46 protein-coding genes (1 of these 46 running past the window's edge) are annotated in these 57,671 nt (G+C 69.6%); 19 read left to right on the top strand and 27 right to left on the bottom strand.

The window, feature by feature from the left end:
• From Q664_RS54450 to Q664_RS04060, 3 genes are all read right to left on the bottom strand, one after another.
• Positions 1-555, bottom strand: partial view of a GspE/PulE/PilB domain-containing protein gene (locus tag Q664_RS54450; protein WP_075207332.1) — the beginning only. The gene continues 2,766 nt to the left of window position 1, outside the view; the window shows 555 of its 3,321 coding nt (coding positions 1-555); it begins with the start codon at positions 553-555; the stop codon falls past the left edge of the window.
• A gap of 95 nt (positions 556-650) precedes the next feature.
• Positions 651-2,045, bottom strand: coding sequence for an undecaprenyl-phosphate glucose phosphotransferase (locus Q664_RS04065; RefSeq protein ID WP_043389945.1), 1,395 nt, complete (start codon positions 2,043-2,045; stop codon positions 651-653).
• Positions 2,046-2,276: 231 nt separating this feature from the next.
• Complete coding sequence (locus Q664_RS04060) at positions 2,277-3,413, bottom strand: glycosyltransferase (protein ID WP_043389943.1); 1,137 nt, start codon at positions 3,411-3,413, stop codon at positions 2,277-2,279.
• Positions 3,414-3,532: 119 nt separating this feature from the next.
• Between Q664_RS04060 and Q664_RS04055 the strand changes: the two genes are divergently transcribed.
• From Q664_RS04055 to Q664_RS04045, 4 genes are read left to right on the top strand one after another with little or no spacing between them, the layout of a single operon-like run.
• Positions 3,533-4,585, top strand: coding sequence for a glycosyltransferase family 4 protein (locus Q664_RS04055; protein ID WP_084609515.1), 1,053 nt, complete (start codon positions 3,533-3,535; stop codon positions 4,583-4,585).
• A gap of 41 nt (positions 4,586-4,626) precedes the next feature.
• Complete coding sequence (locus Q664_RS60515) at positions 4,627-5,319, top strand: hypothetical protein (RefSeq protein ID WP_235216546.1); 693 nt, start codon at positions 4,627-4,629, stop codon at positions 5,317-5,319.
• Positions 5,306-6,139, top strand: a complete 834-nt coding sequence (locus Q664_RS54035) for a hypothetical protein (protein WP_052517646.1) — start codon at positions 5,306-5,308, stop codon at positions 6,137-6,139. The genes Q664_RS60515 and Q664_RS54035 overlap by 14 nt, the downstream gene beginning before the upstream one ends.
• 8 nt (positions 6,140-6,147) lie before the next feature.
• Positions 6,148-7,257 (top strand): DNA alkylation repair protein, encoded by a 1,110-nt coding sequence (locus tag Q664_RS04045; protein WP_043389983.1) that lies wholly within the window; start codon positions 6,148-6,150, stop codon positions 7,255-7,257.
• Between the two features lie 10 nt (positions 7,258-7,267).
• Here the strand turns inward: Q664_RS04045 and Q664_RS04040 are convergent, their stop codons facing one another.
• The 18 genes from Q664_RS04040 to Q664_RS03950 all read right to left on the bottom strand — a co-directional run bounded on the left by Q664_RS04040 (position 7,268) and on the right by Q664_RS03950 (position 32,825).
• Positions 7,268-8,392 (bottom strand): excinuclease ABC subunit UvrC, encoded by a 1,125-nt coding sequence (locus Q664_RS04040; RefSeq protein WP_063934657.1) that lies wholly within the window; start codon positions 8,390-8,392, stop codon positions 7,268-7,270.
• A 124-nt stretch (positions 8,393-8,516) separates the two neighbouring features.
• The gene (locus Q664_RS04035) at positions 8,517-8,873 is read right to left on the bottom strand and encodes a response regulator (protein WP_043389941.1); all 357 of its coding nucleotides are present in this window, start codon (positions 8,871-8,873) and stop codon (positions 8,517-8,519) included.
• 81 nt (positions 8,874-8,954) lie between these two features.
• Complete coding sequence (locus Q664_RS04030) at positions 8,955-9,308, bottom strand: helix-turn-helix domain-containing protein (protein ID WP_043389940.1); 354 nt, start codon at positions 9,306-9,308, stop codon at positions 8,955-8,957.
• 92 nt (positions 9,309-9,400) lie between these two features.
• Positions 9,401-10,600 (bottom strand): tetratricopeptide repeat protein, encoded by a 1,200-nt coding sequence (locus Q664_RS04025; RefSeq protein ID WP_043389938.1) that lies wholly within the window; start codon positions 10,598-10,600, stop codon positions 9,401-9,403.
• Positions 10,601-10,705: 105 nt separating this feature from the next.
• Positions 10,706-12,262: a hypothetical protein gene (locus Q664_RS60510; RefSeq protein WP_235216545.1), complete on the bottom strand. Its 1,557-nt coding sequence runs from the start codon at positions 12,260-12,262 to the stop codon at positions 10,706-10,708.
• Between the two features lie 51 nt (positions 12,263-12,313).
• Positions 12,314-14,314: a serine/threonine-protein kinase gene (locus Q664_RS51545; RefSeq protein WP_075207330.1), complete on the bottom strand. Its 2,001-nt coding sequence runs from the start codon at positions 14,312-14,314 to the stop codon at positions 12,314-12,316.
• Between the two features lie 72 nt (positions 14,315-14,386).
• A complete protein-coding gene (locus tag Q664_RS04005) occupies positions 14,387-15,610 on the bottom strand; it encodes an O-antigen ligase family protein (protein ID WP_043389937.1) in 1,224 nt (407 codons plus the stop codon).
• On the bottom strand, positions 15,607-16,707 hold the full coding sequence (locus tag Q664_RS04000; RefSeq protein ID WP_043389936.1) for an LptF/LptG family permease: 1,101 nt from the start codon (positions 16,705-16,707) through the stop codon (positions 15,607-15,609). Before Q664_RS04000 ends, Q664_RS04005 begins: the two co-directional genes overlap by 4 nt.
• Complete coding sequence (locus tag Q664_RS03995) at positions 16,704-17,816, bottom strand: LptF/LptG family permease (protein ID WP_043389935.1); 1,113 nt, start codon at positions 17,814-17,816, stop codon at positions 16,704-16,706. Before Q664_RS03995 ends, Q664_RS04000 begins: the two co-directional genes overlap by 4 nt.
• A gap of 9 nt (positions 17,817-17,825) precedes the next feature.
• A complete protein-coding gene (gene purD / locus Q664_RS03990) occupies positions 17,826-19,091 on the bottom strand; it encodes a phosphoribosylamine--glycine ligase (protein ID WP_043389934.1) in 1,266 nt (421 codons plus the stop codon).
• A gap of 1 nt (position 19,092) precedes the next feature.
• Positions 19,093-22,449, bottom strand: coding sequence for a tetratricopeptide repeat protein (locus Q664_RS03985; protein ID WP_052517644.1), 3,357 nt, complete (start codon positions 22,447-22,449; stop codon positions 19,093-19,095).
• Between the two features lie 3 nt (positions 22,450-22,452).
• Positions 22,453-23,997, bottom strand: a complete 1,545-nt coding sequence (gene purH, locus Q664_RS03980; protein WP_043389933.1) for a bifunctional phosphoribosylaminoimidazolecarboxamide formyltransferase/IMP cyclohydrolase — start codon at positions 23,995-23,997, stop codon at positions 22,453-22,455.
• Positions 23,998-24,105: 108 nt separating this feature from the next.
• Positions 24,106-24,600, bottom strand: coding sequence for a sigma factor-like helix-turn-helix DNA-binding protein (locus Q664_RS03975; RefSeq protein ID WP_043389932.1), 495 nt, complete (start codon positions 24,598-24,600; stop codon positions 24,106-24,108).
• Between the two features lie 48 nt (positions 24,601-24,648).
• Positions 24,649-25,173 (bottom strand): MerR family transcriptional regulator, encoded by a 525-nt coding sequence (locus Q664_RS03970; protein WP_052517643.1) that lies wholly within the window; start codon positions 25,171-25,173, stop codon positions 24,649-24,651.
• 164 nt (positions 25,174-25,337) lie between these two features.
• Positions 25,338-27,281, bottom strand: coding sequence for a serine/threonine protein kinase (locus tag Q664_RS03965; protein WP_075207329.1), 1,944 nt, complete (start codon positions 27,279-27,281; stop codon positions 25,338-25,340).
• A 22-nt stretch (positions 27,282-27,303) separates the two neighbouring features.
• Positions 27,304-29,184 carry a serine/threonine protein kinase gene (locus tag Q664_RS03960; RefSeq protein WP_043389930.1) on the bottom strand — a complete coding sequence of 627 codons (1,881 nt, stop codon included), beginning with the start codon at positions 29,182-29,184 and terminating at the stop codon, positions 27,304-27,306.
• Between the two features lie 147 nt (positions 29,185-29,331).
• Positions 29,332-29,619: a hypothetical protein gene (locus Q664_RS03955; protein WP_198956227.1), complete on the bottom strand. Its 288-nt coding sequence runs from the start codon at positions 29,617-29,619 to the stop codon at positions 29,332-29,334.
• 254 nt (positions 29,620-29,873) lie between these two features.
• Positions 29,874-32,825: a choice-of-anchor D domain-containing protein gene (locus tag Q664_RS03950; RefSeq protein ID WP_043389967.1), complete on the bottom strand. Its 2,952-nt coding sequence runs from the start codon at positions 32,823-32,825 to the stop codon at positions 29,874-29,876.
• Between the two features lie 269 nt (positions 32,826-33,094).
• Between Q664_RS03950 and Q664_RS03945 the strand changes: the two genes are divergently transcribed.
• From Q664_RS03945 to Q664_RS03930, 4 genes are all read left to right on the top strand, one after another.
• Positions 33,095-33,358 carry a VHS/ENTH/ANTH domain-containing protein gene (locus tag Q664_RS03945; RefSeq protein WP_043389929.1) on the top strand — a complete coding sequence of 88 codons (264 nt, stop codon included), beginning with the start codon at positions 33,095-33,097 and terminating at the stop codon, positions 33,356-33,358.
• 81 nt (positions 33,359-33,439) lie between these two features.
• Positions 33,440-34,297: a lysophospholipid acyltransferase family protein gene (locus Q664_RS03940; RefSeq protein ID WP_052517642.1), complete on the top strand. Its 858-nt coding sequence runs from the start codon at positions 33,440-33,442 to the stop codon at positions 34,295-34,297.
• Complete coding sequence (locus Q664_RS03935; RefSeq protein ID WP_043389928.1) at positions 34,294-35,274, top strand: NAD-dependent epimerase/dehydratase family protein; 981 nt, start codon at positions 34,294-34,296, stop codon at positions 35,272-35,274. The genes Q664_RS03940 and Q664_RS03935 overlap by 4 nt, the downstream gene beginning before the upstream one ends.
• Positions 35,275-35,376: 102 nt before the next feature.
• Positions 35,377-36,018 (top strand): CDP-alcohol phosphatidyltransferase family protein, encoded by a 642-nt coding sequence (locus Q664_RS03930; RefSeq protein ID WP_043389927.1) that lies wholly within the window; start codon positions 35,377-35,379, stop codon positions 36,016-36,018.
• A gap of 10 nt (positions 36,019-36,028) precedes the next feature.
• Here the strand turns inward: Q664_RS03930 and Q664_RS57285 are convergent, their stop codons facing one another.
• On the bottom strand, positions 36,029-36,382 hold the full coding sequence (locus Q664_RS57285) for a hypothetical protein (RefSeq protein WP_043389926.1): 354 nt from the start codon (positions 36,380-36,382) through the stop codon (positions 36,029-36,031).
• Between the two features lie 114 nt (positions 36,383-36,496).
• On the opposite strand from Q664_RS57285, the gene thiD reads away from it, so the two are divergent.
• From thiD to Q664_RS03890, 7 genes are all read left to right on the top strand, one after another.
• Positions 36,497-37,309: a bifunctional hydroxymethylpyrimidine kinase/phosphomethylpyrimidine kinase gene (gene thiD, locus Q664_RS03920; protein WP_043389925.1), complete on the top strand. Its 813-nt coding sequence runs from the start codon at positions 36,497-36,499 to the stop codon at positions 37,307-37,309.
• Positions 37,310-37,334: 25 nt separating this feature from the next.
• Entirely contained in the window at positions 37,335-38,741 is a 1,407-nt protein-coding gene (locus Q664_RS03915) for an MATE family efflux transporter (protein WP_043389923.1), read from the top strand.
• Between the two features lie 98 nt (positions 38,742-38,839).
• Positions 38,840-40,396, top strand: a complete 1,557-nt coding sequence (locus Q664_RS51540; protein ID WP_052517641.1) for an ATP-binding protein — start codon at positions 38,840-38,842, stop codon at positions 40,394-40,396.
• A gap of 108 nt (positions 40,397-40,504) precedes the next feature.
• A complete protein-coding gene (locus tag Q664_RS03905; protein ID WP_043389921.1) occupies positions 40,505-41,056 on the top strand; it encodes a thioredoxin domain-containing protein in 552 nt (183 codons plus the stop codon).
• A 78-nt stretch (positions 41,057-41,134) separates the two neighbouring features.
• Complete coding sequence (locus tag Q664_RS03900; RefSeq protein ID WP_043389920.1) at positions 41,135-41,428, top strand: hypothetical protein; 294 nt, start codon at positions 41,135-41,137, stop codon at positions 41,426-41,428.
• Positions 41,429-41,527: 99 nt separating this feature from the next.
• Positions 41,528-42,787 (top strand): serine/threonine-protein kinase, encoded by a 1,260-nt coding sequence (locus Q664_RS03895; RefSeq protein WP_043389919.1) that lies wholly within the window; start codon positions 41,528-41,530, stop codon positions 42,785-42,787.
• A gap of 150 nt (positions 42,788-42,937) precedes the next feature.
• Positions 42,938-45,163 carry an ATP-binding protein gene (locus Q664_RS03890; RefSeq protein WP_052517640.1) on the top strand — a complete coding sequence of 742 codons (2,226 nt, stop codon included), beginning with the start codon at positions 42,938-42,940 and terminating at the stop codon, positions 45,161-45,163.
• 48 nt (positions 45,164-45,211) lie between these two features.
• Here the strand turns inward: Q664_RS03890 and Q664_RS03885 are convergent, their stop codons facing one another.
• From Q664_RS03885 to Q664_RS03865, 5 genes are all read right to left on the bottom strand, one after another.
• Positions 45,212-46,558 carry a sensor histidine kinase gene (locus tag Q664_RS03885; protein ID WP_043389918.1) on the bottom strand — a complete coding sequence of 449 codons (1,347 nt, stop codon included), beginning with the start codon at positions 46,556-46,558 and terminating at the stop codon, positions 45,212-45,214.
• Positions 46,555-47,973, bottom strand: coding sequence for a sigma-54-dependent transcriptional regulator (locus Q664_RS03880; RefSeq protein WP_043389917.1), 1,419 nt, complete (start codon positions 47,971-47,973; stop codon positions 46,555-46,557). The genes Q664_RS03885 and Q664_RS03880 overlap by 4 nt, the downstream gene beginning before the upstream one ends.
• Before the next feature lie 141 nt (positions 47,974-48,114).
• Complete coding sequence (locus Q664_RS03875) at positions 48,115-50,538, bottom strand: ABC transporter permease (RefSeq protein ID WP_043389916.1); 2,424 nt, start codon at positions 50,536-50,538, stop codon at positions 48,115-48,117.
• A gap of 37 nt (positions 50,539-50,575) precedes the next feature.
• Complete coding sequence (locus Q664_RS03870) at positions 50,576-51,271, bottom strand: ABC transporter ATP-binding protein (protein ID WP_233166323.1); 696 nt, start codon at positions 51,269-51,271, stop codon at positions 50,576-50,578.
• A 59-nt stretch (positions 51,272-51,330) separates the two neighbouring features.
• A complete protein-coding gene (locus Q664_RS03865) occupies positions 51,331-52,575 on the bottom strand; it encodes an HlyD family secretion protein (protein WP_043389962.1) in 1,245 nt (414 codons plus the stop codon).
• A gap of 194 nt (positions 52,576-52,769) precedes the next feature.
• Here Q664_RS03865 and Q664_RS63165 point away from each other — a divergent pair, with 194 nt between their 5' ends.
• From Q664_RS63165 to Q664_RS03850, 4 genes are read left to right on the top strand one after another with little or no spacing between them, the layout of a single operon-like run.
• Complete coding sequence (locus Q664_RS63165) at positions 52,770-53,405, top strand: carboxypeptidase-like regulatory domain-containing protein (RefSeq protein ID WP_481954992.1); 636 nt, start codon at positions 52,770-52,772, stop codon at positions 53,403-53,405.
• Positions 53,327-54,796 (top strand): vWA domain-containing protein, encoded by a 1,470-nt coding sequence (locus Q664_RS03860; RefSeq protein WP_084609506.1) that lies wholly within the window; start codon positions 53,327-53,329, stop codon positions 54,794-54,796. Before Q664_RS63165 ends, Q664_RS03860 begins: the two co-directional genes overlap by 79 nt.
• A gap of 9 nt (positions 54,797-54,805) precedes the next feature.
• On the top strand, positions 54,806-56,623 hold the full coding sequence (locus Q664_RS03855) for a sensor histidine kinase (protein WP_043389915.1): 1,818 nt from the start codon (positions 54,806-54,808) through the stop codon (positions 56,621-56,623).
• Positions 56,624-57,325, top strand: a complete 702-nt coding sequence (locus Q664_RS03850) for a response regulator transcription factor (RefSeq protein ID WP_043389913.1) — start codon at positions 56,624-56,626, stop codon at positions 57,323-57,325.
• Positions 57,326-57,671: the final 346 nt, after the last annotated feature.

Raw genomic sequence — 57,671 nt, 5'->3', positions numbered from 1 at the left:
GGCCGGAGCCGGCTGGGCCGAGGCAGGAGCCTGCGCGGACAACGGCGCGGGCCGCTGCGCGACGGGAGCCCCCTGCCCCACCGCGGGCTTGGGCTGACCCGGACGCACGGGACGTGACGGCTTGGGGATGCCGTAGCGCTTCTCCAGCAAGTCGAAGAGGCGCAGCTCCGGGAGGATCGCCGGCACGATGCGCATGCCCGTGGCGAAGCCGAGCGCGTCCACGTGCTTGGGATCCTGCGGATTCACCATGGCCACGCGCAGGCGGCGGCCCTCGAGGGCCAGCGGGAACGCCAGGTGGTTGCGCACCTGCTCGGGCTTGAGCAGCGCGATCGTCTCGGCCGTCGCCGCCTCCAGCTCCGCGTCCTGCGCGAGCGGGAAGTGGTACGTGTCCGACAGAGCCTGCCCCAACACGCCCAGGTCGAGCACTCCCAGCTCGACCAGGTTGGTGCCCAGGCTGCCGCCGTAGATGAGTTGTGACTTCAGCGCCTCATCGAGCTGAGCCTGCGTGATGAGGCCCTTGCGGACCAGATGCGCTCCGAGCTGTTGTTCAGCCATGCGCCCCGGATACTAGACCGGTCCGCGACCGGGAGCGCAGGAGTCTCGGCTCCGGGCGTGCGGCAGCCCACACACCCGCCCGGACGCTCTGCGAGCTAGTAGGCGTTCTTCGACAGGAAGCCGCCCAGTGCAGTGCGGATGAGAATCTTCAAGTCCATCAGCAGCGACCAGTTCTCGATGTAGTACAGGTCGTACTCAATCCGCTTCTGGATGGACGTCTGCCCGCGCAGGCCGTTGATCTGCGCCCAGCCGGTGATGCCGGCCTTGACCTTGTGGCGCAGGTGGTAGCGGGGAATCTGCTTCTTGAACTCCTCGATGAACACGGGCCGCTCGGGGCGCGGACCCACGAGGCTCATGTCGCCCACCAGCACGTTGAAGAACTGGGGCAGCTCGTCGAGCGAGTACTTGCGCAGGAAGGTGCCAATGGGCGTGCGCCGGGGGTCGTCCTTGCTGGCCATCATGGCGCCGGAGGACTCGGCGTCCACGCGCATGGTGCGGAACTTGAGGATGTGGAACGTGTCGCCATCCAGGCCCATGCGCTCCTGGGCATAGAGCAGGGGCCCGCGGCTGGTGAGCTTCACGGCGATGGCCACGGCCAGCATGATGGGCGCGCTCACGGCGATGGCCACCAGCGCGAAGAGGATGTCGAAGACGCGCTTGGCCACCATGTTCCAGCCGGACATGGGATCGCCCTGGAGGCTGATGATGGGCAGCCCGCCGAACTCCTCGAGCCCGCCGTACAGGGTGACGTACTGGTAGAGGTCCGGCACCACCTTCACGTCCACGGTGCGCAGCGCCAGCTGCTCCATGAGCGGCTTGACGGCGGCCTGCTCCTCGAGCGGCACGGCGATGATGACCTGGTCCACCGGGTGCGCATCCAGCACGGCGTCCACGTCCTTGACGAGCCCCAGCACGGGCACGCCGCGCACCTGCTGGCCCACCTTCTCGGGGCGCAGCGTGAGCACGCCGGCCACGCGGAAGCCCAGCTCCTTGTGGCCCTCGACCGTCTCGATGACGCGCTGGCCCAGGTCTCCCGCGCCGATGACCAGGATGGACTTGAGGTTGAAGCCGCGCCGGCGCACCTCGTTGAGCACCGCGCGCAGCACCAGCCGCACCGCGGACACGCCCACGAACGAGTAGGTGGCGAAGAAGGCCAGCATCAGACGCGAGTAGCGCTCACGGGTGAAGTACGTGAGGGCCACCACGATGAGCGTGGCCATGATGGTGGCCTTGAAGACCTCGAAGACCTCGCCGATGTGCGTGCGCGCCCGGTTGGTGGCGTACAGCCGCGCCTGCCGGTAGGTGACGGGGAAGACGATGAGCACCGTCGCCAGCGACAGCAGCGTCTCCTGCACGGCGGGCAGGCCGTAGTAGACGGGGATGGGGCCCTCGAAGCGGCTGACGTAGGCGAGCGCGAACGCCAATGTCAGCATCACCACGTCGGCGGCGACCTTGATGGACGTATAGAAGCGCTGGAACCGGTTGAACACGCGGGCCTCCTTCTGTGGCCTGCAAAACGCTCGGCCGCGACCTGCAATCGTCGCACCCCGCACCCACGAGCCGTCCCGTAGCGGACACCCCATGCGGCCGGGTGGGCTCCTACCATGAAAAGCGCCCGGAATCCAAGGGGTTGCCCGGGCTTGTGGCCAACGGTGCGAGCCCCGGAGCCGGGGGCGGGACCCTCGGAAAAGACACCCACCAGGACACCGGTGTCAGGGCTCTCAGGGAACGGCGGCCCGGCGGACGGGGGCGGAGGGAGCCATCAGCGCGTCCACCTCGGCCTGTACCGAGCGCAGGAAGGTGGCGCGGCTGAAGCGCTCGGCCTGGGCGCGGGCATCGGCGGGCTGGAAGGCGGGCTCCCACTGCTCGAAGCGGCGCACGGCCTCCACCAGGGCGTCGGGCGTCTGCTCGTCGAAGAAGAGGCCCGTGCGGGGGCTGACGGTCTCCAGCGCCCCACCCCGCCCGTAGGCGATGACGGGGCGGCCACAGGCCTGGGCCTCCAGGGGGACGATGCCGAAGTCCTCCTCGGGGGTGAAGATGAGGGCGCGCGCGTCGCGGTAGAGGCCGGCGAGCGCCTCGTTGGGCACGGAGCCGAGGAAGCGGATGTGCGAGGGCAGCGGCCCCGAGGTGAGCTTCGCCGCCTCCTGGCCGGTGCCCACGACCCAGAGCGGGGCCTCCAGGTGGCGGAAGGCCTCCAGGGCGATGTCGAGCCGCTTGTAGGGAGCGAAAGCGCCGAGCCACAGGTAGTAGCCGCCCTGGCCGAGCCCCTCGAGCGGGTGCTGGCAGAAGCGGTCCAGGGCGATGGGCGGGTAGACCACGGCGGCCTCGCGGCCCCAGAAGCGCTGCACCTTGCCGGCGATGTGCTGGCTGTTGACGAGGATGCGGTCCACCCCGGCGGTGCTCTCGCGGTCCCACTTCTGGAGGTACGGGCGGACGGCGTGCGCCGCCACGCGCACCGGCAGCGAGGCACGGCCCGGCCCGAAGTAGTCGTCGAAGAGATCCCACATGTAGCGCATGGGCGCGTGCACGTAGGCGAGGTGCCTGGCCCCGGGCGGCTTGCGGATGCCCTTGGCCACGCAGTGGCTGGAGGAGATGACGAGGTCATAGCCCTCCAGGCGCATGGACTCGATGACCTGGGGGAGGACGGGGAGGAAGTGGCGGTAGAGCTTGTGGATGCGGGGAATGCGCTGGAGGACGGAGGTATGGATGGGCCGCGACTCGATGCGCGGGTGCACGACGCCGGGGCGGTGCACGAGGGTATGGATATCCGCCTGCGGGAACAGCTCGCACAGTGCCTCGAGCACGTGCTCACCGCCGCGCTGGGTGACGAGCCAGTCGTGGACGAGGGCGACCTTCACGGGCGGGCCTTGTATCACCGCCGGGCCCGCTTGCCGACAACCAGCCAACCGAGCGCCCCACTTGGGTCCGCGCGTGTGGTAGGGGCACCTCCGTGGCGAGCGTCCTGATCGACCTGCGGATGGTGCGTGGCCGGCTGCACGGCATCGCGCGTTACGCGCTGGAACTGGCGAGCCGGCTGCCGGAGTTGGCGCCGGACCTGAGCTTCAGCGGCCTGACGGGCCCGGAGGGGCTGCCGGAGGGGCTGGGAGCGCTCACGCCGCGCATCCCCCTGCACCGCTGCCCGGTGGGCTTCCTGTCGCCGTTGGAGCAACCAGCGCTCGCCGCCTCGCTCGTCCGGCTGGCGCCCGAGCTGTTCCACGCGACTTCTTTCTCGGTACCCGCGCTGTGGCCGGGGCGGCTGGTGGCCACGCTGCACGACGCCAACCACCTGGTGTTGTCGTCGGAGTACGGCCTGGGCCAGCGCGCCTACTACAAGCTGGTGGTGGGCCCGAGGGCGAAGACGGCGAAGGCGCTCATCACCGTGTCCGAGTTCTCCCGCGCGGAGCTGGCGAGGGAGCTCGGCCTGTCGCCCTACCGGCTGCAGGTGATTCCGAACGGGGTGGACGCGCGCTACCAGCCGCCCACGGCGTCGGAGCTGAAGGACTTCCGCGAGCGCCGGAAGCTGCCGCCGCGTTTCTTCCTCGCGGTGGGCAACACGAAGGCCTTCAAGAACCTGGGGATGCTGGCGGAGATCGCGCCGTCGCTACCGGTGCCCATGGTGCTGCTGGCGGGCAAGGGCGCGGTGTGGGAGTTGGGCTTCCCGGACTCGACGATCGAGCTGGCGGACCTGCCCGAGGACGATATGCCGCGCCTGTACGGGGCGGCGACGGCGCTGTTGATGCCCTCGCGCTACGAGGGCTTCGGGTTGCCGCCGCTGGAGGCCATGGCCTGCGGCACACCGGCGGTGGTGGCGCGGGCCACGTCGCTGCCGGAGGTGGTGGGCGATGCCGCGCTGCTGCTCCCGCCGGATGACGCGAACGCATGGCGGGAGACGGCGCTGAAGCTACTGCGGGAGGATGCCCTGCGCCGCGAATTGTCGGAGAAGGGCCGCGAGCGTGCCGCGCTCTTCAACTGGGAAGACTGTGCGAGACGGACCCTGGCCACCTACCGCCGGGCACTCGAGTCGCGCTGAGGTACGCCCAAACAAAGATCACCAGAAGGTACATGCACCCCATGAAAACGATTCTGGCGCCACGAAGGCTCGGCGCCGCGGTCCTCTGTCTGCTGTTTGCGGCCTGTACGGCCACCCGCTACCCAGCCCCTGGACCCATGAGCGCGCGGGAACTGGCCCGTTCTGTGCTCGTCATCGAAGAATCGCCGGACGGGCAGGTGAGCCACACCTGGAAGCCCCTCGAGGACTTCGACCTGACGAAATACCCCTACCACGCGAGCCACGGTGGACTTGATGGAAGGCTCGTGCGCGTCGCGACCTCCTCCGCCCATTGTGATTCCAAACAGCAGATGTGCATTTCACTGTGCACGAGCAGCCCGAGACCCATCCCGATCGAAGGTAGAAAGTACCCGAGCTATCTTGGGTCATGGGCAAAAAACAGGGGCCGCTGGTGTGAACGCACCTGCACGGATTTCCACCAGAGGTGCATCAACGGACAGGGGCCATGGGCCGAGCAGGAAGTTCAAGAGTTCACGGGCGTGGAAATCGCTGTTGATTGGCTCAAGAAACACCGGAAGGAAATCGTGACGGGTACCCTCATTGTCATCGCGGGGGTGGCATTCGTCGCCGCCATGGCAGGCTCGGGGGGAGGTGCTCTCTACCTGGTACCGCTCCTTGCGGTGGCTTCGATAGAGCCGCTATCGGGATTTCCCGCCGCCCCACGTGTCTCCGAGGTCTTGAATGCAAATCCATGATCTCCTCAATGAAGGCTTGCTAAGGCTTGGGAGCCTGCAACGGGCGGCTGAATCGGCCGGAAGAGAGGGAGAGCTTGCTGCCTGGCAGTACGTGCGCGAACACTGGCTCTTCATCGTCAGTACCGGCCAAGTCTACGTTTTTGAAGACTACCGCACAAGGCTGGACCCCACGCGCACCTGCTACGTGAGCGCCACCTTCAAAGCGCACACGGACGCACTGGCGCAACAGGGCATGGCACTCCTCCTCCAAGCACTTGATGAAACAGCGGATCCGGCACAAAAACTGTACACGCTCGTCATCATCGAATTGCTCAATTTCGTCGCAGACACCAACCAGCAAGAGGCATTCAAGAACCACATCATAGACTATCGCTCTATTCCTCCGCCAGCCATCGCCCATTTCAACACGCGCGATGAGGCATACGCCTGGCTGAACAGCCTCTCGCAACCGCCCAGCGGCGGCAAGATTTTGATCGGCGATGAGTATTTCAATATCTGGTATTCACGTGAGGAGGGCTTTCGTGAGTTGTGGCGAAACGATATAGCGGAGCTTTTCCTCGATGATTCCAGCTCGAAGCACCTGCCTCCCGTGGCCGCATCGTTCAACACCCGGGAGGAAGCCCTGGAGTGGCTGACGAGTCATCCTGCCTCTCCCATGCTGCTGGTAACGATCGCGGGTGAGCGTTACCACGCCGTGTATCACAAGAATCTCAACCGCCACACCCTGCATTCCCTGTCGCGCCTGAGAGAAGAGCGGGAGAAACGAAAGGCCGAACAGGAACAGCAGGAGAATGCAGAATCGGAGCCCTCCGAGGAGTGAAGGAAAACATGCCCGAGCAGCTCAAGAACTTCTTCGACCAGAGAGTGGTGAAGCGCATCTCCACCATGATGCGTGGCGCCCACACGTCCTTCCCGGAGCAACGCTTCCTCTCCGAGGCCACTGACGGACTCGAGGCCCACGAGCTCCTGGGCCGTGCCCGCCACATCATGCGGGCCATGCACCGCGCCCTCCCCGCCGACTTCGAGCGCTCCGCCGACATCCTGCTGCGCTCGCTCGGGCCGGAGCACGAACGCGAGGAACTCCAGGGCATGGGCGTGTTCATCTACATGCCCCACACCATGTACGTCGCGGAGCACGGGCTCGAGCATTTCGAGACGTCGATGCGCGCCCATTACGAGCTCACCAAACGGTTCACCTCCGAGTTCTCCATCCGCCCGTTCATCGACCGTTACCCTCGCGAAACCCTGGAGCGCCTCCACCAGTGGACGAAGGATCCGAACGTCCACGTCCGGCGGCTCGTCTCGGAGGGCACGCGGCCCCGGCTCCCCTGGGCCTCCCGGCTCCGTGCATTCCAGAAGGATCCCCGCCCGGTGCTCGCGCTCCTCGAGCTGCTCAAGGATGACCCCGAGCTCTACGTCCGACGCTCCGTCGCCAACAACCTGAACGACATCGGCAAGGACCACCCCGAGGTCCTCGTGGACACCTGCGCCCGCTGGAAGGAAGGGGCCTCGCCCGAGCGCCTGTGGATCATCCGCCACGCGCTCCGCTCCGCCGTGAAGCGAGGTGATGCGCGCGCCCTCTCGGTGCTCGGATTCCAGGGAGGCGGAGAGCTCGAGGTGACGGCCTCGTTCCAACCCAGGCGCGTCCGGCTCGGAGAGAGCGTCTCCATGACCCTGTCCGTCACCAACCCCGCGAAGACACGCCAGCAGGCCGTCGTCGACTTCGCCGTGCACTTCGTCAAGGCGAACGGCTCGGCCAGTCCCAAGGTCTTCAAGGGCACCCAGGTCGATCTCCTCCCCGGTGCCTCCTGCACCCTCGAGAAGTCGATCTCCTTCGCCACCCTGACGACGCGCAAGCACTACGCCGGCACGCACCGGGTCGAGGCCCTCGTGAACGGCCGGGCCACGGACCTGGGGAGCTTCACCGTCGTCGGTTGAGTGAAGACCCTCACCCCAACCCTCTCCCAGAGGGAGAGGGGGCTTCCACGGCTCCCAGAGCTGGTCCACGGGCAGGGAAGGTCACCACGGGCACGGTCCGTTCCAGTTCCCCCGGGTTGAGGCGGAACCAGCGCGCCACGAGCAGTACCTCCTGCGCCTCGTGGGCCCGCAGGCCAATCATCGCCGGCTCTGGCCGCTCGAAGACCTCGCCCACCGTCGCTTCCAGGGCGAGCCGCTCGTGCGGCGTACGCGGAGCGGCGGACTCGGCGCGCACGCTCCCCCGGCGGATGACGTAGGCACGATCCTCCCCGTCATGACCCGGCACCGTGTACACGAAGGACAGCCGCTCCACGAACTGGCCAATCTCGAGCAACTCGGCCTGCACACGCTCCAGCGTCTCCGCGCGGTCCCTCAACTCGGCGGCGTACTCGAACTGGAGGCGCCGGGACGCCATGCTCATCCGCTCACGCAGCAGGGCCAGTGGCTGGTCCGTCACCCCATTCAGGAAGTCCCGCGCCTGGTTGACGCGCGCCATGTACTCCGTGCGCGTGCAGCCTCCGGCACACGGAGACAGGCAGCGCCCCACCTGGCCCCGCATGCAGCGCGGATCCTCCTTCAACCGGAAGAGTTCGATCTGATCCGCCAGCCGCATGGGCGTGTCCGAGGAGCAGTCCCGCAGCTCCAGCAGATCACCCACCGCCCGTACCGCCGCGGTGGCGCCCTGCCGCCCTCGGAGCGGACCGAAGTACTCGGCCCCGTCGTTGATGACGTGGCCCACCACCAGCAGCCGCGGCACGGGCTCGCGGGTCAGCTTGATGAAGCAGAACGAGTTGTCCCGCTTGTGCTGCACGTTGAACGGGGGCCGCCAGCGCTTGATGTGACGGAACTCCTGCAAGAGCGCCGCGAACTCGCTCGGCTCGTAGTCCCACTCCACCCCGTGCGCGTGCCCGATGATCTCCGCCCCCTTCTCCCCTCGCTGCGCCCGGAAGTAGGAGAGCAACCGCGTGCGAACCTTCACCGATTTGCCCACGTAGAGCACCTCTCCCGAGGGGCCTCTCATGCGGTAGACCCCGGGACGGTTCTCGGCGCGGGCGCGGACCTCCGCGCGGAGTTGTTCGAGACGGCTGGCGCTCATGCGGCGAATGACCCGGGCGCGATACACCGGGGCCGCTCAGCCTATAGCGCTCACGAGCAGCCTACACGGGAGCCGCTCTCCCCCACTCCGCGCACGGCCGTGGAGCGAGCGGAGGAGCCAGCCCTCATCCCGCGAACCGCTGAGCGATCTCCAGGAGTTCGGAGATGTCGAAAGGCTTCCGCATCACGGCGGTGACGGAGGGATGGGACACGTTCGAGCCGCTGATGGCCACGACAGGCACATCACCCAGACCCAGCTCGCCCCTCATCCGCTCGAGGAAGGCCCAGCCATCCAGCCGGGGCATGTAGAAGTCGAGCAGCACCAGGCCCGGCCGCAGGCCACCCGCCAGCAGCTCGAGCGCCTGGGCTCCATCGATCGCACACGTCACCTGGTACCCCTCCCCGGCGAGCACATCCTGGATGATCTCGCGAAGATCGGTCTCGTCCTCGACCACGAGGACGACGCGGGAAGGAACGGGCATGTCCTCGCGTGACTAGACCAGCACGTGCTCGGGCAACAGGGAACATCCGCCCGGTCCGTCCCAGAGGATCCGCCGGAGCGCTCAGCGCTCCTCGAACATGGCGCGCACCACACGCCACACGAGCTGCACGTCCCTCCCGGAGCGGTTGGACAGGAAGTCGCAGATCTCCGCGACCCGATCGGACTTCTCGCGCTCGAAGGTCTGGAACAGCGTCTTCAAGGAGACGTCGAGCCCCTCCGTCAGCTTGGCCAACGTCTCGAGCGAGGGGGAGAAGGCCCCCCGCTCGATGCGCCGGATGGCGTCCACCGACAGTCCACTCCGCTCCGCGAGCTGCTCCTGGGTGAGCTGCTGCGCGGTCCTGAGGCGGCGCAGGTGGCTGCCGAAGCGGTGGTGCAACTCCTCACCATCCGCCAGCTTGTTCTTCTCGTTCTCCATACCGGGCGGATGATTGGGAGGGCCCCTCACGATGTGAAGGGCGGATGTTCACGGGTGGACCCTGCTTTTAGGCTCGGCGTTGCAAAGACGGCTCAGTTCTGCCCGAGCTTCTCCTGCATCCGGGCGATGCCCTTCTTGTAGGCGTCGTGGTCCTTCTGGCCCAGCGCGGACTGGAAGTTCTCCAACGCCTCGGCCCACTTCTGCTCACCCTCGTAGACACGGGCGATGTTGTAGAAGGAGCTCGCGCGGATGGTGGCCGCGGCCTTGCCCGACGCCAGCGCGATGGCCTTGCGGTTGGCCCACAGCGCCTCGGCGTTGCGGTTGAGCTTCTGGTACGCCAGCCCCAGGTTGCTGTACGCCTGCCCATGCTCCGGGTTGTTGGCAATGGACTCCAGGTACAACGACACGGCCTCGTCGAGCTTGCCCGCGTGATAGGCCTTCTCGCCCTGCTTGTTCAGCGTGTCCGCGAGCCGCGTCTGATCCACCGACACCTCGGGCACGGACTGGAAGCCGCCGCCCTTGATGAGGCCCTGCATGAAGGAGCCCACCTGGCCGCGGTCCTTCACGTCGGTGAACTTGTTGATGTCGTAGAACTCGCCGTTGTCGCCAATGCCGAACACCACCCAGACGTTGCCCGCCTTGCCCCTGGGCGGCGTGAAGGTGCGCACCAGCGAGGAGCCCACGTAGACGAACACCTTCGCCTGGCTGTTGTTGGAGAGCGTCACCGAGCCCTGCTTGTCGCCCTCGGTGTAGTTGTGCACGGCGTAGAGGTACTTCACGCCGTTCTTCTTCTTCTCCAGCGTGACGGTCTCCGGGCCGTAGCTCGTGGTGTCGTCCACGTCCAGGTTGGCCAGGTCACCCTGCTTGGCGGAGTAGAAAACGTGGGTAGAGGGGTGGACCAGGTGCGAGTCCAGATCGCTCGGCTGCGCGCCCCAGTTGAGCACGATGCGCATGCCGTCCAGGTTCTGGCTCATCACCGGGCTGATGGCGTACGACAGGCCATCACACGGGCACCTCACCACCAGGTTCGAGTAACCATCCTTCTTGACGATCAGACTCACCGCGCTGTCATCGGCGCCGCCGAAGGGCTTCTCGAACCGGACCGTGCCGTCCGCCGCCGTGGTGCCCTTGATGGATGCCTCGCCGTTCTTCTGGGCGATGACCTCCGCTCCGGCGATCTTCTGATCCTTCACCGTGGCGCTGAGGATCTGCACCTTGATGGTATCCGCCGCCATGGCGGACACCGGCACCGCGCACCCCAAAGAGAACGCCAACGCGAACAACCGCTTCATGTCTGCTGCCCCCGAAAAGAGAAGTAAAGCGGGGGCAGTCTACGGGCCTCCCGGTGGAGCGTTCAAATGCGGACACGCTCCATCCGGGGGACAGCGCGCACGGAGCTACTGGTCGTCACACGGCGTGCCCAGGCGGGCACCGGTGTAGACCCCCAGCTCGTTGTAGATGAGCGGCAGGTTCTCCTCGACAGGCACCGGGCGCAGCTCGGTCTTCTTCTTCTTCTCGAGCCACGTCGAGGAGGCCGCCCGGTCCAGCACCAGCCGGAGCTCGCCCTTCTTCGTGGCGAAGATCTCTCCCTCCGAGTCGGAGACGATGTCCGTCATCTTCTGCTGCTGCAGGTTGCCCTTGGGGCCGATGTAGACGCGGAAGCTCCGCTCCTGTCCCGGCTGGAAGCCCCGCTCCACCAGGTAGTAGCGGCCCTGCTGATCGCGCAGCAGCGCATAGGGCACGTACTGCTGCGGATTGGGCTCGATGGTGGCCTTCGCCACCAGCTCCTGGGCCTTCTCGGACTCGAGCAGCGTGAAGGGGATGGTGCGATCGCCGCAGCGGACCGCGCAGGTCTTCTTCTCGTCGCTCAGCTCCACCTCCGAGTACACGCGCATGTCGAGCCCGCGGAACGAGGGGTTCATCGTCTTGTTGAAGAAGCGCGGCTCGAGGAAGTGATAGCCGGAGAGCACCCAGGGCGGAGACGCGACCTGGACGAACTTCTTGTCGTCGCCGTAGGCCAACTGCACGGTCTGCCGCTCATGGGGCATCAGCGCCACGTAGTGCCCCTTGTTGTCGGTGCATACGCGGATCTTCTCCAGGCGCAGCCGCTCGGAGAGCTTCTCGCCCTGGCCCCTCGCGGACTCGAGGTTCTCCGTGAAGTAGTTCGTGGCGAACGACTCCTGGTTCGACGCGTCCTTGGCGGTCGTCCAGGCGACGCGGCCTGCCTGAACCTCCAGCTTCAGGGCGTCACCGAAGCGGCAGGAGACCTCCTTCACATGCGCCTGGATGGCCTTCTTGCCCTCGGCCGTCGCGCACAGGGACTCCAGGGCGTCGAACGGGCTCTCGCAGTAGGAGGCGATGCTGTACGACTTGAGCAGCTCGTCCGAGATGCTGTTCCAGTCGATCGCCACCTTCACCGAAGTGCCGCACGCGGTGTTCATGGACTTCACCGGCTCGGCGAGCGTCGTCTCGACCTCGGCCACCTCGGCCTTGCGGTCGAACGCCATCAGCCTGGTGAGCGTGCCATCTGCCTTCTGCTTCTGATGGAGTGTGTACACCTCCTCGCCCTTGAGGGACTTGGTGCGATCATCGTCGTAGGACACCGAGATGCCGTCACGCTTGCCGGGCAGGTTGAGGGTGTAGCTCCGGGTCCCGCCGCTCGCCGGGCGCGCGATGAGGGTGGAGAAGCTCCGGCCCCGGATCTCGGTGGTGTAGTAGACGTAGTCGCCCGTCTCTTTCACGTCGTAGGGAAGCGCCTTGCCATCGAGCTCGCTGCCCGTGCCCTGCACGCGCAGGAGGGCCTTCTTGCTCTCCACCGGCGAGAGCGGAACGACCGACACCAGTTCCCCTTCCTTGCCGGAGAACACCTTCCCCGCTTCCACTGGCACCGCCGCCAGGGCGGGGACTGAAGACAACACTCCTACCGCGATGAACATCGCCAGAACCGCTCTCACATTTGCCTCCTGTGGGGTGTGCCAGGGCCCGCGCAAGTCGGGCATGAGCGCTCAGAACTCAAGCGGAAAGTCGTGATCCGCGCAGAAATCGATGACCTTTTCTCGCTCCCTATCCGACAACATCTTCCGCTGCTTCCCCTCAAGCAATGTCCTTTTGGCGCCATTGAGATCCCTCTTGCGGCAGTAAGCACGCGCGAGCACGGAGAACGACGCCGGGGTGACCTTCTTCCGCTGACTGGTCTGAGCGAGACTAATTGCCTTCTGGAAATCACCGGCAGCGAGCGCGCTCTCCGCATTCTGGATGTCTTCACGCACCCCTTCCGGCAGGGCCTCGCTCACAGTGGCCACGGGAGCCTTGGGCTTTGGAGTCTTGGGTGCAGAAGCGACCGCAGTGGGCTTGGTCTCGGCGACGGTCTTGGTCTCGGCAACAGGCTTGGTCTCGGCGACAGGCACGGCCGGGACCTTCGGCTCGATGGGAACAGCAGAGACGGGATTTGGAGTGGGCGCCTTCGCCGCCACGGGCTCGGGCGTGCCGCCCGCGGGGACAGCACTGGAGCGGGTCGCGAACCAACCGCCCAGGGCCAAGAGCGCGAGGAACAGCACGGCCCCTCCCGCCTTCATGCCCATCCCCGGTCCCGAGCGAGCAGGGGCTGTCGGCGGTACGGTGACCTGGGCGGCCTCAGGCACAGGAGCCGCGACTGAGGCAGGAGAAGCGAGAGCCGGGCTTGCCGGTGGCGACTGCACAACGGGAGCTGGGATACCAGCCTTGGACGAGGACACATGTGCCGCAGTGAATCCGCGCTCATCCGCCACAGCGGCTGGCGCGGGGACCGGCTGCGCCGGGAAGCGGGCGGTGGACGAGGGCATATGCGTCGCGCCAAGCCCATCATCCGCCGCGGCGGCACCAGGAGCCGGGAAGCGAGCGGTGGACGAAGGCATGTGCGTCGCGCCAAGCCCATCATCCGCACCAGCAGCCGGAGCCCCATAGCGCGCGGTCGACGCGGGCATATGCGTCGCACCAAGCCCATCATCCGCACCAGCAGCCGGAGCCCCAAAGCGCGCCGTGGACGAAGGCATGTGCGTCGCGCCGAGCCCATCATCCGCCGCGGCGGAAGGCACGGACGCCGCACGCGACGAGGAGAACGAGGGCACCCCCACTCCGGCGAGCGACTGGAGCGGGCTGCCGGTCAGGTCGGCAACGAAGGCGCTGACATCCGGGTAACGGTCCTGCGGGCTCTTCGCGAGCGCCTTCTCCACGGCCCCGATGATCCGCGAAGAGAGGTCCGGGCAGAGCGAGGCCAGGGGCTCGGGCTGCCCGTGGACGATGCGGAAGACCACCTGCACGATGCTGCCACCGTCTCCGGCGAACGGCGGCCGGCCGGACATCAGCTCGTAGACGATGCACCCGAGCGCGAAGATGTCGGTGCGCGCGTCCACCTCGCTGTTCTTCCCCAGGGCCTGCTCGGGCGCCATGTACTGCGGCGTGCCGATCAGCACCGCCTCCTGCGTCTGGAGCGTCTGCGAGTCGAGCATCTTCGAGATGCCGAAATCGAGCAGCTTCACCCGCTCGGACACCACGCCCCCGGAGTCGGTGGGGGAGAGGAAGATGTTGGCGGGCTTGAGATCGCGGTGGACGACTCCAGCGCGGTGCGCCGCCTGGAGCGCCGAGCAGACCTGCCGGACGATGGAGAGCGCCACATCGACCGGAAGCGGGCCGCGCGCCAGACGCTGCTCGAGGCTCTCGCCTCGCAGGAACTCCATCACCAGGAAGGGCGTGCCGTCCTGCAGGGTGTCGAAGTCGAGCACCTCGACGATGTTGGGATGGCCGAGCTGGGAGGCGATCTCCGCCTCGCGGCGGAAGCGCGCATACAGCTCGGGATTGAGGCTCGCGCTGTTCTGGAGGACCTTGACGGCCACCTGCTTGCCCGGGAGCCGGCGGTGCCGGGCCAGGAAGACCGTGCCCATCCCTCCCTTCCCGAGCAGCGAGGTGATCTCGTACGTGTCCCGCAGGACCGCGCCCACACCAATGTCACTGGCAGCCGGTTGAGTCATGGGAAGCAGTGGGCCAGACAGGCGGCCCGCGCCATGACTTAGCCCGCTTCGAGACCCTTCCGCCAGTACCCCTCAGGCGCGCCGGGAGACCGCGCTGAGGCCCGTTCCCAGGATGAGCACCAGGGCCTGCGAGGCCTGGACATGGAACAGCGGATCATGCAGCAGGGACAGCAGGCAGAAGAACGCGAGCGCCCCGAGCGCGCCGAGGCCCTCGGGCCGGTTCCGGGGAAGGCGCCAGAGTAGCCAGCCAAGCAACAGCATGAACAGCAGCGCGCCCGGGATGCCCGTCTCCGCGGCCATGCTGACGAACTGGTTGTGGGATTTGCCCGGGTGCTCGCGCGCCTGGTCGGGCATGTCCGGGGTGGCCCAGAGGCGGGCCTGGAAACGTCCCGGGCCCACGCCGGTGACAGGATGCGCGCGCACCGCGCACAGGCCCGTCTCCAGCAGCGCCGCCCGGCTCCCCGAGCCCTTCTCCGTGGAGCTGTTGAGGAAACGCTCGCGCAGAGGCCGATTGACGGCCAGCGTCAAGACGGCCAGCCCGAGCACCGCGGCACATGCGGGCAGTGCCACGCGCCTCGGCAGGCCGAGCAGCACCACCAGCCCCATCACCGCCACCAGGGCCACGCTCGCCGCACGCGCGTACGGGAAGAGGCCCACGGAGACGAGCCCCACCGCCGCCACGGCCAGCGCCACCGTCCGCCGCCGTCCCTTCAGGTGCAGCCCCACGCCCAGCGCGAAGGCCACCGCCATGCCGCCGATGTGCGAGAACTTCAGCCGGTGGAACAGCAGACCTCCGGCCATGAAGCGGTTCTCCGTGCCGGGCACGGCCTCATAAACGCGCTCGAAGGACAGGCGCATCCACCGGAGCGGCTCCAGGGCCTCCTGCGAGGGCCACACCCCGAAGTGCTGAAACCCCGCCACCGCGCACGAGACGAGGAACACCGCGCTCAATATCCACGCCAGACGCACGCGCCGCGCGTCCGACAGGTGGCCGAACGCCACCGCCGCCACGGGAATGCCCGCGAAGTCCAGCAGGCGCGCCACGCCCGTTCCGCTCGGACGGTGTCCGGACAGCGCCGGCACCAGCAGCGCCCACGCGAGGAAGGCCACCAGGGGCCACCAGGCTCGCAGCGCGCCACGCACGGTGACGCCGCTCCGCCGGGCCGCCACCAGCGCCACCAACGCGCACGCCGCGAGCCCCACCGCCGCGAACGCCTCCAGGAACAGGCACCCCACGCCCCACAGGGCCAGGCACACCAGGAACCAGCGATCGAGCACCTCGGACCGGTCGTTCACGCGCCACCGCCTCCCAGCCGGCCCTCACCGCGCAGCCACAGCAGGGCCGCGGCCACCGACAGCAGCGCGACCGGGAACCACGCGGCCACCGCGGGCGCCAGCCGCTCCGAGAGCGCCAGCGTCCGCGTCACCACCATCAGGCCCCACATGGTCACGGAGATGAGCAGGCCCTCGACGATCGCCACCGTCAGGTGTCCCTTGCGTCCCGGGCGCAGTGCCAGTCCCACCGCCAGCAGGGCCGCGGGCAGGCTCGCCATCGGGTGGGCGAAGCGGTTGTGCAGCACGAGCGAGAACTGCCGCGTATCCCGCCCCACCTCGCCCCGCACGCGGATCTGCTCGCGCAGCACCGGAATGCGCATCTGCTCGGGCCGGCCGGGGCGCAGACGGAACGTGTGCGGGGTGACGCCCAGGTCGTACTCGGCCTCCGCCATCTGGCGCACCTGGGACTTGCCGTCCTTGGTGAAGGAGCGCTCCACCACGCCCCCCAGCATCCAGCGCGTGCCCTCCACCGAGCGCATCGTCTCCGCGTCCACGCGCCGCGCCAGCCGGAACTCCGGGGTGACGGTGAGGATGGCCACGTTCTCGAAGCCCTCCTGCGCGTTGCCGCGGCGCAGGTAGAAGATCTGATCTCCCTTGCGGAACCACTGCTTGGGCGTGTGGTACACGCCCCAGTCTCCCCAGCGGTTGAAGCGCTGGGTGGTGATCTCCTCCACGCGCTGGGACGCCTTCACCACCACCCACTCGTCGAAGGCGATGAGCCCCACGCAGGCCAGTCCCACGCACAGCGCCACCGGCAGGTAGAGGGCGTTGGGGCCGAAGGTGAGGGAGCGCATCGCCGTCACCTCGCCGCGCTTGCGCAGGGAGGACACCGAGGTGCCCGCCGCCAGCAGCAGCGCCACGGGCCCGAGTTGCTGCGTGGCCACCAGCGCCTTGTTGGCGTACAGCACCACCACGTTCCACAGCCAGCCCTCGCCGGTGTACTGGCGCGCCCGGTCCACGAAGTCCACCACCAGGAAGATGGAGATCACGGCGGCGAGGATGCCCACCGCGAACTGGAGGTACGTGCGGACCACGTAGCGGAAGAGCGTGCCTTTCACCGCACCGTCCCCGCCCGGCTGACGCGGTACATGGCCACCAGGCCCACCACGCCGAAGATGATGTTGGCCAGCTGGTTGGCCAACGGCAGCGGCACCCGGCCCTGCAGGCCCAGCTGCTCGCAGAAGCGCATCAACAGGTGATAGGCCACGTAGCCGCCCAGCGACAGCAGGTAACCCCACGCGCGTCCGCCCTGCCGCCGCCCGATGGCCAGCGGCGTGCCCAGCAGCGCGAACGACAGCGGCGCGAGCGCATGCCCCAACCGGTTGTACAGCGAGTTGAGGAAGGGCTTGGGATCTCCCCCGGTGCGCTCGGCCTCCTCGGCGGCCTGGAGCAACTCGGAGGGCGTGAGCTCCTCCTTCGGCGAGCGGAAGCGGTTGCGCCGCCCCATGGAGCCCTCCACGCCCACGGCGATCTCCGCCTGCTTGAAGGTGATGACCGAGTAGGACTCGGAATCCTGGTTGGCCCGGTGCGCCTCGCCATCGCCGAGCTCCAGCGTCAGCACCTGTCCGGCGCGGTTGGTGTTCACCCGGCCATTGCGCGCGAGCATCAACAGGGGAGCGGACGGCTCCCGGTCGTCATGGAGCAGCACATTGGTCCACCGCCTGTCCTCCGCGTTGACCGTCTCGGCGTAGAGGGTGAGGTTGGACAGGTCCTCGTAGAAGACGCCCGACTTCACGTCGCCCACCACGTTCTTCTTGATGAGGTCCGCGACGAACGTCTTGATGCTGGTGAGGCCCCACGGCTCGGCGGTGGAGGTGATGAGCACCATGAGCGCGGCGAGCACCGCGCCGATGGCCAGGGGCCCCGCGAGCAGCTGCACCGGGCCGATGCCGAGCGCCTGGAGCGCGGTGAGCTCGCGGTCCTCCGACAGCCGGCCCAGGCCCAGGAGGATGGCCAGCAGGAAGGCGACCGGCAGCGCCATCATCAGGAAGTGCGGCGCGAGGTAGACGATGAGCTGCCCCAGATCCTCCAGCGACACGGACGAGCCGAGGATGACCTCCGAGCCCCGCAGGAACTGCATGACGAAGAGGAGCAGGAAGAGGAACGCCACCCACACCACGAGGGGGACGACCAGCTCCTTGAGCAGATAGCGGGAGAGCAGGCTCACGGCGTCACGTTACTTCGCGGTGGGCGCCCCCAGCCCCTTGGCGCCGATGTCCCGGCGGAAGTGCATGCCCTCGAAGCGGAGGTGGGCCACGGCGGCGTACGCCTGGGAGCGGGCCTCCGCCAGGTCCGCACCGCGCGCGCACACGGTGAGCACCCGGCCACCGGCCGTGAGCCACGCTCCACCCTTCTCCTCCACGCCCGCGGCGAACACCGGACAGCTGGCCGGCACTGCGTCCACGCCCTCGATGCGATCTCCGCGCCGCGGCGTCTCCGGGTAGTTGTGGGCGGCGAGCACCACACCCACCGAGGCGCCCGGGTGCACCGCGAGCGGGCGCTGCTCCAGCCGGCCGCGCGCGCACGCGTCCAGCAGCGGCAGCACGTCCTCCGCCAGTTGCATCATCAGCACCTGCGTCTCGGGGTCACCGAAACGCGCGTTGAACTCGAGCACCCGGGGCCCGTTGCGCGTCAGCATCAGCCCGGCATACAGCGCACCCCGGAAGGGGATTCCCCGCCGCCGCAGCGTCGCCAACGTCGGGGCGATCACCTGCTCGCCCACCTCTGACAGCTGGGCGGCGGACAGGAAGGGCGCGGGTGCGTAGGCGCCCATGCCGCCGGTGTTGGGGCCCGTGTCTCCCTCCCCCACCCGCTTGTGATCCTGCGCTGGCGGGAGCAGCACGTAGCGCTCGCCGTCGCACAGGGCGATGACGGACACCTCCTCGCCCTCCAGCAACTCCTCCAGCACCATCCGCTGGCCCGCCGTTCCCATGGCACCCACCGCGCGCACCGCCTCGCGAGCGGCTCGCGCGTCCTGCGCCACGATGACGCCCTTGCCCGCGGCCAGCCCGTCCGCCTTCACGACGATGCGGCCCTGCTCCACCGCGTAGGCCTCGGCCGCGGCCACGTCGGTGAACACCTGGAAGCCGGCGGTGGGCACACCCGCCTCGGCCATGATCTCCTTGGCGAAGGCCTTGGAGCCCTCGATGAGCGCGGCCCCCGCCACCGGGCCGAAGCAGGCGATGCCGGCCGCGCCGAGCGCATCCGCCACGCCCGCCATCAACGGCGCCTCCGGGCCCACCACCACCAGGTCCACCTGCTCCCGGCGGGCGAACGCCACCACCTCGTCGGGCGCATCCGCCTTCAGCGGTACGTTGGCGGCCACGCGGGCGGTGCCCGGATTGCCCGGGCCCACCCACAGCTTCGTCAACCGCGGGCTCTGGGACAGCTTCCACGCGAGCGCGTGCTCTCGCGCGCCAGAGCCGAGCAGAAGGACCTTCACATCAACCTCGTTTGTCGAGTGAGTAGAGGACGCGTTTGGCGGGCAGGAACGAAGGATCCAGGCTCAGCAGCCGGATGAGCCGTTCGCGGACCGAGTCACGGCTGGAGGTGCCCTCCATCTCGGCCAGCTTCACTTCCGCCGAGTACAGCTTGGGGGCGAGTGTCACCGCCTCGCGCAGGGAGCGCTTGGCCTGCTCCAGCTCCTTGGACTCCAACATCACCAGGCCCAGGGCCAGGTGGGCGACGGCCACCTGACGGCCTCCCGCCACCGCGCGAGCGGCATGCCCCTTCGCCGACTTCAGGTCCTTGCGGCCCAAGGCGATGAAGGTCCGGTAGGCGGACGCGACGGCGTTGTTGGTGTCGATGTCGTTCACCTTCTTCAGCAGCTTCTCCGCCGCCGCGCCCTCGCCCTGGTGGAAGCGCAGGAGGCCCTCGTAGAGGTTGGCCAGCAGGTCGTCGTCCCCGCGGCCAGCGCCCACGATGGAGCCCTCGAGCCCCTCGAGCAGATCTCCCGGGCGCAGGTAGAAGGTGGTGACGGCCGGCCGGGGAGACAGCCGCATCGGATCTCCCTGGCTCGCCTGGCCGAGCACGCGGAAGGCCTCGTCACGGCGTCCACTCTGGGCACCGGCCACGCCGGCCAGCAGCAGGGCATCCACGTAGCGCGCATCCTGCTTCGCGGCGTCCAGGAAGAGCGGCATCGCCTCGGCGGGTTTGCGCTCGAGCAGCCGCAACCGGCCCTCGAGCAGCTTCTCCAGCACGGGCGAGTCGAGTTGGCCCTTGAGGCCGGCGAAGTGCTCGGCCGCGGCCGTGGCGTCCTTGCGCTTCACGGCCACGAGGAAGAGCTGAAGGTGCGCCGCCGGGTTGTTCTTCTGCAGTTGCAGGGACTCGCGAGCCGCCTTGGCCGCCGCCTCCAGGTTGTTGGCCGAGCGCTCCGCGGCCGCCAGGTGCAGCAGCAACTCCGCCACCTCGCGCTCGTCGTACTTGTCGCGGTTGCGCAGCAGGGCGCGCAGCCCCCCGAGCCCACCGGTCAGCCCGTTCTCCACCTGGTAGCGCAACACCGCGGTGGCCAGGAGCGCCTGGAAGTCCGTCGGCGTGCTCTTGAGGCGCGACTCGTACAGCTCGCGCGCCTGCTCCACCTGCCCCACCTCCATGAAGATGCGGGCCAGCGTGGCGCGGGTCTCCCAGTGATCGGCATCCTGCGCGAGCCGCTTCTTCAGCCGATCGATCGCCAGCGAGTAGTCACCGGCCGTCTCGTCGGCCAGCGCGCGGTAGTAGTGCACGCGCTGGAAGTCCGAGGCGAGCGCCAGCGCCGACTCGAAGTGCTGGTTGGCCAGCTCGCGGGACGACGTCAGGAAGACACGGCCCAGCACCAGGTGGGCCTCGGCCTTCTGCGCCGGGGTGCCCGCCTTGGGATTGGCCAGCACTTCCTCGGCGAGCTTCTGCGCCTGCTGCACGTTCTCCGAGTTGCCGGAGCGCGCGAGCAGGAGGTTGGCGTGCGCCACCAGCAGATCCGGGCCACGCTGGGAGCGGCCCTCGGCGGCCTCGATGAGCGAGCGCGCCTCCTGGAAGGTCGGGTCATCCATCCGCGAGCCGAGCCCCAGCGCGAGCGCCTGGACGTAGCCGAAGATGGCCGTGTCACTGCGGGGATCCAACAACAGCGCCCGCTGGAAGGACTCCGCGGCCTCCGCGTAGGCGAGGCGCTGATCCTTCTCGAGCAGCGACTGCCCCTGGGCGAGGAATTGCTTGCTGTCACCGCTGCTGGCGTCCACGAACATCAACTGCCAGCGGGGCAGCACGGACTCCAGCGCGGGAGGCAGCGCGGCCGTCGCGGGCTGCTGCTGGCCGGACGAGGACGACGTGGACCCACCGCCGCTCCCGGTCTTGCCGCCGCCCACCAGCTCCTTCACCTGGGGGACGAAGAAGTACGCGGCCCCGCCACCCCCCAGGAGCAGCAGGACCACCGCGGCCGCGATCAGTCCGCCACGGCCTCCGCTGGACGCCGACACGGCCACGCCAGAACGCGAGTTGACGGCGCTACGAGGCTCGGGCGCCAGTGCCGGAGGGGCGGGGCGTGAGCCACTGCCAGGCTCTGGAGGCAGGGGCGCGCTCGCCGGGGCCCCACCCGCATCGCCGAGCGGCGGCAGATCGAGAACCTCCACCGGCCGGGTCTCGGGAACGGGCGCGGGCGTGGGCTTCTGCGGAGCACGACGACGGCAGTCCTCGCACGCCCCGAGCGCCAGGTCGAACGGGTCCACGATCTGCTTGCCGCACTCACGACACGTCTTGGCGGTGCCACCGGCGGGCGCCGCGGGTCTCGCGGGAGCAGGAGCCGCGACGGGCATGGGCGCCGCCACGGGCGGAGGAGCCGCGGCGGGCTCCGGCTGCGAGCCGAAGAAGTCGAGGAGCGGATCCGCCTCCGGAGCCGCCGCGACGGGAGGCGCGGCCACGGGAGGTGGCGAGCTCATGCCCGGCGGCGCGTTGAAGTCGAAGATTCCGTCGTCCGCCATCTCCGGCAGCGCGGCGGAAGCGGGAGCCGGCGTGGGCGCGGCCACGGGAGGGGGCGCGCTGAATCCCGGCGGCGCGTTGAAGTCGAACATCCCATCGTCCGCCATCTCCGGCAGCGCGGCGGAGGCAGGAGCCGGCTTGGGCGCGGGAGCTGGCTTGGGCGCGGGCGCGTCGAATCCAGGCGGCGAGTTGAAGTCGAACAGCGCGTCGTCGGACGGAACCGAGTAGGCCGGAACCGCCGGCTTGGGCTGGGGCGCGGGCGCGGCCGGACGGGCCTGCACCGGCACGGCCGGCCTGGGCTGCGGCACGGGCGCTGGAGCCGGTGCGGGCTCCTCGAACAGCAGATCGCCCGTTGGAAGTGAATAGCCCGGCGTCCCCGGCCTGGACGAGGCACCGAGGTCGATCGCCGGATTGGACGGAGACGACTGCGTGAGGTCGGCGAGATCGCCGAACAACGAGTCCTTCTCCAACGGGGCGGCGGGCGTGGCCGGCCTGCCGATCGCCGAGAGGTCGTCCAGCAGCGAGTCCGCTGGGGACTCAGTGGGATCCGGCGCCGGCTCGAGGTCCCCGAGATCGCCGAAGAGCGAATCGGTCAGGGACGCGGACGGCGTGGCCGGTCTCGCGGGAGAGGCCGCTGGCTTCGCCGCCACGGCGGGCTTGGGGGCGGGCTTCGGCGCGGGGGCGGGTTTCGGCGCGGCGGCAGCGGGCTTCGGCTCCGGGGCCGCGGGCGAGTCCTCGCGCTTCACCAACTGGAGGTGACGGCAGCGTGGGCACTGCGCACGCACACCCTTGGGGGTGATGACCCGGTCATCGATGGCATAGGCCGCCGCGCATTTTTGGCAGATGATCCGCATGGCTCAGTGCCGGAAGTGTCGCACCCCGGTGACCACCATGGCCATTCCATGTTCATCGGCCGCGGCGATGATCTCCGAGTCCCTCACCGAGCCGCCAGGCTGGATGACGCAGGTGGCCCCCGCCCGGGCGGCCTCGTCGAGCCCATCCCTGAAGGGGAAGAAGGCGTCCGAGGCCACGGCGCTCCCCTCGAGGGCCTTGCCCCCCCGAGCGGCGGCGATCTTCGCCGAGTCCACCCGGCTCGTCTGCCCGCCTCCGGAAGCCAGCAATTTCGAGCCATTGGCGAACACGATGGCGTTGCTCTTCACGTGCTTGCACACCTTCCAGGCGAAGCGGAGAGCCCTCTCCTCCTCCGGGGTGGGGGCGCGCTTGCTGACGACCTTCCACTCGAGCGGGGGCTCGACGGCGTCCTTGTCCTGGAGGACCAGGCCACCGGACACGCTCCGGGCCTCCAGCTGGGCCCTCGGCCGGGCAGTCGTCGAGGCCAGGGCGGGACCCGCCTCCAGGAGGCGCAGGTTCTTCTTCGCCCCCAGTACCTGAAGGGCCTCGGCCGAGTAGGAGGGAGCGATGACGGCCTCGAGGAACGTCTCGGCCAGGGCCTCGGCGGTGACGCGGTCCACCTCCCGGTTGAGCGCGACGATGCCACCGAAGGCGGACACCTCGTCGATGGCGCGCGCCGTGCGGTAGGCCGTCACCAGCGACGCATCCAGCGCCACACCGCAGGGGGTGTTGTGCTTGATGATGACGGCACAGGGCTGCTCGGGGAACTCGAGCACCAGGCCCAGCGCCGCATCCAGGTCCAGGATGTTGTTGTAGGAGAGCTCCTTGCCCTGCAGCACGCGGGAGAAGGCCACGGTGGGCTCCGCGGGCGCGGCATGCTCCCGGTAGAAGGCGCCGCGCTGGTGCGGGTTCTCGCCGTAGCGCAGGTTCTGCACCTTCTGGAACGCAAGCGTCTGCTCCTGGGGGAACGGCTCACCGGCCTGCGCCGACAGCCAGGCCGAGATGGAGGCGTCATACGCCGCGGTGTGCGCGAAGGCCTTGCGCATCAACCGCCGGCGCGTCTCCTCGCTCGTGGCGCGGGACTTCTCCAGCTCGGCCAGCACGGCCTCGTAGTCCTCCGGGTCCACCACCACCGTCACGTGGCGGAAGTTCTTCGCCGAGGCGCGCACCATGGCGGGCCCGCCGATGTCGATCTGCTCGATGACCTCGGCCTCGGAGGCGCCGGAGGCCACCGTCTGGCGGAAGGGGTAGAGGTTGACGGCCACCAGGGAAATGGGGGCGATGCTGTTGGCGGCCATCTCCGCCCGGTCACTCTCCAGGTCCGGCCGTCCGAGGAGGCCACCATGGATGCGGGGGTGGAGCGTCTTCACGCGGCCCCCGAGGATCTCCGGGCTCTGCGTGTGCTCGGAGACCTTCCTTGCGGGGACCCCCGCGGCCTGGAGCGCGGCGAGCGTGCCCCCGGTGGAGAGCAGCTCGAAGCCGAGCCGGACGAGCCCCTGCGCGAAGGGGACCAGACCGCGTTTATCGGAAACGCTGAGGAGAGCCAGCACGGGTTTGCACGCCTCTGTCTGTAGGAGAGGCGGCCCGTCTAGCAACCACCCCACGGGGTGTCAACGAAGCATGCAACCCGTGTGCGGCAACGGATTCCGGCCCGATTTTCAGGGCTTGCGGGCGGAGACCGGGGGCTCGGCCTCGGTGGCCTCGCGCAGCTTGAGCAGGCCGCGCGTCTCCACCTGACGGATGCGCTCGCGGGTGAGGTTCATGATGGCGCCCACCTCCTCGAGCGTGATGCCACCCTTCTCCGCCACGTCCAGGGCGCAGGTGTGCTCCAGCTCCCAGATCTCCTTGTCCGGGAAGTTGAGCTTGATGGACCCGGTCTCCGGGTTCACATCCAGATAGAGGTTGTGCTTGCAGGACACGAAGAGGCACGGACGGGGACCGTTCACACAGTCCGCCCGCGTCTTCGGCCGCTGCGAGTCGACGGCGGTGAGGAGCTCGCTCTCCTCGGGATCGATCTGCCCCGTCAATCGGCGGCGGCGCAGATCCCTGGCCATCTCCTTCCGCGACATCGTCTTCGAGCGACGGCGCTCCGCCCCACCATCCGCCTCCGCGGGCGCCTCCTCCTCCGGCCGCTGCTGCTTCACTTCAGACATGTCCCCTCCAACGATGAGTCCACTCTACCCGGTCCCCCACCCTTCAGCCTACGGCGAATGGAGCTTTTCGTCTCGGCGCGCGGTGACCGCGCTTCCCAGCCGGGACACATCCCGGACCAGTTCCCGAGCCCTTGACTTCAACGATGCCAGCTCTGCTTCCAGTGCGCGCCGGTACTCCGTACCGAACGCGCGCTCCCCCATCTGATCCTGAAAACCCTCGAACACCTCGGAGAGATCCCGCTCCAGCTGATCGATGTGATTCTTTTGAAACAAGAAGGAGCGCTTGATGTCCTCCAGGGTGTGACCCTCGGCCATCATTTTTTTGATGGCGTTGATCCGCCGAACTGATTCCACCGGGTACAGGCCCCGGCTCCCCTGGTGCTTGCCCTTGCGCCCCACCCGGCGGCTGCGGGGCAACAGGCCTACCTGCACGTACTTGCGGAACGTCGCCTCGGAGAGCTGAACGCCGCGGGGACGGAAGATCTCGAGGATCTCCCTCGCGGGCAGCCCGCCAGCGAAGTCGCGTTCGATGCGTTCGAGCTCGTCGGGCTCCAGCAACCGCATGCCTTCCATTCAATATACTGTACTGAATGGACGCCATTGAATGCCAGAAAGCCCGCGAAGCTGTCAACAAAAGCCTGTAGCAGTCGGTAGCACCGGGCGTACGAGGGCCGTGGCGCGCCGGAGCGAGCCGGCGGCGCGGGGGTTACGGGGTCGGGAAGTGAACGGCGGGCGCGCTACTTGCGCGTCGCGTTGAAGGCCTTCGTCACCCGGCCGTTGGGCGCGAGGGTGATGTCGAAGGACTCAGTGCGCGAGGGGTGCTTGAAGGTCACCTTGTGGGGACCGGCCACGAGCGGAATGATCGCGGTCCCCTGCAGCTCGCGCCGGACCAGCTTGCCGTCGACATAGACGTCGGCATACGGCACGGCCTTGACGGAGAGAGTCCCCTTCGCCTCCACGACGGGAGCCTGCTCCGCCGGGGTCTGCTCCGCGCTCCCCGTCTGGGCGGGAGGTGGCTCGGGCGGAGGTGCCGCGGCCGCCAGGGCTCCCGCGTCGGGAGAGCCCGCATCGGGTGCCGCCGCGAGCACGGGCTCGGGGGCCGGCGGCGGGGGAACCTCGGCCTTCGGTGCGGGAGAGGCGGTGTCCTGCGCGGAGGACGTGGCAGGAGCCGAGGTGGCCGGCGGCTTCGACGGTGCCACCAGGGCCGCCACCCCGCCGATGAGGACCACGGCCACCGCGCTCGCGCCGACCCAGAGCCCCTTGCTCCCGCGCTTCGGTCCGCTGGCTTCCGGAGCGGAGGTCACCGGCGACATCACCTGGGCCTCCCGGACGGGGGCGGGAACGGACTCGAGGGCCGCGGGCCGCGGCGCACTCCCCTGCTCCACCGGGCCCACCACGGGCATGGGGCGGGAGTTCCTCGTCCCCTCGGCCGGGGGCAGCGGCTGGGTGGAGCGAGGAGGAAGCGGGTCGCGGGACAACACCTGGGTGGAGGCGGAGACCAGGGCCTCCTCGGAGGCGTCCGGGCGCACGGGCCTGTCGCGCCCCGAGGCCGGGTTCGAGCCGGGCAACACCGCGGTGGGCTCGCGCGCGGGCGAGGACACCTGGGCGGCGGGCTCCGCCACCTGCACCGAGGGCGCCTCTCCCGTGCGGCTCCGGGCCGGCGCGCCCGGGGTCGTCCCCGCCACGGGCACGCTGCCGGAGCGGCTGCGCTGCGAGCGCTCCATCAGCGCGGACGGCACCGCGATGAACTGGGTGAGCGGGACGTCGAAGAGCCGCCGGACGAAGGTGCCCACGTCCGTCTCGTCCACGCTGTTCGCGCTGCGCAGCACGCACTGAGCGAGCGCACGCTCCAGCTCGCCCGCCGACTGGTAGCGGGCCTCCGGGTCCCGCTCGAGCGCGGTGCACACCACGCGGTCCAGCTCCTCGGGCACGTCCGGGTTGAGGCGGGCCGGCCGGGCGATGACGCTCTCCTGCACGGCCCGGAGCACGGCCATCTCCGAGTCCCCGTCGAACAGCTTGCCCCCGGTGAGCATCTCCCAGAGCACCACGCCGAGCGCGAAGACGTCCGTGCGCGCGTCCACCTCTTCCCCGCGCGCCTGCTCCGGAGACATGTACGCGAACTTGCCCTTGAGCACGCCCGGCTGGGTCAGTTTGTTGCTGGCCTTGGCGATGCCGAAGTCGGTGAGCTTCACCGCGCCGTCGTAGGACAGCAGCACGTTGTGCGGGGTGACGTCGCGGTGCACCAGGTGCACCAGCGCCCCATCCGAGGACTTGAGCCGGTGCGCGTAGTGCAGCCCGGCCGCCACCTGCGCGCCGATGTGCGCCACCAGCACGGGCGGAACGGAGATGCCCTTCTCCCGGCAGCGCTTGCGCAGCTCCCACAGCGAGCAGCCGCGCACGTACTCCATGGCCAGGTAGTACGAGTCCTCGTGCTTGGCGAAGTCGAAGATCTGCACCACGTTGGCGTGGTTGAGCCCCGAGGCCAGCCGCGCCTCGGCGATGAACATCTGCACGAAGCTCTCGTCGTCCGACAGGAACGAGCGCACGCGCTTGATGACGACTTCCTTCTCGAAGCCCTCGGCGCCCGTGGAGGTGGCCAGGTAGATCTCCGCCATGCCTCCCTCGGCGAGCTTGCGCTTGACGACGTACTTGCCGATGGGGGTACCTGCTTCGAGTGTCAAGGCGGAGATCCCGGAGAACGAGCTAGAACTTCACGACCACTTTGGTGTGGCTGTTGGCCTTCACCTCGACCCGCTGGGTACGCGTCCCAAACTCCGGGTTCGAGAACTTGCACTCATACTCGCCGACGGAGAGGGAAACGTCCGGCAGCGGCGTGGTGCCCAGGTTGCGCCCACCGCAGGACACCTCGGCCCAGGGCGTGACCGCGAAGCGCACCGTTCCCCGGCGCGACTCCTGCGAGGCCACGCGCTCCACCGGGCCCGGAGTGGGCCGCTCGGGCTCCGGCTTCTGCTCCACCCGGGGCGAGGGCGTGGGAGTGGGCGGGGTGGCCGCCACCACGGGCTTCGGCTCCTCGCGAGGAGGCGCCTGTTGCTCGGGGACGGAAGGCGAGGGCTCCGGCGGAGCGGGCTTCGTCACGGGCGCCACCGCCACCGGAGCGCGCTCCGCGTGCAGGGCGAACCATCCGCCCAGGCCCACGCCCACGATGAGCCCCACGCCCACCGCCAGCAGCGCGACCCGGTACGGCTTCCGGGGCTCCTGGGGCTCCTGGGGAGGCGGCTGCACGGCCGGCTGACGCGACCGGCTCGACCTCGGCGCCAGGGTCTTCTCGGGGTCCGACTCCTCGGAGAGCGACTCGTCTCCGGGCTCGGGCGGCGGGGTCCGGCGACGGGTGGACTTCTCGGGGGCGTAGGAGCGCGGCTCCTCGGCGAGCTCGGGCGCCGACGCACGGCGGATGTCCACGGTGCGCCGGGGCTCCACGGCCTTGCGCTCGGAGGTGCCCCGCGCATCCTTCAATCTCGGGGTGCGCAGCGAGGGCCGCTCCGGCAGCGGCACCTGCGTGCCCGGCTGGCGCGGCGCCGCCATCGTCTCGGCGGAGGATTTCTCGGAGGCCTTGTCGGGCGTCTTCCCAGCACCGGCGGGCGAGGCACTCTCGGCATCGTCCACCACCAGCACATCCCCCAGCCGCGCCTCCTCGGCCAGCCGCGCGGCGTACAGCTCCTTCATGAAGGCCGCCACGTGCGCCGTGGACGACGGCAACTGGTGGGCGAGCAGCCAGTCCTCCAGCGCCAGTTGCAGTTGCAGCGCCTCCGCGTACCGGTCCTCCGGCTTGCGCGTCAGCGCCTTCATGACGATGGGGTCCAGGTCCTTCGGCACCCGCGGGTTGATCTGCGAGGGCGGTTGAATCTCGCAATCCGCCACCGCCTGCAGCGTGGCCATGTCCGTGAGGCGCTTGAAGAGGCGCATCCCGGTGAGCAGTTCGTAGAGCACCACGCCCAGGGCGAAGATGTCCGTGCGGCAGTCCAGGCTCTTGTTCCCGGCGGCCTGCTCCGGCGACATGTACGAGTACTTGCCCTTGAGCACCCCCGAGCGCGTCACGGTGGCCTGGTCCGCCGCCTTGGCGATGCCGAAGTCCACCACCTTCACCCGCCCCTCGAACGTCAGGAGGATGTTCTGCGGGGAGATGTCCCGGTGGACGATGCCCAGCGGCTTGCCCTGGGCGTCCTTCTGCTTGTGCGCATGGTCCAGGCCCGCGCAGGCCTCGATCATGATGCGGCACACCAGCGGCACGGGAATCAGCTGCCCGCTGCGCTCCGCCCGCTTCCACACGCGCCGCAGATCCTCGCCGTGGATGTACTCCATGGCGATGAAGAAGGTGTCGTCCTGCGCCCCCAGGTCGTAGATGTCGACGATGTTGGGGTGATCCAACCGGGCGGCGATGCGCGCCTCGTCCAGGAACATCCGGACGAAGTCCTCGTTCTCCGCCAGATGCGGGAGGATGCGCTTGATGACCAGCAGCTTCTCGAAGCCCTCGGGACCCCGCTGGCGCGCGAGATAGATCTGCGCCATGCCTCCCATGGCGAGCCGCTTGAGGAGCTGGTATTTGCCGTAGTTCTCGTTCGACACGGTGCGACGCGGCCCCCCCTGGGTACGGCGGTCACGCCGTGCAGGAGGAACACCTGGAGGCGGAAGGGGCCCCCGAGCGTAAGCGGCCCGGCCGGGAGGGTCAAACCTCCTGTCGCACTTTTCCCCCGTACGCCCCCTCGGGACGCACTACCCGCCGCGACGGGCGGGAGCCCTGACCTGGCGGGTCTCCCTCATGAGGGCCTCCAGGTCGTCCAGGTGCCGCTGCAGCACGGGCATCAGCAGGGGGGCGGCGTCCACCCGGTCGAACAAATCCAATACCCGGTCCACCTTGCGCTCGATCTCCGCGGCCCGGGCCGGGCTGATGCGGCGCAGGAGCAGATCCACGCCCGCCTCCATGAGCACGCGGGCCACGGCATCGCGGGAGACGAGCGGCTCGTCCTGCCGGCGCTGCCCTCCTCCTTCGATGACACGCAGGCCGCCAGGCGAGCGGGCGGCCGGTGTGGACGAGCGGCGGGTGAGCGGACGCTCGGAGGTGGAATTGTCGTCGTGCTGTCGGGAGCTCACCGTCGCCTCCTGCTGCGGGGACGCGCTCAGGGTACTCAGCATGGGGTGCCGTCCAATTTTCCGGTCAACCGCACAGACCGATGCAGAGCTGTAGCACCCGGGGCCGACATGTCCCGTCCGGAGCCGGAATACCGGCCCCGGAGCGCGTCCTCACGCCGCGCGGCTCAACGGCAGGCGCGGCGGTAATAGACCTCCACCTTCGCGCCCGGAGCGGGCGCCGAGGCGAAGACGACGCTGTTGGTGGCGCCGTCGTAGGTCCAGCCACTGGTAACCAGGGAGCCGTTCACGCGCACGGTGATGCTGCCGGCGTCTGGCGGCTCGCTGAGCGGGAAGCGGTCCTGGGCGGAGAACGCCTTGGTGGCCACCGAGCGGAGCAGCGGCGCGTAGTCCGTGGCGCACACGGAGAGCACCTCGCCACCGGTACGGCCCGCGGCCTCGGCGTAGCGCGTGCCGGCACCACCCGCGGTGGGGCAGCCGGAGGCCGTGGGCGCGATGGCGTAGATGGTCATGCGCTGCGGCTGGTTCTCGCCCTTGCGCGTGCGAAGGAAGCGCACGTAGGTGTCCACGCTGTCGGGCGAGTGGTCATCCTCGTCCCCCATGAAGACGACCACCAGCGCCGCCTCGTCGCGCAGGAAGCCCAGGTTGCCGTCGTTCCTCGGGGCCGTGCGCGGATCGTCCGCGTTGTTCACCAGCGGAGGCGACAGGGCGCGCCGCACGGCCTCGAAGCCCTGCTCCACCGTGGCGCACTGACCCACGTTCACGTTCTGTTGCAGCACGGAGGCCAGGCCCGGCGTGCGGTTCGTCATGATGCGCGGCCGGGTGCCATCCACCGGGACGAAGCGGCCCGCCTCACCGCCCTGCGCCCCGCCGGGACACGCGTTGGAGATCGGGTCGATGCCCGTGGTGGTGACGGCCACGTGCAGATCCACGCCCCGGGCCAGCGCCGCGTCGGCGAAGGCGGGCATGGCCGCCACGATGCGCGGCTGCTCCTCCACCATGGACGCCGTGTTGTCCACCACGAAGAGCACGTCCACCTTGGAGCCATCCTGCTGGATGAACGTGTCCGTCTTGTCCATCTGCTTGGAGGACTCGCCGATGAGCGGGACGAGCAGCGGCACCGGCAGGTCCGACGAGTCCACGAAGAGCGGTGACATGTTCAGCCCGTACACCTGGGCCAGGTAGCCCACCGTCACGGTGAAGCCGTCGTTCGGATCCAGCGTGAAGGGCGTGGCCGGCGCGTCGTGGAGCTCGAACTCCCCGTCCGTCGTGCCCGGGCCGATGAACACGTTGGACACCGTCACCGGATTGCGGCACGCGTTGAGGTAGTTCACCTCGCGCGGGGCCGGAGCGCAGTCCGGACGCGACACGCCGTAGTCCACGAAGCGCGGCGAGGCCACCAGGCACGCGTTCTGCGAGTGCGCCATCAGCGGCACGCTCACCACCGGGGTGACGGGATCCGCCGGCTCGAACTGCACCGCCCCCGTGAAATCACCGCCCGACGCGGGCGCGCGGAAGGCCACCATGTAGCTGAAGTAGTCCCCCGGCCAGATGATGACGCCGTCCAGTGCGCCTCCGGGCATGCTGAACACCCCGCCCCCGTCGTCGCTCAGGCGGATGTCCTTCACCGCGCAGAGGTCCGTGCCCACGTTGGCCACCTTCACGCCCAGCACCGCGCCGTAGCCCGGCTCCACCGTGCCGAAGTCCACCGTCGCGGGGGTGACGGCCAGCTGGCAGGGCAGGTGCGCCTCCGCCAGGCCCGTGAAGTCCAGCTCCGTGGTGTTGCCCGAGTACACGTCCGTCGTCATCAGCAGCCGGCCCGCCGCGGCCCCCACGCGCATGGGCTCGTAGAAGACCTTGAAGCTCACCTCTTCACCGGGCAGCAGCCGGTGCGGCAGCGGCAGCGGCGCCACGTTGAACTGCACGTCCGTGTCCGGGTGCCCGTCCGACGAGTGGAACTCGAGCCCGTAGATGGTGAGCGGCCCCCCGTTGGCGGCGCCGCAGTTCTTCACGTTGATCACGACCGGCGTCTTCGAGCCGATCGGCTGGCGCCCGAAGTCATGGGCGATGGGCGACACGCACAGCTCCGCCGCGCCGCCAAAGCCGCGCAGCGCCACGTCCGTGGTGGGGTGGCGCTTGCTCACCACATGGAAGAAGGCCATGTCCTCGGCCGGCCCCATGTGGCCCGGGCTGTAGCGCAGCTCCCACGTGCGCGTCTCTCCGCCCTCCAGCACCAGCGGCAGCCCCGGAGCGCCGTGGCTGAAGGAGGCATCCCGCCCCTCCAGCTTCAGCTCGGTGATCGTCATGGGCTCCGTGCTGAGGTTGTGCAGGCGAGCCATCCGGAAGCTGTCCTTGTCCACGGGGATGGAGCCGAAGTCGAGCAGCGGAGGCTCGGCCACCACGGCCTGCTCCAGGGACTCGGCCGCCACCTGCACCGCCACGTCCGAGCAGCCCTTGCACGGCGACACCGCCAGCGCCACCTGCTTGCGCCCCACCCGCCCCGGCGAGAAGGTGATGGGCACCTCGCGCTGCTCCCCCGGCCCCAGCGTCACCGGCTCCGAGGAGAATTCATCCCGATCCGCCCCCACCAGCTTCGGCGTCACCTCCACGGGCATGTCCGTGGGGTTGTTGACGGTGAAGGTGAGCGTCTTGGAGGAGTCGGCCTCGATGCGGCCGAAGTCCAGCCGCCGCGGCGTCACGCGCGCCCAGGCATCCACCCCCATGCCCTGCAGCCGCACGCGGATGAGCGGCTCCTTCTTCGAGTCCGAGCGCACCACCAGCGTGGCCGGCAGCTCCCCCTCGCCCTGCGGCGTGAAGCGCACGCGCACCGTGCACTCCCCGCCCGGAATGAGCGAGTGCGGGCCCTCGTGGGTGAAGTCCACCTGCCAGGCTCCGGCAGGGCCCTCCACCCAGGCCTCGTCCACGATGATGCGGGAGCGTCCCACGTTGCGCAGCACCACTTCCGCTTCGCGCCCGTCGAAGATCGCCACCCGCTGGAAGTCCAGACCACCCGGCGTCGCCGCCAGCCTGCCATCGGCGATGGCCGGACGGTCCCGATCGGCACACCCCGTCAGCACCAACAGCACTGCGAGGACACACAGGCCCCAGCGCCTGCTCATGGATCCCATTCCCCTTCCCCACCCCACCCTGCGCCCACCCATCCGCGGCCCATACGAGGAGCCCGGAGGGATCAGGGTGCGAAGCTAGGCACCCACGGTGGGGGGGGCAACGCCCACCCCGGTCCCTCCGTCCGGGACAGGCACTCCCCCGCGGCTCCCACCCCCGCGCGTGTCCACTTCCGGGCGGAACCCAGCGACCCACGACCGAGCGCGAACCGGCACGAGCCTTGCTCTCCTTTGGAATGGAACCGCGATGGAGGGAAGGCGTCATGAACGAGCGGCAGATGCGCGATTGGATGAAGGAGAACCTCGGGCGGCTGAAGACGCTGCGCGATGAGATCCGCGTGGACATCCACCTGGCCGGCATGGAGGCCCGGGACAAGTGGAAGGAGCTGGAGCCCGTGGTGCGCGACGCGGAGAAGCTCGCCGAGGAGGTGACGGACGTGTCGCAGCGGGCCATGGAGGATCTGGTGGAGAAGTTCCGCGGCTTCCGCGAGTCGATCCGCCACCACCGGCCGGGCGGGCAGGCGTAGCGAAGGGGCGGCACGCGGCGGATGCAATTCTTGCGCACCGCCGCACCGGCCCCGCAAGCAGTGCACCCGAGGAGGAACACCATGAGCGTGGGGCTCGCGATGCTGCAGTCCCTGCTGGGGCGGGCCAGACGGCGGGTCGCCTCCGCGCTGTGGGCCGAGCCCCTGGAGCACCTGCGCTCCATCCCCTTCCGGGACGCGGGCCACGGCTATGACGTCTTCGGGTACGAGCCCCTGCACGCGGCGCTCTCCCTGTCCCTCCTGGAGCGGCTGCACCGGTACTGGTTCCGCGTCCAGTCCCACGGCACGGAGCACGTCCCCCGCCAGGGCCCCGCCCTGCTCGTGGGCAACCACGCGGGCACGCTGCCCTTCGATGCGATGATGGTCTGGACGGACGTCATCCTCCAGTGCCGGCGGCTCCCCCGGGCGGTGGCCGACTATTTCGTCCCCTCCCTGCCCTACGTGAGCACGATGTACGCACGCTCCGGCGTGGTGGGAGGTTCGGCGGGCAACGTCCGTGCGCTGCTCGAGGCAGGCGAGTTGCTGCTCATCTTCCCCGAGGGCGTACCCGGCATCGTCAAACCCTTCCGCGAGCGCTACCGGCTCCGGGAATTCCGCGTGGGCCATGCGGAATTGGCCATCCGTCATCAGGCACCCGTGGTGCCGGTGGGCATCGTGGGCGCGGAGGAGCAGATGCCGCAGGTGGCTCGACTGCCGGTGCGGATGTCCAGCCTGCCCTACGTCCCCATTCCCCTCACGCCCCTGCCACTGCCGGTGCGCTACCACATCCACTACGGCGAGCCCCTGTGTCTCCACGAGGGGCTGCGCCCCGAGGACGCGGACGATCCGGAAGTAGTGCACCGCGCCTCCGAGCGCGTACGGCACGCGGTCCAGGCCCTGGTGGACAAGGGACTGCGGCTGCGCAAGGGGGTGTTCCGGTGAACGAGCGCCCGGAGTGGCGAAGCCCCCGGGGCGTCCTGGTGCTCGGCGCGAGCACGCCGGTGGGAGCACGGCTGTGCCGGCGTCTGCTGGAGGACCGGGCCCTGCGCGCGGTGATGGCCGTGGGCCTGGAGCCTCTCGAGCGGGCAGGACTCCCGGAGGACCCGCGGCTGTCGTACCACCGGGTGGACCTCACCCGTGCGCGCCCGGTGCATGATCTGCTCTTCGGCACGGCGCGCGACCTCGGAGTGGACGTGATGGTGCACCTGGCCCTGCACCGGGCCAACGACTTCGGGGACCGGGTGCACGTGCAGAACGTGGAGTCGCTCCGCTGGCTGCTGTCCCTGTCGGAGCGGCACCCCACCCTGCGGCGCCTGGTGTTCCGCTCGCACGCGGAGGTGTACCGCGTGGAGCGGGGCCTGCCCTCCCTCATCACCGAGGACCACCCGGTGGACCTGTCCGCCGACGCGCCCCAATGGGTGCGCGATCGCGTGGAGGCGGACCTGCTCGCGTGCTCGCGGATGGGGATGATGTCCGGACTGGAGCTCACCGTGCTGCGCTGCGCGGAGGTGCTGGCCCCCAACGAGGGCTCGCAATTGCACGACTACCTGAGCGCGCCGGTGTGCCTGCGCTCGGCGGGGTTCGATCCCATGCTCAACGTGCTGACACGGGAGGACGCCACGGAGGCGCTGCGGCTGGCCGTGTACGCCGGGGGACTCCAGGGCCTCTTCAACATCCCCGGCGCGGACACCCTGCCCCTCTCCACCTGCATCCGCCTGTCGGGGCGGCTGGAGGTGCCGGTGCCGGGACCGCTGCTGGCCCCCATCTACGAGGCCCGGCGCTGGCTCCAGGGGACCCAGTTCTCCTACCGCATCAACCGGGGCCGCTTCCATTTCGCCGCCGTGCTGGACGGCACCCAGGCCCGCCAGGGGCTGGGGTACGAGCCCCAGCACCGGGTGGACTGGCCCCCCGGGCGATGAACGCCGGACGGAAGGCGCCTCACCCCCGCAAAGAAAGCGGCGCAGCCCGCAAGATGGGGTAAGCCTCGGGTTCCACGCCCCCCGGGGCCGCGGAGGGAACGCATGCCGACGGAGTCGCCGCAGAAACGTGAGCCGCGCCACTTCTCGATGATTCGCACCTTCACGCCGGCGGACTTCGTCACGCTGGGCAATGCCTTCTCGGGCTCGGGCTCCATCCTGGCGCAGATGCAGTACCTGGCCACCGGGCTTCCCCATTGGATGTGGCTGGCCTTCGGACTGCTGCCCCTGGCCTTCATCCTCGACGCCCTGGACGGCCGCATCGCGCGCTGGCGCTTCCAGTCCTCGCCGCTGGGAGCGGACCTGGACTCGCTCTCGGACGTCATCTCCTTTGGCATGGCGCCCGCGGCGCTGGCCTTCGCCATGGGGCTGCGCGGCACGCTGGACGTGGTGGTGTTGCTCTACTTCGTGGGCTGCGGCATCAGCCGCCTGGCGCGCTTCAACGTCACCGCCGCCACCCTCTCGGACGGCACGGGCAAGGTGAAGTACTTCGAGGGCACTCCCATCCCCACCAGCCTGGCCCTGGTGATGGTGCTCGCCTTCTTCTACTGGAAGGGCCGCACCGGGGACTCGCTCCCCTTCGGCGTGTGGGACGTGGGCCCCTTCCAATTCCATCCCATCGTGCTGCTCTACTTCGCCAGCGGCAGCGCGATGATCAGCAAGACGCTGCGCATCCCCAAGTTCTGAGGCGGCGCGCTCAGTCCTGGTCGGGCTTGGGCATCTTGCCGAAGCCCTGGAAGATGGACTGCACGTTGTTCATCAGGGACATGCGCGACATCTCCCGGATGGCCTGCTCCTCGGGGGACACGGCGGGCGTGCCCGCGGCCTGGGTGGAGCTGGCGGCCGACTCCTGACGGGCGGCGGAGACCGTCTGGGAGACGATGTCCCGGCCGGAGACGGCGGGGGCATTCGCCGGACGGAGGGCCACGCCACCGCTGGTGCTCGCCTGCACGCGCGACAGGAAGCTCGTGCTCGAGGCCCCTCCCGCCGTGGACGTGGCCGTCGTCGGGGTGGGCAGGCGGGGACCGGTGAGGCCATTGATGGTGGACATGGAGTCTCCAGGGGGAACACCGCCCGTACGGGTGGCGGGTCCGAATTCAATTATCGCCGAAGCCGCTCCAGAGTTGCGTGGAGACGGGGCCCCCCTCGAAATTATGTTCCCCCCATGGAACACCCCAGGAAGGTAGCGACCGCGCTCACGATCGCGGGCTCGGACAGTGGTGGGGGCGCGGGCATCCAGGCGGACCTGCGCACCTTTTCGTTCCACCGCGTCCACGGCACCAGCGCCATCACCGCGCTGACGGCCCAGAACACCCTCGGCGTCACCCGGGTGGACGTCATGCCCCCCGAGTCCGTCGCGGCCCAGATCGACGCCGTGGCCTCGGACATCGGCATTGGCGCCGCCAAGACGGGCATGCTCGTCAACAGCGCCATCATCTCCACCGTCGCCGAGCGCGTCCGGGCGCACGGCATCACCCCGCTCGTCGTGGACCCCGTCATGGTCTCGCGCGCGGGCTCCCGCCTCATCGACAACGAGGCAGTGGCCGCCCTGCGCGAGCTGCTCATCCCCCTGGCCACCCTCGTCACCCCCAACCGGCACGAGGCCCAGCTGCTCGCGGGCCTGGAGCTCCACACCCTGGAGGACATGCGAGAGGCCGCGCGCCGCATCCACCGGCAGGGGGCGAAGGCGGTGCTCGTCAAGGGCGGCGCCATGCCGGGCGCCCTGTGCGGCACCGACGTCTGGTTCGACGGCGAGCACATGGAGGTGCTGCGCCTGGTCTCGTTGGAGACGCCCAACACCCACGGCACCGGGTGCACGCTGTCCGCGGCCATCGCCGCCAACCTGGCCCTGGGGCTCGGGCTGCTCGAGGCCACCCGGCAGGCCAAGCAGTACGTCACCCGGGCCCTCCAGCACCCCCTGGCGCTCGGCCGGGGCAATGGCCCCATCGGGCACTTCTTTCCCTTGATGGATTCCTGAGCGCTTCGGGCTATGTGAGGGCCCCATGAGCGCGCACGAAGGTCCTGCCCCGAGCCTCTGGGCTTCCCTGAAGGAAGCCGTCCGGGGCACCGAGCAGGACTTCACCGAGGCCCCCGTGGGACGGGCCATCCTCCTGTTGGCCGTCCCCATGGTCCTCGAGATGTTGATGGAGTCCGTCTTCGCCATCGTGGACGTCTTCTTCGTGTCCCGCCTGGGCGCGGAGGCCATCGCCACCGTGGGCCTCACCGAGTCCATCCTCGCGCTGCTCTACGCGCTGGGCATGGGGTTGAGCATCGGCGCCACGGCGATGATCGCCCGGCGCACCGGGGAGAAGGATCCGGACGCGGCGGCGCGCGTGGCCGTGCAGACCATCATCCTGGGCGTCCTCGTCTCCCTGCCCATCGCCGTGGCTGGCGTGGTGTTCGCCCAGCCCCTGCTCTCGCTGCTGGGTGGCTCGCCCTGGGTGGTGGAGCACGGGTTCCGCTACACGCAGATCCTCCTGGGCGGCAACGTCATCATCCTCCTGCTCTTCCTCATCAACGCCATCTTCCGCGGCGTGGGGGATGCCGCCGTGTCCATGCGCGTGCTGGGGCTCGCCAACGCGCTCAACATCCTCCTGTGCCCTTGCCTGGTGCTCGGCCTCGGGCCCTTCCCCGAGCTGGGCGTGGTGGGCGCGGCCACGGCCACCACGATCGGACGCGGGGCGGGCGTCTGCTACCAGTTCTACCGCCTCTTCCAGGGCACCCACCGCGTGGTCATCCGCCGCGAGCACCTGCGCTTCGAGCCGGCCACCCTGCTCGCCATGCTGCGGCTGTCGGGCAGCGCCACCTTCCAGACACTGCTGGGCACCGCGAGCTGGACGGTGCTGGTGCGCATCGTGGCGTCCGCCGGCAGCGCCGCGGTGGCTGGCTACACCATCGGCATGCGCATCATCGTGTTCGCCCTCCTGCCCTCGTGGGGGATGAGCAACGCCGCGGCCACGCTGGTGGGGCAGAACCTGGGCGCCCGCCAGCCCGAGCGCGCCGAGCAGGCCGTCTGGCGCGCGGGCTTCTACAACATGGTGTTCCTCGGCCTGGTGGGGCTCGGCTTCATCCTCTTCGCCGAGCCGCTGATCGCCACCTTCACCCGGGATCCCCCGGTGGCCGCCGTCGCCGTGCGCTGCCTGCGCGTGGTGAGCGCCGGCTTCCTCTTCTACGCGTACGGCATGGTGCTCACCCAGGCGCTCAATGGCGCGGGGGATACCACCACCCCCATGCTCCTCAACCTCCTGTGCTTCTGGGGCATCGAGCTTCCCCTCGCCTGGCTGCTGTCCCGGCCCCTCGGGATGGGCCCCACCGGTGCCTTCGCCGCCATCGCCGCCGCCTTCTCCGTCTTCGCCCTGTTGGGCGTCTGGGTGTTCCGGCGCGGACGTTGGAAACAGCACCGGGTGTAGGCCCCCTGGCACTCCCAGCGTGCGAGCTTGGACATCAAACCGGGTGGATCGATGATGGGGCCGGTCCGCTCCCCCAGGCGGGTTAGCATGGTGAAACGATGAGCAAAGCCGCACCGGGCCGGCGCCCGGACTCAGCTCAGGGCCGCACCCGCTCGCGTGCGCTCGTGGCCGAGCGGGCGCTCCATGCCAGCAACACCCTGCTCCAGGCCCTCACCGCGGCCCAGCTCGAGTTCATCGGGGGCAGCGATGCCCACCTCCTCTTCGACAAGCTGCTGGCCGTGCTGCTGGAGCTGACGGAGAGTGAGTACGGCTTCATCGGCGAGGTGCTCCGGGATGAGCAGGGCGCCCCCTACCTGCGCCACCTCGCCCTCACCAACATCGCCTGGACGGACGAGCTGAAGGCGCTCTACGAGCGCAGCACCTCGCAGGGCATGGAGTTCCGCAACCTCGAGACGCTCTTCGGCCGGGTGCTCACCACCGGGGAGCCCCTGGTCGCCAACGAGGCCGCGACGAACCCCCACGCGGGCGGACTCCCCGCCGGCCACCCGCCCCTCGACGCCTTCCTCGGTTTGCCCCTCAAATCCGGCGACGAGCTGGTGGGCATGGTGGGCATCGCCAACCGCCCCGGCGGCTACGGCCCCGAGCTCATCGAGTTCCTCCAGCCCTTCGTCGCCACCTGTTGCAGCATCATCCTGGGGTGGCGCGGCCAGCGGCAGCGGTTGCACACCGAGGAGCTGCTGCGCCAGCGAGAGGAAGAGCTCCAGCGCCACCGGGAGCACCTGGAGGATCTGGTGCAGAGCCGCACCGAGTCGCTGCTCCACACCACCGTGGCGCTCGAGGAGCGGCAGGCCCAGCTGCTCCACTCCGAGCGCATGGCCTCGCTGGGACAGCTCGTGGCCGGCATCGCCCATGAGATCAACAATCCCCTGGGCTACATCACCAGCAACCTGGCCACCCTCACCCAGTACCTCTCCGTCTTCACGCGGCTGCTCGAGCTCCACCGCGAGCTGGCGGACGGGCTGGGGGAGCTGCGGGGACCCCAGGCCGAGCTGCTCCAGCGCATCCGCACCCTCCAGGAGCAGGAGGACCTCGACTACCTCCTGGGTGACGTGAACGATCTGCTCAACGACTCGCGCGAGGGCGCCCACCGCGTGGCGGACATCGTGCAGAGCCTCAAGGCCTTCGTCCGGGAGGATTCCAAGCAGCCGGAGCTGGTGGACGTGAACAAGGAGCTGGCCACCACGCTCAAGGTGGTGTGGAACCAGCTCAAGTACCGGTGCGAGGTGAAGTGCGACTACGCCCAGGTACCGCCCATCCTCGGCCGCCCCGCCCAGCTCAACCAGGTGTTCACCCACCTGCTGCTCAACGCCGTCCAGGCGATTCCCGAGCGCGGCACCATCCACGTCACCACCCTGCACGAGGCGGACGAGGTGCTCGTGCGCATCTCCGACACCGGACATGGGATGAGGCCGGAGGTGCTCTCGAAGATCTTCAGCCCCTTCTTCACCACCAAGCCGCCCGGCAAGGGCGCGGGGCTGGGCCTGTCCATCAGCGAGGGCATCGTCACGAGCCACAAGGGCCGCATCGAGGTGAAGAGCCAGTTCGGCCAGGGCAGCACCTTCACCGTCCGGCTCCCCGTCGCCAAGGACATCTGAGCAGGCGCCCGCTCCGCCCGCCCGTCCAGGGGGCCGGCCACCGGGCTCCCGGAACCCGGCCGTCACATTTCAAGAGGCGCCGCATCCATCTCCCACGAGGAGGAGTGCATGCCGGAGCTTCGAGGAGCCGGAGTCTGGTGGACGGTGGCGCTCACCGCCTGCGCCCTGGCGCTTCCCGCGGGGGCGGCGGACGGACCCGGTGTGGGTCAGCCCCTGCCCGGCTTCTCGGGGAAGGATCTCCTGGGCCAGGAGCACTCGAGCCAGGAGTACATGGGCCAACCCACGCTGCTCGTCGCCATCACCGACAAGGACGCCGGCGAGGAGATGCGGCGGTGGTTCGAGGCCGCCGATCAGCACGCCCCCGACAGCGTCCAGCGCGAGTCCATCATCTCCCTCCACCTGCCCTTCTTCGTGGGCACGGGCACCGTGCGCCGCCGCGTGCAGGCCCAGGTGCCCAGGCCCTTCTGGGATGACACCCTGCTGGATCGCGATGGCACCCTGGCCGGCACGCTCGGACTCGGCTCCAGCCAGGAGCCCTACGTCATCGCCCTCGATGCCCGGGGCCGGGTGCTCGCCGTCGTGAATGGCAAGGCGGACTCTCCCCAGGCCTCGCGCATCTGGTCATCGCTCGACAAAAACCCGGCTCCGTTAGAAAAGTAGAAATGACGCAACCCGAAACGACTCACTTGCGATAATCTAATGACCGCTTTTCTCGGCGCCTGAGAGTGGAGGCACTCCATGTGGATTGAGACCATCGTCATGCCCCGGGAAGAGCCCGCCGCCGAGTACCGTCCCGCGCCCCAACGGGACCGCTCGGCCGCCCACGCCGCGGCGTGCGCAATGGGTGAGCAATTTCGCGACACCGTGCTGAGCTACCTCCAGACCCATGCGTTGATGGACTCGGTGAAATGGGTCAGTGCTCCAGGGAGCATTCCCCTGGTGACACTCCACTGCACCTCCGGCGTGTTGGAGCAGCTTCAGCGAGAGCCCCGCTTCGAGGCGGGCCGCTCCCTGACGTTTTCGGCGTATTGAGCGAGGACTCCGTCCCGCTGGTGTAGGCAAACCCACGACAAGACAAAGGGAGCAGGCAGCCGGGCGAGACGGCGGAGGTTCTGTTATTCAGGGAACCCCATGACGGACACGCTCCGATACGTCCCGAACGCCAGCCTGGATGCCACCTACATCTCCCCGGGCTCCCAGCCCGGGAATGCCCCCGCTTCGGTGGCCGTGACCCCGAGTGCCGCCGCGACGGCCGCCGCGCGGCGCAGCACGGTGCTCCCCCGGGTGGAGTGGGCCGGAGACAAGCCCAATGTGGTCCCCTTCGAGCGGGAGCGCTTCGAGGAGTTGCACCGGCTGGGCCAGGGCGGCATGGGCGAGGTGGTGCTGCTCAAGGACCATGACATCGAGCGGATGGTGGCCCTCAAGCGCCTGACGGACACGAACGACGTGGATCGCCTGCTGCGCTTCGTGGAGGAGATCCGCACCATCGGGCAGTTGGACCACCCCAACATCGTCCCGGTGCACGACGTCGGTATCGACCAGCAGGGCCGCTACTACTTCGTGATGAAGCACCTGCAGGGCGACACGCTCGAGGCCATCATCCACAAGCTGCGCCAGGGAGATCGCGCCACGCACGCGCGCTTCAGCTTCCCCGTCCGCGTGCAGCTCTTCATCGGCGTGCTCAACGCGGTGGCGTACGCGCACCGCAAGGGCTTCATCCACCGCGACCTCAAGCCCGCCAACATCATGGTGGGGCCCTATGGCGAGATCACCGTGATGGACTGGGGCCTGGCCCGGCGCGTGCGCACCCCGGCGGGCGAGGCCGGTGCCGCGTCGGCGGGCAGCGCGCCCGCCAGCCTGCGTGATGCCGCCTCGCTCCAGACGCAGATGGGCGCGGTGGTGGGCACGCCCTTCTACATGTCCCCCGAGCAGGCCCGGGGACAGCACGACGCCGTGGACGAGCGCAGCGACACCTACAGCCTCACCGTGCTCTTCCACGAGCTGCTCTCCCTGAACCACTACCTGGAGGGCCGGGAGTCGCTGGCCGAGGTGCTCGAGGCCGTCCAGAAGACGGCGCCCTCGCTCTTCACCCAGAACACCAGCCCGCACCAGCCGCCGGTGCCGTCCGAGCTCCTCTGGTTCCTCCACAAGGGCTTCTCGAAGGCGCCGGAGAAGCGCTTCCAGTCCGCCGACGAGATGATGCTGGAGTTGCAGGGCGTCATGGATGGCCGCATCCACGTGCAGTGCCAGCGCACGCTGATGAAGCGCGGGCTCCACGAGGTCCTCCGCTCGGTGGACAAGCATCCGGTCCTGCTCACCGCGCTGTGCACGACGGCCGCCGCGGTCGTGCTCGCCTCGCTGGCCCATCTGCTGATGGTGTTCTTCGGCTGACACCTGCCGTCGCGGGAGCGGAGGCGTGTCACTTCAGGAGATATCAGGTAGATTTCCGTCCCCGGACGCAGTCGCCGCACTCTCCCAAGGTCCTCCTCCATGGCTTCCCACCCCCAAGGCCCGGCTCCGGTCCCCCGGGACACCTCCGGTGTGAGCATCGGTGGCGAGAGTTCCGCCGAGGAGAAGCTGCGAGCCAGCAACGCCCTGCTGCGGGCCATCTCCGCGGCCCAGGCGGACTTCATCCGGGGGGGAGAGCCCCGGGACATCCTCCACCGGCTGCTCGCGGGGGTGTTGGAGCTGACGGGCAGCACGTCCGGCGTCATCGGTGAGGTGCTCGTCTGCCCGGGAACCCCGCCCTCGCTCCAGCTCCTCGCCAGCGTTCCCCGGGAGGAGGACGGCACCACGTGGGAGCTCGCCGTCACGCGGGACGCACCGGCGCGGGAGCCGGGCACGCCGCGCGCGGTCGTGGAAGCCGTCTTCACCTCGGGCGCGCCCGTGCGGGGAGGAGATCCCGGTGCGCGGTACACCTTCCTCGGGCTGCCCCTGGAGTCCGGAGGAGAGCGGGTGGGGCTGGTGGCGCTCACCCAACGCCCGGGCGGCTACGACGCCGGACTCATCGACTTCCTCCAGCCCTTCCTCACCGCCTGCGGGGACCTGATCGCCGGCGGGCGCAACGAGCGGTGGCGGCGGCGCGCCGAGCAGGAGCTGCGCCAGACACAGGAGGCCAGCGCGGAGCGCGTGCGGCTGCTGGCCGAGCGCCTGCGGCTGATGATGGACAGCGTGCAGGACGGCCTGTGGGACCTGGACATGACCACGGGCCGGGTGTTCGCGAACCGGGCCTGGGTGGGCATGCTGGGCTACGACGAGGGCGAGCTGGAGCACACCCGGGACTCGTGGATGAGCCTGTGCCATCCCGAGGACACGGCCGGGAGCGAGCAGCTCGTCCAGGAGCACATCCGGGGCGCCATTCCCCTCGTCGAGCGCGAGCAGCGCATGCGACGCAAGGATGGCGGGTGGAGCTGGGTGCTGACCCGGGCCCGGGTGGTGACACGTGACGAGCAGGGCCGCCCGCTGCGCATGGTGGGCACCAACGTGGACATCACCACGCAGAAGCTCACCGAGGAGCGCCTGCGCTCGCTGATCCGCACCCTGCCGGACATCGTCCTGCGCCAGAGAGCGGACGGCACCTACGTGGACTACCACGCCCCCAGGCCCGAGGACCTGGCCGTCTCCGCCGACACCCTCATCGGCAGCAACATGCGCCAGGCGCCGTTCCCCAAGCCGCTGCTCGACAAGATGTTCATGCACCTGGGGCGCGCCATCCGGGAAGGCACCCTGGAGGTGTTCGACTACGCGTTGGAGATGCCGGAAGGGCGCGAGTACTTCGAGGCCCGCATCCGCCGCAGCGGCCCCGACGAGGCCGTGTCCATCATCCGCAACATCACCGAGCACAAGCTGTCCGAGGCGCGCCTGCTCCAGCAGGAGGAGGAGCTGCGGCGCCACCGCGACAGCCTCGAGGAGCTGGTGCGCAACCGCAGCGAGAAGCTGCTCAAGGCCACCATCGAGCTGGAGGAGCAGCAGGCCCAGCTCATCCAGGCCGAGAAGATGGCCTCGCTGGGACAGATGGCCGCGGGCGTCGCGCATGAGATCAACAACCCCGTCAGCTACGTGATGAGCAACCTGGGGACGCTCGACCAGTACGTCTCCTCGCTCTCGACCCTGCTGCAGCTGCAGCGCGAGCTGGTGTCCAACCCGGGCGGGGCCAGCGCGGAGCTGCTCGAGCGCATGGCCGATCTGTGGAAGCAGGAGGAGGTGGACTACCTGCTCAGCGACATGCCGGAGCTCATCGAGGAGTCGCTGGCGGGCACCCGGCGCATCAAGGAGATCGCCCAGAGCCTGCGCTCGTTCGCGCGCGAGGACACGGGCGAGCCCCAGCTGGTGGATGTGAACACGGAGATGGCGTCCGCGCTGAAGATCGTCTGGAACGAGCTCAAGTACAAATGCGAGGTGAAGCGCGACTTCGGTCCGCTGCCGCCCGTGAGCTGCCACGCCACGCAGATCGGCCAGGTGTTCACCAACCTGCTCCAGAACGCGGCCCATGCCATCGAAACGCGGGGGGAGATCCGCATCCGCACCCGCCAGGAGGGCAGCGAGGTGGTGGTGGAGATCGCCGACACCGGCAAGGGGATGACCCAGGAGACGATCTCCAAGCTCTTCACGCCCTTCTTCACCACCAAGCCGCGCGGCCAGGGCACGGGCCTGGGACTGTCCGTCAGCTACGGCATCATCGCGAAGCACAAGGGCCGCATCGACGTGCAGAGCCAGCCGGGCCAGGGCAGCACCTTCACCATCCGCCTGCCCGCCGCGCAGCGCTGAAGCCCGCGGCACTGAAGCCCTCAGCACTGAAGCCCTCAGAACTGAAGCTCAACGCCGCAACCCGGCCGCGTTCAACGGCAGCCGCAGCCGCGCGCGGCACCCGGGGCCCTCCGTCCGGTTCTCCAGGCGCAGACTGCCCCCATGCGCCTCGGCGATCTGCCGGCTGAGCGCCAGGCCGATGCCACTGCCCTCCGGCTTCGTCGTGAAGAAGGGCACGAAGAGGTTGGCCGTGTCCGCCAGGCCCGGGCCCTCGTCCTCCACCCAGACCTCCACCGCGTCCGCCGAAGGGGCCGTCCACGACACCCACACCCTGCCCTGGCGCTCGCGCGCCGCGTCCACCGCGTTGCGCACCAGGTTGATGAGCAACTGCTCCAGCTGATCGCCGTCCGCGCTCACCGCGAGCATGGGCCCCGGACGGACCTCCACCGGCAGCCGCGTCTCCAGCGCCGCCACCCGCCGCACCCAGGGGTCCACCTCCAGCGGCGAGAGCCTCGGCGGCGGCAGGCGCGCCAGCCGGGCATGGGCGGACATGAAGCGCCCCAGCGCCTCGCTGCGCCGCGCGATGATGCCCAGGCCCATCCTCGCGTCCTCCTCCCAGTCCGCCGCCCGTGGCACTTGTGACAGCGACTCCTTCAACGAGTCCGAGATGGAGTGGATGGGCGCCAGCGAGTTGTTGATCTCATGGCTCAGCACCCGGACCAATCGCCGCCACGCCTCGCGCTCCTCCTCGCGCAGCGCCAGCCGCAGATCCGCGAGCACCACCAACTGGTGGGGCAGTCCACCCTGCCGGAACGTCCCCCGGCGCAGCTCGTACGGCCCGCCCTCCACCGCGAAGGTGCGGGCGAGGCGCCGCGGCACCGGGCCCTCCAGCAGCTCCGCGAGCCCGAGCCCCTCCGCCTTCTGGTTCATCAACCGCGCGCGAGGCAGGCCGAGCAGCCGCTCCCCGGCGCGATTGACGAGCTTCAGCGTGCCCTCGGCATCGAAGGTCAGCACGGCGACGTCGATCTCCTGCATCACCTGGGTGAGGAGCACGTCCGCCTCCATGGCGCCCAGCCGCTGCTCGCGCAGTGTCTCGGCCAGGGTGTTGGTCTCCAGGTACACCTCGCCCAGGGGATCTCCCCCTCGGGCGCCACGCCCGCGCACCGAGTAATCCCCTTCACGCAGGGCCGCGAGCAGATTGGCCACCGTTTGCAGCGGCCGGGTGACGCGCTCGCGGATGGAGAACGCCGCGCCCAGGTGCACGCCCACCACGAAAACAGTGAGCGTCCAGCACACCTTCGTGCTCGCGTCTCCCCCCCACAGGAGCACGAGCGCGGTGGCGGAGCCCGGCAACCCCGCCAGCAACGCCAGCAGGAAGATGTGGAAGTCGTGCGCGAGCGGCTTGCGCCGGCTCACCGGGCGCCCTTGATGCCGTAGTACTGCATGCGGCGGTAGAGCGCGCTGCGCGACAGGCCGAGCGCCTTCGCCGCGTCACTGACATTGCCCTCGTGCCGGCCCAGGGAGCGCTCGATGAGGTAGCGCTCCACCTCCTCCAGCGTCATCTCCTCCAGCCGGGCCTGGCCCTCGCGGCCCCCACCGCCCCGCCGCAGGAGGAAGTCCTCCGCCGTCACCTCGTCCGTGGCGGCCATGAGCAGCGCGCGCTCCACCGCGTGCTCCAACTCGCGCACGTTGCCGGGCCACGGGTAGGCCATCAACGCATCCAGCGCGGACGGCGACAGCTTCAGGCCCGAGCGCCCGTAACGCTGGCCATGGATGTTGAGGAAGTGCGCCGCCAGCAGGGCGATGTCCTCGCGCCGCTCCCGGAGCGGAGGCAGGTGCACCTCCACCGTGTTGAGGCGGTAGAGCAGGTCCTCGCGGAAGCGGCCCTCGGCCACCGCCTTGGACAGGTCCACGTTCGTCGCGGAGACGACGCGCACCGACACCCGGCGCACCTTCGAGGAGCCCACCGGGTGCAACTCGCCCGTCTGCAATACGCGCAACAGCCTGGCCTGCTGCGTGAGGGGCATGTTGCCGATTTCATCCAGGAAGAGCGTCCCACCGTCCGCCAGCTCGAAGCAGCCGATGCGGTCCGTCTTCGCGTCCGTGAAGGCCCCCTTCACGTGGCCGAACAGCTCGCTCTCGAAGATGCCCTCGGACAGGCCTCCGGAGTTGACGGCGACGAAGGGACGCTCGGGACGGCCCGAGGCCGAGTGGATCCACCGCGCCACCACTTCCTTGCCCGTGCCGTGCTCACCGGTGATGAGGACGTTGGCCCCCGAGGGCGCCACCCGCTCCACCATGCGGCGGATGGGCTGCATCGCCCGCGACTCCCCGACGAAGGCCGGACGCTCCCCGCCCTTGCGCAGGTGGGTGTTCTCCTCCTCCAACCGGCGCGAGCGGCGCAACGCCCGGCCCAGCTCGAGCTGGGTGCGCAGCGTGGCCAGCAGCCGCGTGTTGTCCCACGGCTTCTGCACGTAGTCGCGCGCCCCGCCACGCATGGCCTCCACCGCGCCCTCCACGCTGCCCCACGCCGTCATCACCACCACCGGCAGCGACGAGTCCAACTGGCGTACGCGCGCGAGCAGATCCACCCCCTCGCGGCCGGACGTGGTGTCCCGCGCGTAGTTGAGATCCATCAGCAGCACGTCCATGTCCTCCGACTCCAGCGTGGCCAGGACACCGGCCGGGGACTGGGCGGTGTGGATGGCGTACCCGTCGCGCTTGAGCAGGAAGCGCAACGCCTCCAGCACGTCGGCCTGGTCGTCGGCGATGAGGATGCGCGGCTGCGGCGCGCTGGCGGGGGCTGGGGTGGCGGAGACGGGCTCGGACACGGCGGATTCCTGGAGGAAGAGACTCTGCCAGAAGCGGTGGCTCGGAGGGAAAACGGAGTGGAGCGGCGCGCTCCGGGGTTCCGCTCCGGGCGGGGCGGCGAGGGAGCGGGCGAGGGCTCAGCCGGTGCTCGCTCGTTCCATTCACTCGGCGCGGAGCGTCTGGGCGGGATCCACCTTCACCGCGCGCCGCGCGGGCACCCAGCTCGCGAGCACGGCCACCCCCGCCAGCACCACCGCCGTCCCACCGAAGGTCAGCGGATCCGTCGTCCCCACGCCCTGCACCAGACTGTCGAGCAGCCGCGTGAGGATGCCCGCCGCTACCGCACCGATGACGACGCCCATCAGGGCCAGCCGCACGCCGTAGCCCACCACCAGGCGCACCACGTCCATCTCGCGCGCCCCGAGCGCCATGCGGATGCCCATCTCCCGGGTGCGCAGCGCCACCGTATAGGACATGACGCTGTAGATGCCGATGGTCGAGAGCACCAGGGCCAGCACCGCGAACAGGCCCACCAGCCCGAGCACGAACCGGCGATCTCCCAGGGAGTTCTCCACCACCGAATCCATGGAGGCCAGCCCCGACAGCGCCTGATCCGGGTCCATCGCCTTGAACTCCTCGCGCACCCGAGGCACCAGTGCGTCGGCGTTGCCATCACCCCGGACGGCCAGCGTCAGCGAGCGGCCCACCTGCGTCACGAACTCGTCCGGCACCTGCAGGAAGGGGAGATAGAACTGGAAGGGCGCGGGCTCCGGCTCTCCGGGACCGTAGGCGAGCAGGTGCCTCGCCACCCCGACGATCTCGAAATCCCGGTCGCCCTGGGTGTTGATCTTCTGCCCCAGCGCGCTCTGGCCAGGGAAGAAGCGCTTCGCCAGCACCTCGTCCACCACGATCACCGGCGTGCTCCCCACGCGATCCGTGGGCAGGAAACCCCGGCCCTCCAGCAGCGGGATGCCCATGGCCTCGAAGTAGTTGGGGGCGGTGATGAACATGACCGACTGCGGCGCCTCGCCCTTCTCGGGAGGCGGCCGGCCCGAGATCCGGAAGCTCGTGTCCGAGAAGCCGATGATCGGCATGCCGTTGGAGTACGTGGCCGCGCGCACCCCGGGCATCGACCCCAGCCGCTCGCGCGACTGCTCGATGAAGGCGCGGAGCGACTCCGCACCCGGGAAGCGGCTCTCCGGCGCGGACATGCGCAGGGTCAGCAGGTTCTCGGGCTTGAAGCCCAGATCCAACCCCTTGAGCTGAACGAAGGTCCGCGTGAGCAACCCCGCTCCCACCAGCAGCGTGAGCGCCAGCGCCACCTCCGCCACCACCAGGGCGTCACGCGCCCGCCCGCGGAAGCGAGCGGCCCCCGCGCCCGTGTCCTTGAGCGTCTCCACCAGCGACACCTGACTGGCCCGGAGCGCCGGGAGGATGCCGAGCAGCACCCCCACCCCGAGCGACAGCACCAGCGTGAAGCCCAGCACCTTGCCGTCCACGGCGAAGGTGGCGGTGGTGGGGATTCCCTCCGGCCGCGAGGCCGCGAGCACATCCACGCCCCACAGCGCGAGCACCAGCCCGAACCCACCGCCCACCAGCGCCAGCAGCGCGGACTCCACCAGCATCTGGCGGATCAACCGGCCACGTCCGGCACCGAGCGAGGCGCGGATGACCAGCTCTCGCTGGCGCGCCGTGCCACGGGCGAGCAACAGGTTGACCACGTTGATGGCGGCGATCAGCAGCACGAAGGCCACCGCCGCCATGAGGGCCAGCAGGCTGGGACGCAGGTCCCTCACGAGCCGCTCATGGAGCATCGACAACCGCGGCAACACCTTGCTGTTGGAGTCCGGGTAGGCCTCCTGCAATCGCTGGCCGATGGCCTCGAGGTCCGCCCTCGCCTGCTCCAGCGTCATGCCGGGCTTGAGCCGGCCCACCACGTACATGCCCGGGTGGTTGCCGCGCTGCTCGAAGAAGCGGCTCTCCGTCCGGGCCAGCGGCACCCAGATGTCCTGGGCCGTGTAGAACTGGAAGCCCTCGGGCAGCACGCCCACCACCGTGTGCGGCACGCCATTGAGCGTCAGGCTCCTCCCGAGGATGTTCCGGTCCTGGCCGAAGCGCCGCACCCAGAAACCATGGGAGAGCATCACCACCGGAGGCCCGCCGAGCACGTCCTCCTCGGGAAGAAAGTTGCGCCCCAACGCCGGATTCACCCCCAGCAGCGGCAGCAGCGAGGCGCTCACCAGCCGGGTCCCGAGCCGCTCGGGGATGTCCACCCCGGTGAGATCGAAGGCCCCGGTCCGGAAGGCCGCCAGGTCCGTGAAGGTCTTCTGGCCCGCCCGCCAGTCCATGAAGTTGGGGATGCTGACGCTCATCGACGGGAAGCTGGGCGTGCCTTCCTGGATGAAGACGAGCTGCTCGGGTGCCTTGTACGGCAGCGGGCGCAGCAGCACGCCATTCACCACGCTGAAGATGGCGGTGTTGGCGCCGATTCCGAGCGCCAGCGTGAGCACCGCGGCCACCGTGAAGGCCGGGCTCTTGCGGAGCAGGCGCAGCGCGAAGCGAGCATCCTGGAGGAAGGTGTCCATGGGGGTTCCCGGGGAGGGACTGCGGGGGCGCTGCGGTTCAGCGGAGGCGCTCGTCCTGGACGACGCGGCCGTCGAAGAGGCTCACCATGCGCGTGCCGAGCCGCGCCTGGTTCGGATCGTGCGTCACCATGATGAGGGTGGCGCCGCCCTTGTGGAGCTCGGCGAGCAACTGCATCACCTGCTCGCCATTCTTGGAGTCGAGGTTGCCGGTGGGCTCGTCGGCCAGGAGGATGAGCGGATCTCCCGCCACGGCGCGCGCCACGGCCACGCGCTGCTGCTGACCGCCGGAGAGCTGCCCCGGCATGTGCCGCGCCCGGTGGCCCATGCCCACCCGCTCCAGCGCCCGCTCCACCCGCTGGCGGCGCTCCTCCGCCGGCATGCCCCGGTAGGTGAGCGGAAGCTCCACGTTCTCGTAGACGGACAGATCGCCAATGAGGTTGAAGCTCTGGAAGATGAAGCCGATGTGCTGGTTGCGCACCAGCGCCCGCTCCGCCGGGGACAGGTCCAACACCGAGCGGCCATCCAGCAGGTACGTGCCCTTGGAGGCCGTGTCGAGCAGGCCCAGCAGCGCCAGCAGCGTCGTCTTCCCCGAGCCCGAGGGCCCCACGATGGAGACCCACTCGCCGGGCCGCACCGCGAAGTGGACGTCGGAGAGCGCGTGCGTCTCCACCTCCTCCGTCTCGAAGACCTTCGTGATCCCCTCGAGCTGCAGGAGGGCCTTCTGCTGTGCCATCGAAGGGGTCTCCATCGGAGCCATCTCCTGAGCCCGAGCCGGAACCACCGTCATCGTCGTCATCGCAGCCTCACCCGCTCCACCGCGTCCCACGCGGTCATGTCCGAGAGCACCACCTGGTCTCCCTCGCCGAGGCCCTGGACGACCTCGATGGAATTCACCGAGCCCCGGCCGAGCTGCACCGGAACCCTCACTGCCTCGTCACTGCCCGGCACCAGCCGGAAGAGCGACACCGTGGCGTTGGGCTGAGCGCCCGCCGGCCGGCCCACGGACAGCACCTCGCCCAGCCGCTCCAGCTCCACCGTGCCCTCCACGGTGAGATCCGGCCGCGCGCCCCGGGGCAGCTCGCCCGTGAGCGTCACCTCCACGCGCACCGTGCCCTGGCTCGCCGCCGGCGCGATGCGCGCCACCGTGCCCTCGACGATGCCGTTGCGCGTGTCCACCTCCGCCCGCTGGCCCACCTGGATGTCCCGCGCCTGCGTCTCCGCGATGCGCAGCTCCGCCTTCAACCGCTCGGGCTTCACCACCTTGGCCAGTACGGTGCCCGGCGTCACCCATTGCCCCAGCTCCAGCGGCAGCTCCGACAGCACCCCGCCCTCCCCCGCCTTCACCTGCATGGACTCCACCTGCGCGCGGCGGAAACGCGCCACCGCCTTCAGCCGCTCGATCTGCCCCTGCTGCGCCGCGAGCCGCTCGCGCGTGCTGGACTGCATCACCGCCAGGCGCTGGCGCTCCAGGTTGAGGCGCGTGACCATCTCGCCCGCCTTGCCCTTCACCTGCTGCACCTCCAGCTTCGGCACGAAGGAGCGGTCCATCAGCGCCACGGTGGCCTGGGCCTGGCTCTCGGCGTTGGTGGCCTCGGTCTCCAGCGTGGCGATGGTGGCCGCCTGGGAGATGCGCTGCGTCTCCAGGTCGGTGCGCAGGGAGATGAGCTCGGCCTCCGCGCTGGCGAGCTGGCGCTCGGCCTCCAGGGCCTGGAGCTGGACGTCCGGGTTGGACAGCTCGAGCAGCAGCGTGCCGGGCTCCACGGGCGTACCGGGCCGGACATGGATGCGCTCGACGCGGCCCGCCGTGTCCGCGGTGAGCCAGCGGATGTGCTCGGGCACCAGTGTGCCCGTGCCCTTCACCTGGCGGACCATCGGCCCGCGCTTCACCGTGTCGAGCCACACCGTGCCACGCTCCACCGAGGGCGCGGCGGCCCGGAGCCGCGACAGGCCCACCGTCACGCCGAGGAGCACGAGCACTCCGAGGCCCATGAGGAGCCAGGGCTTGCGACGGTTCTTGGGTTTCTTGGGAATGTCCACGTCCGGGCCCTTGAGCGAAGGACGTGCCAGCGCCGGACACCCGCCCAAGTCCTTGAAATCACTCGGAGGGCAAGGGGGACGCCAAAGGGGCCTGCCCGGTTGTGGAAAGGGCCGTCCCAGGAACGAACACCGGGGCCGCGCCGCTCCGCGTCCGGGCGTGCGTGATGAAACGATGATGAAGAGCGGAGCCCCGCATGAGGCACCATGAGGGCCACATCCGGATGATGGGTCGTGTCTCCCCGTTGTCCGAGGTGGCCCCGACGATGAAGCACGCCCTGAGAAGTGCCCTCTGCTGTGTCCTCCTGCTGCTCTCCGCGCCGGCCCTCGCCGATAGCGTCATCATCGGCACCGTCGTCGCCGCCGAAACGAAGAAGCCCGTCCCGGACGTGGTGGTCACCGCCACCTCGCCCAACCTCATGGGCGAGCAGATCGTGGTGACGGACGGCGACGGCAACTTCCGCATCCCCCAGTTGCCACCGGGCGTCTACACCCTGCGGTTCGACAAGGAGAGCTACAAGCCGTTCTCGCGTTCGGACATCCAGTTGCGCCTGGATCGCACCATCCGCGTGAACGTGGAGCTGCTGCCCGAGAGCTTCTCCGAGGCGATCGTGATCACGAGCGGCGGTAGCAGTGAGCCCCCCCTGACTTCGGCGCCATCGGCAGGAGCATCAGCGACTTCTTCAGTGGAGGAAAGAAGAACTCCGGCCCGCCGCCGCAGCCCCCGCCTCCCCCGTCCTCCAGCCCCACCCCGATGCCCTCGCCGCCCGAGCGCACCGCGACGCTGCCCCAGCAGCCCTTCTCGGACATGTACTTCCAGAGCTACGGGGTGAATCCGACCATCGACACCGAGGAGGAGCGCTTCTCCACCTTCTCCGTGGACGTGGACACCGCCTCCTACGCGCTGACGCGCGGCTACCTGGAGCGGGGGGCTCTGCCCGACGAGCAGGCGGTGCGGGTGGAGGAGTTCGTCAACAGCTTCGACTACGGCTACAGGAGCGATCCCGAGGCCCCCTTCAGCGTGAATGTGGAAGGCTTCCCCTCGCCCAGCCGCAAGGGCTACCACGTGGTGCACATCGGGCTGAAGGCGCGCGAGGTGAGCCGGGAGGAGCGCAAGCCCGCCCACCTCGTCTTCGTCATCGACGTGTCCGGCTCCATGAACATCGAGAACCGGCTCGGGCTGGTGAAGCGGGCGCTGCGGCTGTTGGTGAATGAGCTCGACGAGCGCGATCGGGTGTCCATCGCCGTCTACGGCTCGACGGCGCGCCCGGTGCTCGGGCCCACCAGCGCCGTGGAGAGGCACAAGCTGTTCGCCGCCATCGATGGGCTCTATTCCGACGGCGCCACCAACGCCCAGGCCGGCATCGAGCTGGGTTACTCCATCGCCTCGGAGCACTTGCTCAAGGGCGGCATCAACCGCGTCATCCTGTGCTCGGACGGCGTGGCCAACAACGGCATCACCGACGCGGACGGCATCTGGGAGCGGGTGCGCGCGCAGGCCGCCAAGGGCATCACCCTGACCACCGTGGGCTTCGGCATGGGCAACTACAATGACGTGCTGATGGAGCGGCTCGCGCAGGTGGGCGAGGGCAACTACTCGTACGTGGACCAGTTGGAGGAGGCGCGGCGCATCTTCGTGCAGAACCTCACCGGCACGCTCCAGGTGGTGGCCAAGGACGTGAAGCTGCAGGTCGAGTTCGACCGCGAGGCGGTGGCCCGCTACCGGCTGGTGGGCTACGAGAACCGGGTGCTCGCCAAGGAGCAGTTCGCCAATGATCAGGTGGACGCGGGCGAGGTGGGCGCGGGCCACAGCGTCACCGCCATCTACGAGGTGAAGCTGCGCGAGCCCGCCGAGTCCTTCGCCACGCTGCGCATCCGGTACAAGGCGCCGGAAGGCGGCGACTCGCGGGAGATGGAGAAGCACCTGCCCGCCAGCATCCTCCGGCCCGCCTATGGCCAGACCGCGCCGCCCACGCGCCTGTCCTACGTGGCGGCCGCCTTCGCGGAAAAGCTGCGCGGCTCGTACTGGGTGCGCACGCTCTCCTGGCCGCAGCTCGTCTCGATGTGGGAGGAGCTGGACGAGCCCCTGCGTGACCGGCCGGACGTCAGGGAGCTGGGCGCGCTCATCCGCAAGGCGCACGGGCTGGACCGGCGCACGGATCGCTTCGAGCAGCTCGCGCCGGTGGTGTCCATGGACTTCGACCGCGTGCCGGTCATCAAGTAGAGAGAAGTCATGTTCCGCAGGCTGCTGCCCACCCTCTCCGCCCTCGTGCTCGGCCTGGCCGGGCTCGGGTGGGGTCTGTGGCAGCTCCAGCGCATCTTCGCCACCGAGCGCGAGGATGCCCGGGCCTCGCTCCACTCCCGGCGCGAGGCCCTCGACCAGTACGCCCTCGCCTCCCTGAGCCAGACGCTGAGGGAGAAGCTGGAGGAGGCCCGGCCCGCGCTGGAGCTCGCCGCGGCCGACCCACTCGCTCCCGCCGGAGGGCTCTACCTGCGCGAGCGCGGGGAGCAACTCCTGCCACGGCTGGCCCTCCATGACGTGGGAGAGGACTCCCCCGCCCGGGACCGGTACATGCGGCTGCGCGCCGGCAAGGAGCCCCCCGAGGACGCGGAGGACCCCTGGACGGAGCGGCTCGCGCTGATGCGCGACCTGGAGCGGGCGCTCGAGCGACGGGATGCGCGGGCCGTGACGGACGCGCTCGTGGCCTTCCTCCAACACCGCGTCCGGTACGTGCTGGCCTCGACGCGGGACGTGCCCGGCTTCCTGGTGGTGCTGGAAACCCTGGCGGAGCGAGCGGCCCCGGAGCGCCCCCTCATGCAGTCGCTGCTGCACCATGGGATGGAGGACCACCAGGGCCACCGGATGGAGGGGCTGCAACGGCTGTTGCTCCTCAAGCGCTCGCGCTTCACCCGTGCCGACTTCTACTTCCTTCACGAGCGCGTGGTGGAGCTGTCCAGACGGACGGGGACGCCGGTGATCGAATTCGAGGCGCGCACGGCGGAGCTGGCAACCACTCCCCTGCCCCTGCCCGAGTCCCTTCCCGGCCCCGTACTGATGCGCTCCGGCTGGTATCTGGAGCCGAAGGACAAGGAGCATGTCCGGGGCGTGGCGGTGGCTCCCGCGGCACTGCTGGACACCCTCACGCGGGAGATGCGCGAGCGTGGGCTGCTGGGCCCCGAGGGACACGTACGGCTGCTCGGGACGGAGGAGGTGCTGCCGCTGGCGAACCTGCCCCTGGGGGTGGAAACACCGATATGGGAGCAGGAGGAAGCGGCGCTGGAGCAGCGCTACCGGTTGAAGACGGGCATGGTGGTGCTGTGCGCGGGGCTGGCGTTGACGATCGCCGGGCTCGCCTTCCTGGCGCAGCACCGCAAGTACCGCTTCCTGGAGCTCAAGAGCGACTTCGTGGCCACCGTGTCGCACGAGCTGCGCACGCCGCTGGCCTCCATCCGGCTGCTGGCCGAGACACTCGAGTGGCGGCTGGCGCAGGGGGCCGAGACGAAGGACTACCCCGCGCGCATCATCCACGAGGCGGACGGGCTGGGATTCCTGGTGGAGAACCTGCTGTCCTTCAACCGGATAGACAAGGGCCGCTGGGTGCCACACCTGTCGGTGGTGCGGCTGGACGAGCTGGTGGCCACGCTGCGGAGGGACCTGGAGGCGTGGGCGCGGGTGCCGGTGGAGCTGACGGCCGACGTGGGAGAGCGAGAGCTGTTCGCGGACCCGCAGTTGATGCGGCTGCTGCTGGCGAACCTGGCGCGCAACGCGTGTGCCTACAACACGCGCGACCCGGTGTGCCTGCGTGTGGAGGCGCTCTCGGATGGGCGGGTGCGCTTCTCGGACAACGGCGTGGGCATCCCCGAGGCCGAGTGGGAGCGCATCTTCGGCGAGTTCTACCGGCTGCGCGGCCAGGGGAGGGAGGTGGCCGGCAGCGGGCTGGGCCTGGCGCTGTGCCGGCGCATCCTGCGGCTGCACGGGGGAGAAATCCGCGTGGCGGCCTCCAGTCCCGAGGGAACCACTTTCGAGCTCACCTTTCCGGAGCGGCGCTGAATGAATTCCACGACTCCCGCCATCCTGCTGGTGGAGGACGATCTCAACCTGCGGCTCGCGCTGCGCGACAACCTGGAGAACCAGGGGGGCTACGGCGTGGAGGAGGCCACCACGGTGGCCGAGGCCCGTGCGCACCTGGCCCGGCGCACCTTCCAACTCATCCTGCTGGACGTGATGCTGCCGGATGGGGACGGTTACACGCTGTGCCGGACGCTGCGCCAGGAAGGGGTGACGACACCGGTGCTGATGCTGACGGCACGGACGCTCGAGGACGACGTGGTGCGAGGCTTCGAGGCGGGGGCGCAGGACTACCTGGGCAAGCCCTACCGCCTGCGCGAGCTGCTGGCGCGGGTGGGAGCGCTGGTGCGGCGAGGCGGAGGCGTGCCGGTGCAGGTGCTGCGCTTCGCGGGCTACCGGATGGATCTGGACCGGCGCAAGGTGGAGACGCCCGAGGGGAAGACGGTGGAGCTGACGCGCACCGAGTTCGACCTGCTGGCCTTCTTCGTGCGCGAGCGGGAGCGCGCGCTGCGGCGGGATGAAATCCTCGACGCGGTGTGGGGGCGGGACGTGGTGGTGGACCCGCACACGGTGGACAACTTCGTCTCCAGCCTCAAACGCAAGCTGGGGTGGAACAGCGCCTCACGCTTCGCGCTCCAGACGGTGCGCGGCGTGGGCTACCGCATGGAGCTCGAGGGCTCGTGAGCCCTGCCTGGCTTCACACGTAGCGAGTCCACCCCTGGGGATGGGCCGCCTTGTAGCGACGGTATCCCGCGCAGGCCACGGACAACACTCCCAGGACCACCACCGCCGCCCCGTATGTCGCGCCCAGTCCGATTCAACGGCGCGAGAACCTTCACCTCTCCCCAGCGCTCCTGCACCCACCAGAAGACCGCCAACAGCAGCGCCATCAATCCCAGTTCCAGCGCGGCATAGGACAGGCTCGGGGGATATTTGCTCACGTGCAGCCATTGCAACAAGTCGCTTCCCTCGCGGTAGAGCCTTTCATTGCCATAACCATAGGCACATCACACCCAGCCAAGGCACCAGG

This window comes from Archangium violaceum Cb vi76 (assembly GCF_000733295.1).
Lineage (GTDB): Bacteria > Myxococcota > Myxococcia > Myxococcales > Myxococcaceae > Archangium > Archangium violaceum.
Note: the sequence above shows the minus strand (reverse complement) of the source record. Positions and strands in the feature narration are given on the sequence as shown.

Excerpts from the sequence above, each read along its gene's own strand:
- Q664_RS04055 (WP_084609515.1), top strand. The coding sequence starts at position 3,533 with ATGGTGCGTGGCCGGCTGCACGGCATCGCGCGTTACGCGCTGGAACTG.
- Q664_RS60515 (WP_235216546.1), top strand. The coding sequence starts at position 4,627 with ATGAAAACGATTCTGGCGCCACGAAGGCTCGGCGCCGCGGTCCTCTGT.
- Q664_RS54035 (WP_052517646.1), top strand. The coding sequence starts at position 5,306 with ATGCAAATCCATGATCTCCTCAATGAAGGCTTGCTAAGGCTTGGGAGC.
- Q664_RS04045 (WP_043389983.1), top strand. The coding sequence starts at position 6,148 with ATGCCCGAGCAGCTCAAGAACTTCTTCGACCAGAGAGTGGTGAAGCGC.
- Q664_RS04040 (WP_063934657.1), bottom strand. The coding sequence starts at position 8,392 with ATGAGCGCCAGCCGTCTCGAACAACTCCGCGCGGAGGTCCGCGCCCGC.
- Q664_RS04035 (WP_043389941.1), bottom strand. The coding sequence starts at position 8,873 with ATGCCCGTTCCTTCCCGCGTCGTCCTCGTGGTCGAGGACGAGACCGAT.
- Q664_RS04030 (WP_043389940.1), bottom strand. The coding sequence starts at position 9,308 with ATGGAGAACGAGAAGAACAAGCTGGCGGATGGTGAGGAGTTGCACCAC.
- Q664_RS04025 (WP_043389938.1), bottom strand. The coding sequence starts at position 10,600 with ATGAAGCGGTTGTTCGCGTTGGCGTTCTCTTTGGGGTGCGCGGTGCCG.
- Q664_RS51545 (WP_075207330.1), bottom strand. The coding sequence starts at position 14,314 with ATGACTCAACCGGCTGCCAGTGACATTGGTGTGGGCGCGGTCCTGCGG.
- Q664_RS03985 (WP_052517644.1), bottom strand. The coding sequence starts at position 22,449 with ATGCGGATCATCTGCCAAAAATGCGCGGCGGCCTATGCCATCGATGAC.
- Q664_RS03975 (WP_043389932.1), bottom strand. The coding sequence starts at position 24,600 with ATGTCTGAAGTGAAGCAGCAGCGGCCGGAGGAGGAGGCGCCCGCGGAG.
- Q664_RS03970 (WP_052517643.1), bottom strand. The coding sequence starts at position 25,173 with ATGGAAGGCATGCGGTTGCTGGAGCCCGACGAGCTCGAACGCATCGAA.
- Q664_RS03950 (WP_043389967.1), bottom strand. The coding sequence starts at position 32,825 with ATGAGCAGGCGCTGGGGCCTGTGTGTCCTCGCAGTGCTGTTGGTGCTG.
- Q664_RS03945 (WP_043389929.1), top strand. The coding sequence starts at position 33,095 with ATGAACGAGCGGCAGATGCGCGATTGGATGAAGGAGAACCTCGGGCGG.
- Q664_RS03940 (WP_052517642.1), top strand. The coding sequence starts at position 33,440 with ATGAGCGTGGGGCTCGCGATGCTGCAGTCCCTGCTGGGGCGGGCCAGA.
- Q664_RS03930 (WP_043389927.1), top strand. The coding sequence starts at position 35,377 with ATGCCGACGGAGTCGCCGCAGAAACGTGAGCCGCGCCACTTCTCGATG.
- Q664_RS57285 (WP_043389926.1), bottom strand. The coding sequence starts at position 36,382 with ATGTCCACCATCAATGGCCTCACCGGTCCCCGCCTGCCCACCCCGACG.
- thiD (WP_043389925.1), top strand. The coding sequence starts at position 36,497 with ATGGAACACCCCAGGAAGGTAGCGACCGCGCTCACGATCGCGGGCTCG.
- Q664_RS03915 (WP_043389923.1), top strand. The coding sequence starts at position 37,335 with ATGAGCGCGCACGAAGGTCCTGCCCCGAGCCTCTGGGCTTCCCTGAAG.
- Q664_RS51540 (WP_052517641.1), top strand. The coding sequence starts at position 38,840 with ATGAGCAAAGCCGCACCGGGCCGGCGCCCGGACTCAGCTCAGGGCCGC.
- Q664_RS03905 (WP_043389921.1), top strand. The coding sequence starts at position 40,505 with ATGCCGGAGCTTCGAGGAGCCGGAGTCTGGTGGACGGTGGCGCTCACC.
- Q664_RS03900 (WP_043389920.1), top strand. The coding sequence starts at position 41,135 with ATGTGGATTGAGACCATCGTCATGCCCCGGGAAGAGCCCGCCGCCGAG.
- Q664_RS03895 (WP_043389919.1), top strand. The coding sequence starts at position 41,528 with ATGACGGACACGCTCCGATACGTCCCGAACGCCAGCCTGGATGCCACC.
- Q664_RS03875 (WP_043389916.1), bottom strand. The coding sequence starts at position 50,538 with ATGGACACCTTCCTCCAGGATGCTCGCTTCGCGCTGCGCCTGCTCCGC.
- Q664_RS03870 (WP_233166323.1), bottom strand. The coding sequence starts at position 51,271 with ATGGCACAGCAGAAGGCCCTCCTGCAGCTCGAGGGGATCACGAAGGTC.
- Q664_RS63165 (WP_481954992.1), top strand. The coding sequence starts at position 52,770 with ATGAGGCACCATGAGGGCCACATCCGGATGATGGGTCGTGTCTCCCCG.
- Q664_RS03860 (WP_084609506.1), top strand. The coding sequence starts at position 53,327 with ATGCCCTCGCCGCCCGAGCGCACCGCGACGCTGCCCCAGCAGCCCTTC.
- Q664_RS03855 (WP_043389915.1), top strand. The coding sequence starts at position 54,806 with ATGTTCCGCAGGCTGCTGCCCACCCTCTCCGCCCTCGTGCTCGGCCTG.
- Q664_RS03850 (WP_043389913.1), top strand. The coding sequence starts at position 56,624 with ATGAATTCCACGACTCCCGCCATCCTGCTGGTGGAGGACGATCTCAAC.